The following is a 57,671-nucleotide window of genomic DNA, read 5'->3' as shown; positions in this document are numbered from 1 at the left end:
CGACCATGCCGTCCAGGGTCGCGAGCGCCGTGGCGAGGAGGTCCTTCTTCTCCACCGCCGCGCCGTCATCCTCGAACTGGATCGGACGGATCTTCCGGTTCGCCCTCTCCTGATCCATCGCGCGCCGCATGCCGGCGATCCGCGCCGGAATGTAGGTGGCGGCGAGCAGGCCGCCGACGATTCCCCCCAGGATCAGAACGTTGCGCAGCAGGGCCGAGGGTGTCGCCGCCAGGGGGGCGAGCACGTCCGGCCGCAGGGCGACCACCAGGGCGGTCGCGCCCAGCACGATGGCCAGGAAGAGGGCGGCGGGATGCTTGTCGAGGCGTTCCATGGATGTGACGTGCCTTGATGCGGGTCGGGCGCGGTACGTGTCGCGGTCCGGAATGGGCGCTGGCCCTCAGGCGTCCTCGCCGATCGCGAAGAGCAGGTCGACGATCTCCAGGCGGCGCATGTCGCCGCCCTCCAGGGCGACGCGGGCGGCCTGCGCCTCGCGGGCCTTTTCCAGGAGGGTGCGCATCTCGCGGGCGTTCGACCAGTCGTCGGAGCGGGAACGCTGGGCGAGCCATGGGGTCAGCGCCGCCTCGAATCCCTCGGGCAGCGCGAATTGCTGGCGGGCGGCCATGCGCCGGAGGATCTCGCAGAGCTCCTTCGGCTTGTAGGGCGGGAACTCGATGGTCTTGGTGAAGCGCCCGGCGAGACCCGGATTGGTGTCGATGAACCGGCGCATGTCGTTGGTGTAGCCGGCCACGATGACGATGATCCGGTCGCGGTTGTCCTCCATGAACTTCAGCAGGGTGTCGATCKCGCGGGCATTGGCCCAATCCTCGGCGCGGGAGCGGGCGCTCACATAGGGGAGCAGCTCCTTCTGGAAGCCCTCCGGCAGGACGAAGCCCTGGTTGGCCGCCATGCGCTGCAGGATCTCGGCGAGTTCCGGCGGGCTGTAGGGCGGGAACTCGATGGTCTTGGTGAAGCGGCTGGCGAGACCCGGATTGGTGTCGATGAACCGGCGCATGTCGTTGGTGTAGCCGGCCACGATGACGATGATCCGGTCGCGGTTGTCCTCCATGAACTTCAGCAGGGTGTCGATCGCTTCCTTGCCGAAATCGCCGCCGGCCCCGCCCGCGAGGGTGTAGGCCTCGTCGATGAAGAGCACCCCGTCGAGGGCCTCCTGGCACTTCTCCAGGGTCTTGGCGGCGGTCTGCCCGACATAGCCCGCCACCAGCCCGGCGCGGTCGACCTCCACGAGATGGCCCCGGCGCAGCACGTTCAGGGCGCGGAAGATCTCGCCGATCGCCCGGGCAACCTCGGTCTTGCCGACGCCGGGAGGGCCGGTGAAGATCATGTGCTGGCTGATCGCCGAGACCGGGAGGCCTTCCGCGCGGCGGCGCTGCTCCAGTTCGAGCCGGGCGATGAGGGCGTTGACCTCGCGCTTGACCGGCGCGAGGCCGACCATGCCCTCGAGCGTGGCGATGACCTCTTCCGGCGACCGCGCCTCGACGATGCGGCGCGGGGCGAAGAGCAGGCGCGGCAGGCTCAAGCCCCTGGCCGGTTGCCCCAGGCCCGCCTCGGCCCGCCGCGCGGCCGTGGCCGTCACCACGAGGCCGAGGGCGGCGAAGAGGGCGGCGGCCGACCCGATGGCGGCTTGCCAGCGCAATTCGCTTCCGGCGGCGTTCCACCATGCCACCGGCCCGTACTCCGTGCTCATCAGCAAAGGCGTCAGGATCGCGACGAGAAGTCCCGAGATGACGAACGGGATGATGGCGGATTTCGACATCGGTCAGCCTCCGCAGGGCTTGCTGGTGTTCCAGATGACGGGGATCCGCTGGACGCCGCCCGTCGTGTCGATCTTCAGGCCCGGCGTCAGCTCGAAGAAGACGTCCTTGGCCGCGCCCTCGACGACGATCTCTCCCTTGCCGACCTCATAGGGGGCGGGGAACGGGACCGCGATGTTGATCGGCCCCTCGGCGACGTTGAAGGCCGGCGAGAGGTAGTTGCCCGCCCGGATACGCACCACGCCGCCGGCATTCGCCGTCATCTTCGACAGGCGCATGTTGCCGAGGGGCGCGGTGCAGGCCTTGGCCTGACTGACGAGCTTCTCCTTCTCCTCCGGCACCAGGGTCTCGGCGGCCTTGTCGATCTCGCTCGTCTTGACGAGGTTCAGGGCCGGCCGCTCCACGGTCCCGGCCGTCTCCCCGCCGCCGCTCAGGAGCAGGAAACCCGCGATGGCGCCCGCCGCCACGACGCCGCCCGCGAGGGCGATGACGCTCGGAGAGAGGGCTGGCTTCGACGGGCCCGGTCCGGACGGGGCGGCCTTGCTCTCGGCGCCCTTAACCTGAGCCTGCGTCTGGTGCTCAGTATTCGACATTGATCCGGCCCTTTATCTTGACTGACTTAACCTATTCGCTGCTTTTTGTTGGATTTCGTCTTTCGCACGAACATCGCTCATCGCATGAATTAAAATTATTCTAAAAATTCTCGGCGAAGATGCGTTCGTTATTCGTTCGAGCTTCTATGCACCCGCCAAAAACCGGTCTACTAGTACACATGACCTATGGCCTTGGCCTTGACCCCTCCTGCCCCTTGCCTGGCACTAGAGCGCTCTCCGCCGAAGTGGATGCCGGTTCGGCGAAAAAGAGCGCGGCACAACAAAGGTCTAGAGATGTGCCCCGACCCAACGTGGTCGGGCGCAGCTCTAGGCAGCCAATCCGGTCGCATGGGGGCTCAAGTCCGATCTTGTGATCGGGAGTGGAGTGAGTGGAACGGTGAAAGAGACGATCATCGTCGCCGATGGCCATCCGCTGTTCCGCGCGGGGATGGTGCACATCGCCGAACGGCTCTACCCGGAAGCGCTCGTGCAGGAGGCCGCCACGCTGGAACAAGTTCTGGCGCTGTCGCGTGCGGGGCCGCCGCCGGAAATCGTCTTCCTCGACCCCGTGTTTTCCGGCCTCGATCCCCATCGCGCCATCGGTGCGCTGCGCGAGGAGGTTCCGAGGGCCTCGATCGTCGTCGTCTCGATGATCGAGGACGACGCCGTGATCCGCGCGGTCATGGCCGAGGGCGCCGACGGATTCATCCGCAAATCCCTGCCCGCGAAGGAGATCGCGCGGGCGATCTCGGCGATCCGCAATGGCGAATTCGTGATCCGGCGCGACCTCGCCTCGGGCCTCTCCGCGCCGCGCTCTCCCCTGCCGGCCCTGACGCAGCGCCAGCGCGACGTCCTGCGCCTCGTCGCCATGGGGCACACCAACAAGGAGATCGCCCGCGAACTGGACATCTCCCCGTTCACGGTCCGGGTCCACGTCTCTGCGCTCCTGCGGGCCCTCGACGTCACCTCCCGTTCCGCGGCCGCGGCGAAGGCGGCCGATGCCGGGGTGTGCGGGTGACCGGCCCCGGTCCCGGCCATCGTACATCTGTCCCGGTGTCGGACCGGCGGCGCCCGTGGCATTGCTCGGCCCCATGAGGCGATCGAAGGGCATGAAGCGATCGAAGGGACTGTACGGGCGTTCGGCCCGCGTGAGCGCGTCGGCGCTGCTGGCTCTGGCGGCCTCGGCCATCGGTGGTGTCTCCCCCGCCGCGGCCGATCCGGACCTCGTCGGGCCGCCCGAGGAGACGGTGCTGGCGGCGATCTGCGGGAATCCGGCGCGCACGGAGACCGGGACCTGCCGGATGAAGGACGGCCGCCCGGCGGCGTTCTGGCACGGGGCGATGATCCCCGCCGCCACCGGGACCTGGTTCACGGGCTTCGCGACGATGCCGGCGCCGGGTGAGGACGCGGACACGCCCAACCGGCGGACCGTCGCGGCGGCGACCTTCGCGTTCGAGGATTCACGCTGGCGCCTCAAGGGTGTGCAGACCGAGATCGGGCGCATCGGCACCGGCAACCGCAACGGGGACGCTCCGCAGGTGGACGAGGGGCTCGGGGCGGTGACCAGGGCCGTGAACCGGGTGCGCCTGGTGATGGGCCTGCGCCTCACCTCGTATGGAGCGGCGGGCGCGCGCAGCTTCTCGTTTCTCCTGCTGCAATTCAGCAAGGTGCCGCTGCGCTGGAGCGTGGCGGGGGAGGTCCCCGCCGGGTCCGACGAGACCGCCGCCTGCGATACCGATGACGGCGAGCCCTGCCGGATGGGCAAGAGCGAGGGCCGGCTCGAGATCCTGCCGGAGGAGTCGTTCAAGCCCCTCGCATGGCCTCCCGTCCGGGTCACCCTCACGGGCACGGTCCGTGGCGAGGACGGAAAGGTCCGTCCCGCGACGGACCGGGATGCCAGGACCTTCGCGTTCGACGAGGCGAAGGGCGCCTATCGCTGAGGCCGGGCGCCATCCTCATCCCGGAGGGCGCCCGTCGTCGCGCGGCGCGGCGCGATCAGCTGATCGAAGATCACGCGCTTGCCCGTTGTCCTGTAGCGCACGCCCATCGCCCGGCGACCGATGTTCAGGGCCTTGCCGGCCTCCACGAGCGCCATCAGCGTCTGGGGCAAGGCTGCGGCCGCCGTCATCACCCAGGCCACATCGGCGCCGTCGGGCCGGTCGAGGGGGGGCGGCTTGCCCGTCCGGGCGAAATCGCGGGCCTCCGCGTGGCTGTAGAGATGCCATCCGAGATAGCCGACGACCCGCCTGTCGTCGAAGGCGAAGAGCGCGTGGCCGCGGCGGATCTGGTCGTCCACGGTCTGTGTCAGGTCGCCGAAGCGGAAGCCGGAGAAGGGCGCGCGGCGGGCGAGGAAGTGAAGGGCGATCCCCAGCGTCGCATAGGATGGGTCCAGGGCACGGATCGTCACAGCCATGAATGTGCTCCTCGTCTTGCGCGCGCGAACGCGGTGCGGGTCAGGGTCTTGCGCAGGTCAGGGTCTTGCGCGGGTCATGGTCTTCGGCTCGTGGGGCCGCCGTCCCGGGCACGTGGGCGCGGAGGAAGGCCGTCACCTCCCCCGGATCGGGCAAGCCGTCGAGGATTCCGGCGCGGGTCACCATGAGGGCGCCGCAGGCCGCCGCCATCCGGCAACTCGCATCCCAGGGCCTGCCCGCCACGAGCCCGGCCGCGAGGCCGGCGGTGAAGGCGTCGCCGGCCCCCATCGTGTCGATGGCGGCCACCGGATAGGCCGGCTGATCGAGGATCGTCGTACCGCCGAGGACGATCCTCGCCCCGGCCGCGCCGAAGGTGATCGCCAGCGCCTCGACGCCGCGCGCGTGCAGCACCCGCCCGAGCTCCTCCGCCGCCGCGCGCAGAGTCCCGGTGCCGGCCTGACCGGGGCACAGGGATTCGAAAAGGGCCTCCGCCTCGGTCTCGTTCACCACGAGGATCGTGGTGGAGGCCAGAATTTCCGCCAAGGTCTCCGGCCTCGTCATCCGGAACGGCGACGGGTTGAGCAGGGTCGGGACGCCGGCGGCGCGGGCGATCGCGAAGGCTTCGGCGATGGGGCCGTCGCCGATCTCGAACTGCGCGAGCACCATCGCGGCGGAGACGATGCGCGCCGTTGCCGCCCGCACGGTCTCCTGCGACAGGAGCAGGTTGGCACCGGGATGGACCGCGAGGCAGTTCTCGCCATCGGCTCCGACGAAGCCGACGCCGATGCCGGTAGGGCCGGGATGGACCCGGATCATCGAGGCCGGCAGGCCCATCCGCACGAGTGCCGGCTCGGCCAGTGCCGCGAGATGGTCGGTGCCGACCGGGATCAGGCCGTCCACCTCCACGCCGAGGCGGCTGAGGCCGGCGGCGACGTTGAACCCCTTGCCGCCCGCCTCCCAGGCGACGGCGGAGGCCAGTAGCGATTCGCCGGGACGGGGAAGCCGGTCGACCCGGAACGTGCCCGCCGCGACGAAACTGCCGAGCACGAAGGCGCTTCCCATGTGGCCAGTCCCTCGCAAGGTCATATAAGGGAGGGAGTGTGACGCGCGCCCTGCCCGCCCTTCTTACGATGCCGCCGCATTGACCAGAACACAAAGCGTTTTCGCGAGCCTCCGCATCCAGAACGACACGGCTCTCCCGATGTATCGGCAACTGGAGCACCAGTTCCGGGCCATGATCACGGATGGTCTTCTTGCCGCCGGAGCCACCCTGCCCGCCGAGCGAAAGCTGGCCCTCGACCTCGGCATCAGCCGGAAGACCGTCCAGCAATGCTACGATGCCCTGCGCCAGCAGCGGCTGGTGAGCGCGCATGGCCGCAACGGCTACATCGTCGAGGACGGCTTCCGCCGCATCAAACCCGGCATGGAGCGCCTCAAGGGCTTCACCGAGGAGATGCAGGAACTGGGGCGCGTCCCCTCCACCCGCATCCTCGAACGGGCGGTGGGCGAGGACCGCTCCATCGCCTCGATCTTCGGCCTCTCCTCCACGGCCCGCTTCCTCCGGCTCGTGCGCGTCCGTCTCGGCGACGGCATCCCCCTGTCGGTGGAGAAGGCCTGGTACGATGTCGGCATCGCGCCCGGCCTCGCCGAGGCGGACCTGTCGGGCTCCATCTATGCCCGCCTCCTGGAATGCGGCGCGCCTCTCGTCGATTGCGAGCAGACCATCGAGGCGGCCTCTCCCGAGCCGCAGGAATGCGCGGTCTTCGGCTTTTCCGAACCGCTTCCCTGCCTGCTCATCAAGCGCCGTTCCTACGGCGCCGATGGCCGCATGATCGAGTATGTCGAAGGGCTCTTTCGCGGCGATTCCTACGCCTACCGCCTGCGCCTGCGGGCATAGGGCCTGATCCCGCGCGATCGGTAACCGCTCCCGGACAAGACGATCCGACGCCGACATCTCGACGCGCCGCCACGGTTGCGCTGTCCGTGAGGATGTCGCGGCGGCGGCGTTTCGACGACGGTCCGCCATTGCGGGAGCTGTGCCGGCATTTTCTGATTTTGGTACCATCGAAGGATACCATTTTCTGAAGCTTGCCATCGAATACTATCGCGATCACTATTTTGGTTCTGTTTTGGTAGCATCCATTACTTCTGCATGGTAGCGCTTGAGTCGGTCGGACGGACCGATTCGAGGGCGATGCTTCCAGGGCATCCACGCAAAGTTCTTCCTCTCGCGAGCCGTTGCATCGGCGCGCGGGCTCGGGGACTCACGGGAGAAATCGGGCGATGTGCATCCTGTGCAGCGATGAGCCGGGCTACGTGTCCCGGCATTGGATGTCCGGGCCGTCGGCGGGGAGCGCCTCGCTCGCGGCGGTGGCGGTCTCCGCCCCTCCCCCCGGCGATCTCGCCCGGGTCATCGACCAGCTCACCACCTCGTGGACCGTCCGCCCCGGCCAACCGCCTGAGGATGACGCCCGGACCTGGGCGGGGACGCAGCTGACCTACGCGATCCCCTCGACCTCGCCGCCGAGCAGCGTCACCACGGAATCCACCGGATTCAGGACGATGACCACGCTGATGGTCGACCGGGCCCGCGAAGCCTTCGAGCTCTGGGACGACCTGATCGCCATCGACCTCGTCGAGACCACCTCCGCGACCAACAACAACATCAGCTTCGCCTATAGCTCGGTCACCGACGGAGGCGGCAGCTATGCCGCCCCCACCCTGACTCAGGGGAATAACGGCGTCGACACGATCACCCAGCAGCGGATCTGGTTGAATTCGAGCTGGACGACCCACGATACCGATGCCGATATGTTCTATGGCGGCTACGGGGTCCAGACCTACGTCCACGAGATCGGCCACACCCTCGGCCTCTCGCATCCCGGCAAGTACAATGCCGGGTCCGGTGGATCGATCACGTATGACGGCAACGCCGAATACGCGCAGGACACGCGGAAATACACCGTCATGTCCTATTTCGACGCAAGTGAGGACGGGACCGGCGTCGATCATGTCGGCCGCAGTTTCAACGTGACCTACGGCGCGACGCCGCTCCTCGACGACATCGCGGCGATCCAGGCCAAGTACGGGGCCGATCCCAACACCCGGGTGGGCAACACGACCTACGGGTTCAACGCCAATGCGGGCCGCGGGGCCTTCGATTTCACCCTGAACACCGACCCCGTCATCGCGATCTACGATGCCGGGGGATACGACACCCTGGACGTGTCGGGATTTACCACGAACCAGTTGATCGATCTCGGCGCGGGCACCTTCTCCGACATCGGCAGCATGACCGACAACGTCGCCATCGCCCGGAACACGGTGATCGAGGCGGCGGTCGGCGGGTCGGGCAACGACACGATCTACGGCAATGCCAGCGGAAACACCCTGACGGGGAATGGGGGGAACGACCGGATCTACGGCTTCGGCGGTAGCGATACCCTCTCCGGGGGCGCCGGCAACGATATCCTCGATGGCGGGGCGGGGTTCGACTATGCCAGCTATGCCGGTTCGACGGCGGCCGTCACGGTGGACCTGTCGGTCGGCAAGGTGCTCGGCGGCTACGCCAACGGCGATACGATCACGGGGATCGAGGGCGTCTACGGGTCGGCCTACGCCGATACGCTCAGCGGCGCATCCACGACATCGAGCCTGTACGGCGGCGGCGGCGACGACAGGCTGCGGGGCCTGGGGGCGAACGACATCCTCTATGGCGAGGCCGGCAACGATACCCTGGTGGGGGGCGCCGGGGCGGATATCGTGTTCGGCGGCGACGGGTTCGACATCGCGGGGTTCGACGGCAGCGCCGGCGTCACGGTGAACCTGACCACCGGAAACCATGCCGGCGACGCCGCCGGTGACCTGTTCTCCTCGATCGAACGCTATACCGGCAGTAACTTCGACGACACCTTCGTCGGCGCGGCCTCGGCCGACGATTTCCTGGGACGCGGCGGCAACGACAGCCTCTCCGGCAACGGCGGCGCGGACAAGCTGGAGGGCGGCGCGGGCGCCGACAGGATCGACGGTGGCGACGGGATCGATACGGCGAGCTATGCGGGGTCGAGCGCCGGCGTCTATATCGACCTGTCCCTCGGCAAGGTGCTCTACGGCGATGCCAACGACGACACCCTCGTCAGCATCGAGAACCTGGAAGGCTCGGGCTACGACGACAACCTCGTCGGTAACGCCGCCGCCAACACGCTGAGCGGCCTCGCCGGAGACGACACCCTCGCCGGCGGCGAAGGGGCCGATTTCCTCGGGGGCGGCGACGGCAACGATATCCTGACGGGCGGTGCCGGGGCCGATTACATGACGGCCGGCGACGGCGTCGACTGGGCCTATTACAGCGACTCGAGTGCGGGCGTGACCGTGGACATCAGCGCCGGCAAGGTCGCCGGCATCGGCGGCAGCGCCGAGGGCGACGCCCTGGTGGATTTCGAGAACATCCTCGGCTCTGCCTTCGACGACAAGCTCTCCGGCAACGGCTTGGCCAACATCCTCAGCGGCGCCGCCGGGAACGACGCGCTCTACGGCTATGACGGCGACGATACCCTGCTCGGCGGCGCGGGCGCGGACAGGCTCGATGGCGGCGCCGGCTTCGACACCCTGGATTACGGCGCCTCCGCCGCCGGCGTGTCGGTCAACCTCTCCACCGGGGCCGTGAGCGGCGGCGACGCGGCGGGGGATGTCCTCGTCGGGATCGAGCGGGTGGCGGGATCGCGCTTCGCCGATACCCTGGTCGGGACGCTCGGGGTCGATCTCCTCGACGGGCGGGCCGGGGCCGACAGCCTGCAGGGGCTCGGCGGCGACGATGTGTATGTCGTCGACGACAGCGGCGATCTCGTCTTCGAGGTCGCGGGGGGCGGGGCCGATACGGTGCTCGCCGCCGTGAGCTACCGGCTCGCCGCCGGCCAATCCATCGAGACCCTGCGGACGATCCTCGACACCGGCACCGTCGCCATCGACCTCACCGGCAACGCGCTCGTCAACAAGCTCGTGGGCAATGACGGGGCCAATGTCCTCGATGGCGGGGCGGGCGCCGATACCCTCTATGGGCGGGCCGGCAACGACGTCTTCATCGTCTCGGCGGCGACCGACAAGGTGTTCGAATCCGCCGGCGACGGCATCGATACGGTGAGGGCCGCCGTGAGCTACGCGCTGGCCGCCGGCCAGTCCATCGAGACCCTGCGGACGATCCTCGACACCGGCACCGTCGCCATCGACCTCACCGGCAACGACTTCGTCAACAAGCTGGTGGGCAATGACGGGGCCAACCTCCTCGACGGCGGCGCCGGGGCCGACAGCCTGTACGGGCGGGCCGGCAACGACACGTTCATCGTCTCGGCGGCGACCGATAAGGTCTTCGAGGCGCTCGGCGACGGGATCGACACGGTGAGGGCGGCGGTCGATTACGTGCTCGCCGCCGGTCAATCCATCGAGACCCTGCGGACGATCCTCGACACCGCCACAACCGCCATCGACCTCACCGGCAACGACCTCGTCAACAAGCTCGTGGGCAATGACGGGGCCAACGTTCTCGACGGCGGCGCCGGGGCCGACAGCCTGTACGGGCGGGACGGGGACGACACGTTCATCGTCTCGGCGGCGACCGATAAAGTGTTCGAAGCGCTCAACGACGGTGCCGACACGGTGAGGGCGGCGGTCGATTATGGGCTGGCCGCCGGTCAATCCATCGAGACCTTGCGGACGGTGCGGGATGCCGGCACCGCCGCCATCGACCTGACGGGCAACGAATTCGCCAACAAGATCCTCGGCAACGACGGGCTCAACATCCTGTCCGGCGGCGATGGGGCCGATCTGCTCTATGGCAGAGGAGGCGCCGACACCTTCGTCTTCGACCGGCTCGGCGACAGCACCGTGTCCGGCGCCGGTCGGGACACGCTCAAGGATTTCAGCACGTCCCAGGGGGACCGGATCGACCTTCACCTCATCGATGCGGTCGCCGGCGGCGTGGTGAACCAGGCCTTCCGCTTCATCGAGGACGACGCGTTCACGATGAGGGCGGGCGAGCTTCGCTCCATCGTCTCAGGGAGCAATACCCTGGTGAGCGGCGATGTGAATGGCGATGCGAAGGCCGATTTCGCCATTCTCCTGAGCGGCACCTTTGCCCTCCAGACGGCGGATTTCATCCTGTAGTGTCGGCCTGACGAGCCGTCGAAGATGCGTCATGCATCGAGAAAACGGTCCATGATTCGTGTGACCGGAAGGATGTCGATGAGAGGTTTTCCCTCGTCGTGATGTTTCGGAGGGCTGGCATGGCGAACCATTACTGCCTGGACCCTTTGGATCCCCATGAGGGATCGGAAGTGTTCGTGGTTTTCGAAGGCCGATACCCCAATATTCGCCTTCTGTCGGTCATCAACCGGAATCGCGATGACATTCTCTCCGATCTGGTGGAGGAGCAGAGGCGCGACCTGATCCGAGAGATCGGAGCCTTCTATCGCCCGCCGCTGATCGCCAGGACGGCGACGGCGTAGCGCCCCGAGTGCTGTCCCGACCCGATGCGTCGGTCGACGACGGGCTCCCGTTCGCGCCGGAAGGGCCGAGCGTGGGGAAGCATTGGCGTGCCGATGCGAACCCGGTTAGTTTCCTCTCCTGGATCTCGCCGGGAGAGTGGATATCGAATGCGCGTCATCGACCGTATCGTGGGCAGCCGGCTCGATCCCGAGATCGCACACCGCCTGCATCATCTCGATCACCACCATGCCGTCGACATCCTGGCCATCGACAGCGCCGACACGGCCCGGCGGCGGCTCAGGGCGACCACCGAGGGCGGCGAGGACATCGCCATCGCCCTGCCCCGCGAGGAAACCCTGTTCGACGGTGCCGTCCTGATCCTCGACACGGACCGCGCCCTGGTGGTGCGGGTCGGGGCGGAGCGCTGGCTTCGGCTGGCGCCCGCGGACAAGGCCGCCGCGATCGAACTCGGCTACCACGCCGGCAACCTGCATTGGCGCGTGCGCTTCGACGGCGAAGACCTGCTCGTGGCCCTCGAAGGCCCGCCGGAGGATTATCTTGCGCGCCTCGGCGATCTGACCGCGTCCGGCCGCGTGGCCCATGGCGTCGACGGGCGGAACGAGGCCGCCTGATGCTGCAGCGGCTCATCGCCCTCCAGCAGGCGGATTCGGCCTTTCCCAGCGGCAGCTTCGCCTTCTCGAACGGGATCGAGGGGCTCGCGGCGCTCCCGGACGGTCTCGGCGGGGCGGAACTCGGCCATGCGGTCGAGGTCATCCTGCGCCATCGCTGGGCCGGCAGCGACCGGGTCGCCCTGGTCCTGGCCCATCGCGCGCAAGGGGATCTCGCCCGCCTCGCTTGCATCGACGCCGCCGTGGAGGCGGCCTGCCTGGCGGAGCCGATGCGCACCGGCAGCCGACGCAACGGCGGGGCGCTGCTCGCCGCCCATACCCGCATCGGAACGCCGGGAGCCGAAGGCTTGCGCATGGCGGTGCGCGACGGCCGGCTTCTCGGGCACCTCGCGGTGATGCAGGGGGCGCTGTGGCGCTCCCTCGGCCTCGACGAGACCACGGTCACCGAGATCGCGGGCTACCAAGCTGCCGCCGCCCTCGTCACCGCCGCCGTGAGGCTCGGGCGGGTCGGCGCCATCGAGGCGCAGCGCATCCTCTCCGCCCTGATGCCGGTGCTGGCGGAGATCGCGGCCCGGCCTGTGCAAGGGGGCGAAGAGGACGACACCGACCACGCCGACATCATGCTCGTCGCCTTCACGCCGCTCATCGAGATCGCCACCATGCGTCACGCCCGCGCCGATCTGCGCCTGTTCGCGAATTGAAACCGCCGCCGGACGGTGAAACCCGGTTCCGGGAACGAACGAGGCCGTAGGGACCACCAATGCTGCTGACACCGACCGAACTCGAACGGCTGACCATCTTCACGGCGGCGGAACTGGCGCGAAAGCGCCGCGCGCGCGGCCTCAAGCTCAACTACCCGGAGGCCGTCGCCATCATCTCCGACGAGATCCTGGAGGGCGCGCGCGACGGGCGCAGCGTCGCCGACCTGATCGGGTGGGGCTCGACCATCCTGACCACTGGGGACGTCATGCCCGGCATCGCCGCCATGCTGCCGATCCTGCAGGTCGAGGGCGTGTTCCCCGACGGGACCAAGCTCGTCACCGTGCACGAGCCGATCCGGCCCGCCGAGGGGGCGCCGGCCGATACCTTGGAGCCCGGCGCGATCCTGCCCGCCGAGGGGGAGATCGAGCTCGCGGCGGGGCGTCCGCGCACCACCATCGAGGTGGTCAATACCGGCGACCGGCCGGTGCAGATCGGGTCGCATTACCACTTCTTCGAGGTCAACCGCGCCCTCGATTTCGACCGCGAGGCGGCTTTGGGCCTGCGCCTCGACATCCCGGCCGGCACGGCGGTGCGGTTCGAGCCGGGCCAGCGCAAGACCGTGACCCTCGTGGGATTCGGCGGCGAGCGCCGGCTCACCGGCCTGAACGACCTGACCCGGGGGACGATCGACACGCCGGCTGACCGCGCCGCCGCCCTGGCGCGGGCCAAAGCCGGCGGCTTCAAGGGCGCATGAGGATATCATCATGGTGACGATCCCCCGCCGCGACTACGCCGCCCTCTACGGTCCCACCACGGGGGACGGCGTGCGCCTCGCCGACACCTCTCTCGTCGCCGTCGTGGAGAAGGATTACGCCGTCTACGGCGACGAATGCCTGCATGGCGGCGGCAAGACCCTGCGCGACGGGATCGGCATGGCGCCCGGCATCACCTCGGCCGAGGGCGCCCTCGATTTCCTGCTCTGCAACGTCCTCGTCATCGATCCCGTGCTCGGCATCGTGAAGGGCGATCTCGGCATCCGCCACGGCAAGATCGTCGGCATCGGCAAGGCGGGCAACCCGGCGATCATGGACGGGGTCGATCCCCGGCTCATCGTGTCGGCCGGCACCACGGTGCGCGATTGCGAGGGGCTGATCGCGACGCCGGGCGCCATCGACGTCCATGTGCATTTCGATTCCGCCGCCCTGCCCGATCACGCCATCGCGTCGGGCATCACCACCCTGCTCGGCGGGTCGCTCGGGCCGATCACCGTGGGCATCGATTCCGGGGGGCCGTTCAACACGGGCAAGATGCTCCAGGCGGCCGAGCAGTGGCCGGTGAATTTCGGGTTCCTCGGCCGTGGCAACACCCACGAGCCGGCAGCCCTCAAGGAGCAGTTGGAGACCGGTGTGCTCGGCCTGAAGATCCACGAGGATTGGGGGGCGATGCCCTCGGCCATCGATGCCTGCCTGGGATTCGCCGACGAGCACGACTTCCAGGTCCAGCTCCACACCGACACGCTCAACGAATCCGGCTTCGTCGAGGACACGCTCGCCGCCATCGGCGGCCGGGTGATCCACATGTATCACACGGAAGGGGCCGGCGGCGGGCACGCGCCGGACATCATCCGCGTCGCCGGCCTGCCCCATTGCCTGCCTTCGTCGACGAACCCCACCAATCCCTACACGGTGAACACGTTCGACGAGCACCTCGACATGACGATGGTGTGCCACCACCTCAACCCGGCCCTGCCGGAGGACGTGGCCTTCGCCGAGAGCCGCATCCGCGCCCAGACCATCGCCGCCGAGGACGTGCTGCACGATATCGGCGCGATCTCGATGCTCGGTTCCGACAGCCAGGGCATGGGCCGCATCCACGAGGTGATCTGCCGGACCTGGCAGCTCGCCTCCAAGATGAAGGACCAGCGCGGGAGCCTGCCCGAGGACCGGGCCGGCTTCGGCGACAATGCCCGGATCAAGCGCTACATCGCCAAATACACCATCAACGCGGCGCGCACCTTCGGCATCGCCGAGCACATCGGCTCCCTCGAAGAGGGTAAGATGGCCGACATCGTGCTCTGGCGCCCCGCCTTCTTCGGCATCAAGCCGGAACTCGTCATCAAGGGCGGCTTCATCGCCTGGGGCGCCATGGGCGATTCCGCCGCCTCGCTGATGACCTGCGAACCGATGCTGCTGCGCCCGCAATGGGGCGCGTTCGGCCTCGCCAAGCAGGGGCTCTCGGCCTGTTTCGTCCATCCGCTGGCGATCGAGCGGGGCCTGCGCGACGAACTCGGCCTGCGCAAGGCGCTGCTGCCGGCCCACGGCACCCGGACGCTCAGCAAGGCCGACATGCTCTGGAACGACGCCTGCCCCGATATCCGCGTCGACCCCCAGACCTTCGACGTCTTCGTCGACGGGACCATCGCCACCTGCGAACCCGCCAAGGTCCTCCCCCTCGCCCAACGCTACATGCTGCGATGATGCCCGACACCGCGATGATCCTCACTCCCTCCCCGTCCCGCGCCGGCGCCGCGCGGATCGGCATCGGCGGACCGGTCGGCTCGGGGAAGACGGCGCTGATCGAGCGTCTGATCCCGGTCCTGGCGGGGCGCGGCGTCGATCTCGCCATCGTCACCAACGACCTCGTCACCAAGGAGGACGCGGAGCGCCTGCGCCGGTCCGGGCTGATCGACCCGGCCCGGGTCTCGGCGGTGGAGGCCGGCGCCTGTCCGCACACGGTGATCCGCGAGGACCCGACCCTCAACATCGCGGCGGGCGATGCCCTGGAGGCGGCCTTTCCCGGCCTCGACCTCCTCATCTTCGAATCCGGCGGCGACAACCTCGCCTCCACCTTCTCCCTCGATCTGGTGGATTGGTGGATCTTCGTCATCGACGTGGCGGGGGGCGACGACATCCCGAGGAAGCGCGGCCCCGGCGTGCTGCGCTGCGACCTTCTCGTGGTGAACAAGACCGACCTCGCCCCCCATGTGGGGATCGACCTCCCCGCCATGCTCGCCGAGGCCACAGCCGTGCGCGGCGGCAAGGCGATGATCGCCACCAATGCCCGCGCGGGCGACGGGATCGACGCCGTGGCGGATGCGATCTGCCGCGCCGTGCTCTTCGCGCCTTGAGTGACGTGGGAGAGGAGGTCCGGGGCGTCTCGCCGGAGGGAGCGGGCCGCTCGCGCCATTCTCAGGCGCGCCTGGTCTTCGTGCGCGGCGGCGGCACCACGGTGCTGTCGCGGCAGGTCGTGCCCTATCCGTTCCACATCACCCGGCCGTTCCGGATGTATCCGGACCATCCCGACATCGCGACGCTGTATCTCCAATCGGCCTCCGGCGGGCTCTACCGGGCCGACCGCCTGGGCCTCGACATCACGGCGAGGCCCGGAAGCCGGGCCCATGTCACCACGCAATCGGCCACCGTCGTGCATGACACCGGCGCCTTCACGGCACGCCAGGACACGCGTCTGGCCATCGCCGGCGACGCGGGCCTGGCGCTGCATCCCGATCCGATGATCCTGTTTCCCGGCGCGGCGCTCGATCTCGACACCCGCATCGTCGTCGGCCGTGAGGCGCGCGCCATCGTCAGCGAAGGCTTCGCCAGCCACGATCCCACCGGCATGGGCCGGCCGTTCTCCCGGATCGCCCTGTCCCTTCGGATCGAGACCGAGGATGGACGCATCCTCGTCAACGAGCGCTCGACGCTCGACGGCGCGAGTCTCGCCGGCCCCGCCTCCCCCCTCGGCACGTATGCGGCCTATGGCTCGATGGCGATCCTCGGGGGCGTCGAGGGCCATCCCGACATCGCCGCGCTGCAGGGCGCCGCCGATGCGATGGGGTGCCTGTGCGGAGCGAGCCCGTTGCCGAACGCCGCCGGGCTGGCCGTGCGGGTCCTCGCGCCCAACGGGGGCGCCCTGTCGACGGGGATGGATGCGGTCTTCGCGGTCGCCTTCGAAGCGCTGTTCGGTTTCGCCCCCGCGCGCCGCCGCAAGTGAGGACGGCACCGGATCCGCGCCTGCCCAGCAATGATGCAGCGTGCGGCCAATTTGCTCTTTAAGAAACGAATTTTCTTCCCGAAACTGTGTCTCGGTCGAGTTGGAGTGATCCGGCTCCGGAGAACAACCGTGGATGGACAGGCGCGTGTCCTCCACAATGACGAGTAAGGAACGAACCGATGGCGTCAAAAGACGAAGGCACCGCTCATCTTCGGCTTCGTCGCCGGTTGCTGCTCGGCCTGGCCGCCGCACCCTTCGTCGCCGCCACCAGAAGTTCGTCCGTCCTTGCCGCCGATACCGCCACCGCCGCCGTGAACACCACGGGCCTCGCCGTCACCGACAGCGAGGTGACCGTCGGCATCCTCCACTCCGTCACCGGCACCATGGCGATCTCCGAGACCGGCGCCACGCAGGCCGAGAAGCTCGCCTTCGAAGAGATCAACGCCGCCGGCGGCATCCTCGGCCGCAAGATCAAGGTGATCCAGGAGGACGGCGCCTCCGACTGGCCGACCTTCGCCGAAAAGGCCAAGAAGCTCCTCGTCAACGACCATTGCGCGGCGATCTTCGGCTGCTTCACCTCGGCCTCGCGCAAGGCGGCGCTGCCGGTGATCGAGCAGTATAACGGCCTCCTGTACTACCCGACCTTCTACGAGGGATTGGAGCAGTCCAAGAACGTCATCTATACCGGGCAGGAGGCGACGCAGCAGATCCTCGCCAGTCTCGATTGGGTCAACAAGGAGAAGGGCGGCGACACGTTCTTCTTCATCGGCTCCGATTACATCTGGCCGCGCACCTCGAACAAGATCGCCCGCAAGCACATCGAGAGCGTGCTCAAGGGCAAGGTCGTCGGCGAGGAGTATTTCCCCTTCGGCCACACCCAGTTCAACTCGGTGATCAACAAGATCAAGCTCACCAAGCCGAAAGTGATCTTCGTCACCGTGGTCGGCGGCTCGAACGTGGCGTTCTACAAGCAGCTCAAGGCCTCCGGCATCGACCTGTCGAAACAGACCCTGCTCACCCTCTCCGTCACGGAGGACGAGGTCGAGGGCATCGGCGGCGACAACATCGCGGGCGCCTATTCCTGCATGAAGTACTTCCAGTCCATCGAGAACGAGAACAACAAGGCCTTCGTCGCCGCCTTCCACAAGATGTGGGGTGAGAAGACCGTCATCGGCGACGTGACCCAGGCCGCCTATCTCGGCCCGTTCCTATGGAAGATGGCCTGCGAGAAGGCCGGTTCCTTCGATGTGGACAAGGTCGTCGCGGCCTCTCCGGGCCTGGAATTCAAGGCCGCGCCGGAAGGTTACGTGCGCGTCGATCCCAATCACCACCTCTGGTCCAAGACCCGCGTCGGCAAGGCCAAGGCCGATGGCCAGTTCGAGATCGTCTATACGAGCCCGGAGCTGATCAAGCCGGACCCCTTCCCCAAAGGGTATCAATAGGCCCGAGCGAGGGCGGTCCGGGCGTCATGCGCCGAACGTGAACAGGTCGCTCGGACCCGCCTGGAGTTCGGCCTGAATCTCGGCCACCGTCACGTCGTGCAGGATGAGCTTGTTGGTGCCCTCGATGCCCGTGAACGTCACGAGGGTGTCCCGGCCGCCGCTATGGAAGGGCGTGAGCGTGATGTCGAGGGCGTCGATGCCCTCGACGGCGATATGGATGTGATCGGTCGCGGCGTCGAAGCCGTAGACGTTGTCGCGACCGAAGCCCGCCTGGAAATGGAAAGTGTCGGCGCCCGAGCCGGCGAACAGCTTGTCGCCGCCTGCCCCACCCTCGATCGCGTCGCCGCCCCTGCCGGCCTTGATGCGGTCGGATCCCGTACTGCCGATGATCGCGACGGCGTGGCCGACCGTGGACTGCGACACGATCGTGGAACCGGTGCTGACGGCGGACATGTCCAGATGCGTGTCGTTACGGACGTAGACGGCTTCGATGGCGGCGAAGGCGCCGTCGCTCAGCGCGACGGTCCCACCGCCCTCGACGAACAGGAAGTCCTTGTCCGCTCCGCCATCGATATCGGCCGGCGTCTCCGTGATCGCCAGCCGATCATTGCCGAGGCCACCCTCGAGGGTGTCGATTCCGCCTCCGCCGCGCAAGGTATTGGCGCCGTCGTTGCCGATGAGGGTATCGTCGTGGGAGCTGCCCCGAACGTTCTGGACACCGTAAAGAGTGTCGCCGGCTGCATCGCCGCCGCCATTGATGCCCGTCAGAAGGTTGATGGACACGGCGTCGTCTGAATGCTCGTAGATCACGACGTCGCTGGGATCGGCGGTGATCAAGTCCGCACCGCCGCCGCCTTCGATCACGTTGCGGCCGGGATCGGTGTTTCCGGAAATCCTATCGTCCCCAAAGCCGCCCCTGGCGTTCTCGATGCCGATCCAAGTATCGCCATTCGCATCGCCGTCCACGCCGTACCCATCGGTCTGACCGAAAAGCCCGATCTGCACCCTCACAGTCGAGTGCTCGTAGCTGACCGTATCAATTCCGGCGCCGCCATCGAAGGTGTCGCTGCCGGCGCCGCCCTCGAGCACATCGTTGCCGTCGCCGCCATTCAGGATGTCATTGCCCGATCCACCGCGCAGGATGTCGCCTTGTATTCCCCCGTCCAGGCTCACGGCGGATATATTATCAAAAAAATCAATGAAGAAGCTCGATGCAGCTGAAGTTTTAAATATTACGCCCGTAAATAAATTATTCCTATACAAATCAAGGTTGCCTGTACCGATTTCATATACTGATTTATAAGAAAAATTGGCTCCATCGTATTCGAAATGCGTCAGGCCAAGATCGATGCTGCTAATTTCATCGTATGAGCTTCCAAGCGAAATTTTAAAACTGGCCATTGGAGTACACTATCGTATGCATTGGTCGACAAAAGATGATACCAAAACCAGCGCAGCTTAGTTCGGGCGGATACAATATACTATAAATTTGAGCGAGGCGTCAACGATCGATGGGCATGGAAGTATCTTGCTTAGTCTGCAAAGTCGGCATTGGCATCCAGATCGATGCGTCTTGACGGCCGATAGTCGCGCGATTTTCATTAAAAACATCGATGACAAGGTGGGCCGACCGATGATGTCTCGGTTGCGAAGAGAAAGCCGGTGCGACGCCGAAGTAACGCTCATCGATGCAATCTGGTGAAATCCCAGGTGCGGGCGGGAATGGTCATGTTCGCGCGATATGGGGACATGGAAGACCCGTTTCGGCGGCCTGAAATGCCGACTTCCGTCGTGACCGGTTCTCCGCGCAGGTCGTCGAATCGATCGGCGCGACCCGGTGCCAGGAGCCGGCCTGCCGGCGGGGTCCTACAATCGCAGGGCGCTCTTCAAATGACCGAGTTCGGTTCCGACGGCCTTCGTCACATGCTCACCGAGCGCGGCGAGTTGGCCCATCTCCTTGGCGACGACACCGAATCCGGCCCCGGCCTCGGCGGAGCGCGCCGCTTCGATCCGGGCGTTCAGCGAGAGCATCTTCAGGGATCGCAGCATCTCGATCATCTGATCCGAGGCCTGGCCGATCGCGTCCAGCGCAGTCTGACCGGACTGGATTCGATCCGCCAGGTCGTTGGCGCGTCCGAAGTCGATGACGATGCCGTCGAGATAGGCGATCTCGCCCGAGGCATCGGCGCGGCCACCGCCGGTTTCGAGCACGTGTTTCCACGTGCCGCCGGCCGTCTTGACCCGGTAGCTGATCTGCCAGCGCGAACTCGCGCTCAGGGCGGCCCCAACGGCCGCATCGACCGCAGGCAGGTCGTCCGCATGGATCAGGCTCGAGAAGCTGGTACCGTTCCTCAAAAACGAGGCGACGTCGTATCCCAGCAATCTCTCGAAGCCATCCGATAGATAGGTCATATTGTAATCGGCATTGTTGAGGCCGCTATACATAAAGCCATCTATCCTGCTCGATAAATTCTGCAGGAAGGCATCGGCATCGAGCATGTCTTCAACCGATCCCTGACGTGTTTCGCGTTCCCGTTGTTCGTCGTGCAAGCATGGTTCAGGCCATTCCGAGGTCTGGAATCTTGCGCATCGTCCCCATGGGCGCGACCGCATCACGGTTTCAGGCGCCCTCGCGGCGTCGTTCGATCGTCGAGGGTCGCCCGGAATCCTAAAGACGTGCAATCGCATCGCTCACGGGGCGCAAGCGGCCTTCGACCCGACGCCCGTCCGATATCGGGTCATCGGTTCTCGCGAGGCTCGCCCGAGGCATCGTCGAGCGATGCCTCGGGCGAGCCATTGCTCATTCTGCCCTAAGCGGGGATTCCGGCCGTTGCCACGCTCTCCGGCGAGGGCTCGGCGGGGCTGGCCTGTCCCTGATCGCCGCGTGTGGGCGATTCCGCCCGGACGCGGGTCTTCTTGGGATCGTAGTGGGGAAAGGCGACGATGGTCGCGGGAAGCCGCTTCTGATGGCCGTCGAGCTTGCCGATCTCCACCGACCCACCGATGGCCGCCGCCGAGACGTCGAGGCGCGCCAGGGCGATGGTCTTGCCGAGGATCGGTGATTTCGTGGCGCTGGTGACGATCCCGACCTGGGTCCGGCCGTCATAGACGGGGTCGCCGTGCCCGACGGGCTCGTTGCCCGTGACGTCGAGGCCGACCATCCGCTTGTGCGGGTTGTCCCGCCGCCGCGCCACGGCCTCCGATCCGATAGAGGCGTCCGGCTTGTCCTTGGGAACCGTGAAGCCGATGCCCGCCTCGAACGGGTCGGTCTGGTCGCAGAAATCGTATCCGGCGAAGACGAGGCCGGCCTCGATCCGCAGCATGTCGAGGGCGGCGAGCCCCATCGGCGTGAGACCCTCCGGCTCGCCGGCCGTCATGATCGAGTCCCAGATCGCGGTCGCCTGGCTCGGGTGGCACCAGACCTCGTAGCCGAGCTCGCCGGTATAGCCGGTCCGCGACACCAGGACCGGCACGCCGTCGATGCGCCCGACGGTGAACCGGAACCATTTCAGCTCGTCGACGGTGGGTTCCTGGGGCGGGCTGACCACGAGGCCGGACAGGATCGCCCGCGATCTCGGCCCCTGGACGGAGACGTTGTGGAGCTGGTCGGTGGAGCTCTTCACCCAGACCTTCAGCTTGTGGTCTTCGGCGAGCTTGCGCAGCCAGATGCCGGAATACTCGTCCCCGCAGATCCAGCGGAAGTTGTTCTGGCCGAGACGGAACAGCGTGCCGTCGTCGATCATCCCCCCATGCGGGTTGCACATGGCGGTATAGACGATCTGGTTGACGGCGAGCTTGCGCACGTTGCGCGTCACCGCCAGCTGCATCAGGTCCTCGGCATCCGGTCCGATCACTTCGAACTTGCGCAGGACCGAGAGGTCCATGATCGTGGCCCGCTCGCGGCAGGCCCAGTATTCCTCCAGCGGGCCGGCCGCGTTGAAGCAGGTCGGCACCCAGAACCCGCGATAATCCTCCATCTTCCGGGTCAGGGCGGCGGTGCGCGGGTGAAACCCGGATTCGCGGGTGAGGCGCGGTTCGGCATCGGGGGTCATGCGGTGGCTCATACCCTTGGAGAAGGCGCTCTGGGAATCATAGACCCGGACGTGGATGTCGGTGGGGCACCAGCCATTGGCGGGATCGATGTCGTCGGCACAGGACGAGGTGGCGCAGACGAGGTCGGTCAGCGCCCGCAGGAGGACGTAATCGCCCGGGCGCGACCAGGGCTCGTCCATGGTGATCCTGTCGTCCGGCCCCGCGACGGTGTTGTAGAAGAAATTGATCGCCGGCCAGCCTTTCTTGGGCAGAACTCCATGGGGGCGCAGCACCGCGTTGAAGTTGTCGGTGCAGTTCGAATGGCCGGGATATCCCATATCCTCGTAATACTTGGCCGAGCAGGCGAGCATGAACGTGTCGTGGCGCCCGACCGTATCCTGGACGATCTCCACCAGGGGGACCATGCGCGCGTCGAAATACTTCGACAGCAGGCCGGGTTTCGGCGCCGTCGATCCCATCAGGGTATGCGTGGTGGTGGCGTCGAGGCCGTATTCGTCACCCGCTTCGAGGGCGACGGCATCGAAGGCCAGGAAATCCGCGCATTGGCGCCCGTCCACGTCGATGATCTGGATGTACTGGCCGGCCGTGACGGAGAAAGCCTCGGCGGTGGCGGCTTTCACGCGCAAGTCGAGGAGGGGCGGAGCCAGCGGCGGCGGCGCCCTCCCCTTGAGGGATGTGGCGGGCTCGATCTCCACCCGCAGGTCGGTCGGCGGATCCTGCGCGTCCGGCGCCATCGGACCGCCGGGAAGGACGAGAACGCAGACGGAGCTCGCCGCCGCCGTGGCGTGGAAGGTCGATCCCGGCGGGGATTCCGCATGGAACAGCGCATGGGCTTCGAGATCGGACGGCGCGATGCCGCGCGCCGCGAGGGCGGCCTCCACCGATCCGCCGCCGGCCCCGTCTCCTCGTGTCCGCAGGGTATCCAAGAGGGGCGGGGCGCCCGGTGTCGCCTCCCCGAACGCGCCGGGGCCGGCATAGAGCCGGGCGGGCTGGCGCCCCTCCGGGTCGACGATGCGCAGGCGATCCCCGGCCTCGACCTCGAAGACGGCACAGGCCCCTCCCCTCGCCGAGAACGAGAGCGTGCGCGGCGACCTTGCCCCCCACGCGCCCTCGGGCTGCATCCAGATCTGGTTCATTCGTCTATCCAGGGTGAACGGGTCGCAACGGATGCGGGCCGACGCGCCCCGCTCGGGGCCGTCATCGCCATCGGAGGCCGCTGCCCGGAGAGGCCGGGGAACGGCGTGATTCCAACACGGTTACGCGCGAAGAGCCTGCTTGATCGGATTTCACAGCGGATGCTCATGCCAAAGTAAATCGGCTGCCAAAGTCGATCATCCAGGCCGACCTCCTCATCCTGAGGTGCCCGCGTCAGCGGGCCTCGAAGGAGGCCTCCAGTTGTCGCGCGATCCCCGGAACCCTCCTTCGAGGCCGCTACGCGGCACCTCAGGATGAGGTCAAGTCTTGGATAAACGCCTCAAACAGGCTCCAATACAGCTCCGCGCTCATTCCGCGGCTTGGGGCAGACCCATGAAGGCCTGGAGCGAATCGTCCATCGCTTTCATCCATGTGGTGTGATGGGCCGGCGACAGAGTTCCGGTGATGGTCGAGCGGTAGGACCGGTCGCGATAGGTGAGGATGCCCTCCATCTTGTGGTGCTCCCACTCCTTGAACAGCTCGGCGACCTTGTCGACGTCGAGACGCGGATAGTCGGTCGCCGCCAGGAGTTCGCGGACGTATTCCGTCTGGAAGTCGATCGCCTCGAACGGGTTGGTGAGCGTGTCCTGATAGGCCAGCCATTTGGCGATGTCGGCTTCCTGCTCCTCCGGACCCGGCAGCGCGAGCTTGCCCATCATGTAGTCGCGGGCATACCAGGCCTGGGCGTCGAACATGTTGAAGGTATAATACTGGTCCTGCATCCCGAGATAGATCAGGTTCGGGTTGGACTGCCAGAAGATGCCCTTGTAGATCCCCGCCGGGTAGAGGCAGTTGTGGGATTTCAGCCGTAGGTCGTCCGGCAGGAACGGATAGGTGTGCTTGTAGCCCGTACAGAAGATGATCGCGTCGACCTCGGTATCGCTGCCATCCTTGAAATAGGCCGTGTTGCCGACGAGCTTCTCCAGAAGCGGCCTCTCCTCGAACCCCGCCGGCCAGTCGAAGCCCATCGGCTTGGTGCGGTAGCTGAAGGTGATCGACGTCGCGCCGTACTTGATGCATTGCGTGCCGATATCCTCCGCCGAGTAGCTCGCACCGATCATCAGCAGGCGCTTGCCGGCGAACTCGTCGGCGACGCGGAAATCGTGCGCGTGCATCACGCGGCCGGGGAAGAATTCCAGCCCCTCGAAGCTCGGGACGTTGGGCACCGAGAAGTGGCCGTTGGCCACAACGACGTAGTCGAAGTCCTCGACCTGATGCTCGTCCTTGATCAGATCCTTCGCCGTCACGGTGAACCGGCCGGTCTCCTCCGAATAGCTCACCCAGCGGACGGGGGTACAGAAACGGATGTACTTGCGTACGTCGCTGCGCGCGACGCGGCCGGCGATGTAATCATGCAGTACGGCGCGCGGCGGATAGGACGGGATCGGTCGGCCGAAATGCTCCTCGAAGGAGTAATCGGCGAATTCGAGGCACTCCTTCGGGCCGTTCGACCAGAGGTAGCGATACATGCTGCTGTGGACCGGCTCGCCGTTCTCGTCGAGGCCGGTGCGCCACGAGTAGTTCCACTGGCCGCCCCAATCGGATTGCTTCTCGAAACAGACGAGCTCGGGGATCTCCTCGCCCGCGCGCCGCGCCGCCTCGAAGGCGCGCAGCTGGGCGAGGCCGCTCGGACCCGCGCCGATGATCGCAACCCGCTTCTTCATGATCAGATCCCCGTTCTATGTCTCGTGAGCCGGGCGGTCCGGGTCTCCCGATGGCGGGTTCCCGATCGGTGCCGGACGCCCGCCAAAGACCATTCTCCCCCGAGGATAGATCCGGCGAGGGCGAAACCTCGGCGGAACATTCCTGCTGAGAAAATTTATACGCCGCTGAGAAATGACGGTGCAATAGTGACTGTTGGCACTACTGTCGTCGCTCAGTTGTGCATTGCAAACGAAAAGGGGGGTTACTGTTAAGCGAGAACCATGCCAGGTATCCCGGTCGAACCGGGCGGCACGTCCCGGACGTCCGGCGCGGGCCTATCCCTTTCCCGGCGGGGCTACGGTATTCACACATCTCGCGGGCCGCTCGGGTCCGAGGCCGGACGCCGCGACGACGCGCCTGCTTCATGGGGAATGGCACCGTTTCAGGATGAAGGACGAACCGATCCGGAGCGGACCCGATCCGCTGGCCACCGCCGAATGGTACAGTCGGTTGGGCGACGTCGCCGCATCCATCGGGACCGAGCACTTTCACCGGAACCTGCTGTCCCTGTTCGCCCTCTGCGTGAAAAGCGATTCGGGATGGATCATCCGGTATTCGCGGGTGGCCCCGCCCGACGTGCTCTACACGACCGGGGTTCCGAGCGAGATCGTGGAGTTCTACAACAGGAAGTGCCTTCGCATCGATCCGTTCTCCCTCTACTGGAAGAACGGCGGCAAGCCGGGCATCCTGACCCTGTCGGAGATCGGGAACAGCAGCCCGGAATCGATCCTCTACGGCAAGATATTCAGGCCGGCCGCGAACATTTCCGACGAGCTCGGCATGTTCTTCTCGACGGTGGGGCATTGCTGCTTCGGGTTGTTCCTCGAACGCGAGCGCGGCGTCTTCTCGGAAGGCGACATCCGGCGGGCCAAGCTGGTCTTTCCCGCCCTGGAGGGATGCCACCGGAGCCATCTCGGCCATCTGTTCAGCAACCTGCGCTACACCGACGGGACGCAGGCGGAGGGGCTCCTCAACCGGCCGACCCTGATCCGCGACCGGCACGACGTGGAGGTGTTCGCCAACGAATCCTGGAAGCGGGCCGTCCAGTCGGATGCCTCGATCCTGCCAATGCTCGAGACCCTGGCGCCGTCGGACGCCATCCGCACGGTCCATGCGCGCGATCACGTGATCACATCGGAGGTCTTCGACCGGGACTTCGCCCTGGCGCCGGGCGGCCGGATCTTCATGCTCGGGCCGAAGCCCGCGCCGCAGGACGAATCGGTGGGCTACCGGGCGGCGGCGGAGGTGCTGGTGGCGTTGACCCCGCGGGAGCGGGACATCCTGACCCTGACGATGAAAGGCCAGGCCACGGGGCAGATCGCGCAGAGTCTGGGAATCGGCAAGGGCACCGTCAAGAACTGCAAGATCCGCATCTACCGGAAGGCGGAGGTCACCTCCGAGCGCGATCTCATCAAGAAGTTCAGCCCGTTCTTCCCCTCGGCCTGAGGGAGGACGACGTTCACATGGTTCGCCGGCTGCGCCGCCCTGCCCTCCTTCCCCTCGTGGCTGCGGCCTTCACGGAAACGATTCGGGTGATTTGAGTTTTGCAGCCTTTGGCGGTGTGCCGGCGGCGGGGTCGACGGTGAGGACGTCGCCGCCATCGGCATCGGCGTCCTCCTCGTCGCCGTTGCGTGATGCGCGATGAAGGATGTCGTCCCTCGGCATCCGGCTGGCGAGCGCGTCGATGGCGAGGCGCGACCGCAGTGGCAGATACCGTGCCGCGGGCCAGACGGCGTAGCAATCCATGGTCGCGTAGGGGCGGTTCGCCCAGAGCTGGACGAGTTCGCCCGCCTGCAGGCTGTCGCGGATCAGCCAATGCTGGAGCCAGCAGAGGCCGAGCCCGGCCTTGGCGGCGGCCAGGATGACTTCGACGTCGTCGAACCGAAGCCTGGCATGAGGGGAAACGGGGACGAGGACCCCGCCGGCATCCGGCAGGCGCCAGACATAGCCGCGGTCGCCGCGCGCATAGACCAGCGTGTCGTGCCCGGCCAGATCGGCAATGTCGTCCGGCCGTCCGCGCGCGGCGAGGTAGGACGGGGCAGCGCACAGCACCATGCGTTCCGTCACCAGCCGCCGGGCACGCAGGGAGCTGTTGTTGCCGAGCGCGCCGAAGCGCAATCCGAGATCGAAGCCGCCGGCGATCAGGTCGACGACCCGGTCGCTGAAGTTCAGCTCGAGTTCCAGCTTCGGATGCGCCTTGGCGTAGTCGAGCAGGATCGGCGCAGCGCAGCGCCGACCGAGGAGAACGGGCATCGAAATCCTCAAGCACCCCGCGACTTCCCGGCGGCCCGATTCGAGGAGCGCCTCGCCGGTGCGCATTTCTTCGACGGCCCGCAGGCAATGTTCGTAGAATTGCTGCCCGGCTTCCGTCAGGCTCTGCGTTCGCGTGGTCCGCTGGAACAGCCGCACGCCGAGCCGCTCTTCGAGGCGCGCCACGGCCTTGCCGACGGCGGAGCGTGACAGGGCCAGCCGGTCGGCCGCCCGCGCGAACCCTCCGGCCTCCACCGCCTCCACGAAGATCTGCACGCCATCGAACTTGTCTCGCATCGGTCGCCCGGTCCCGCACGGCCTGCCACGTGGATTGTAGCGCTACAGGCAACAAAGAAGCGAATAACTGGGTCTAAAGCCGAATGGCAATCTACGCTAGAGGAGTGGCGGGCGTACAGCGCGGCCCGGACAGGAACGGCTCCGCCGCATGGGCAGCCGACGCGGTTCCTGACCGAAGGCACGGCTTGGACGACAATCGGAAGGGTTGAGGGATGAGCGGTAAAGTCGTTGTCGTGACCGGCGCGAGCAGTGGTTTCGGGAAGCTCACGGTCCTAGAGCTCGCAAGGCGGGGTCATACCGTCATCGCGACCATGCGTGACGTCGAGGGCCGGAATAGCGCAGTCCGAAGCGAATTGATCGACGCCGCGAAGGCGGACGGGAATCCGCTGCAGGTTCTCGAAATGGATGTGGCCAGCGACGAGTCGGTCGAGGCCGCCATCGGTCACGTCATTGCCCAGCACGGCAGGATCGACGTTCTGGTCAACAACGCCGGCCTGATGCCGATCGGTGTGACGGAAGCCTATACGATCGCCGATGTCGAACGGCTGTTCGCGGTCAATGTCTTCGGGGCCATTCGCACCAATCGGGCCGTCCTGCCGCACATGCGCGCCGCCGGCAGCGGACTTCTCGTGCAGATCACGTCGTTGATGGGGCGATTCGTCATTCCCTTCTTCGGTGTCTATGCGGCGAGCAAGTTCGCGCTCGAGGCACTGGCGGAGACCTATCGCTACGAGCTCGGCGGATTCGGGATCGATTCGGTCATCGTCGAGCCGGGCCAGTTCCCGAGCAACCTCATCTCGTCGAGCCCCGAACCGTCCGATGCGGGGGTCCTGGCCTCTTATGGCGAGGTCGCGGCGATCCCGGGTCAGATCAAGGCCCATGCCGAGCAGCCCTACGATCCCGCCCATCCGCCGCGCCCGCAACGGGTCGCCGATGCGATCGCAGGGCTGGTCGAGGCAACGGAGCGGCGTCCCCTGCGCACGGTCGTGATGCCCGAGGGCATGGATTTCGGCGTCGCGCGCATCAACGAGGCGGTCGCTCCCATTCAGAACGACGTGCTCAGGGCCATGGGCATGGCGCACATGATCTAAAAGCCTGTTTAAGTCGTCTTTCCAAGGATTTACCTCATCCTGAGGTGCCGCGTAGCGGCCTCGAAGGAGCCCCTTAGAGCGCTCTCCGCCGAAGTGGATGCCGGTTCGGCGAAAAAGAGCGCGGCAGTCAAAGGCCTAGAGCTGTGTCCCGACCCAACGTGGTCGGGCACAGCTTTGGGGATCGCGCGATCACTGGAGGGCTCCATCGAGACCCTTTGCTCGAGCAAAGGGTACATCAGGATGAGGGGGGGCTCATTCGAGGCGGGCCTGGTCCGGCTGGATGCCGAGGGACAGGGGCGCCCCGTCGTCCAGGGCGGCCAAGCGCGACACCGCCATGCCGTGGAACCGGGTCAGGCCCTTGTACTCGACGAGTTCGGGCGGGAGGCTCGCCAGGACGCGGTGAAGGCGCTTGCGCCACTTCTCCACCCGCTCGATGTCCTGCAGACTGATCAGGTAGCAGCGGATGCCGAACAGGATCGCGTTGGAGCGCGGCAGGCGGAACAGGGTCTGCAGTTCCACGCGCAGGTGGAGCTTGCCCGCGATGTTCTCCGGGGTCACGGTGGTGCGGTCCGGCCCCCAATCGGGATAGTTCTCGGGCGACGTGTCGAGGCGCGGGTTGATCGTCATCGTCCAGTTCAGCCGGCGGACGGGATGCCCGTACTGTAGGCGCAGGAGATATTGCAGCGCCCGGTCGAACACCCCGATCTCGTGCGCCAGCGGCACCGGCCCGTGCCACTCGTGGAAGCTCATGCCGATATCGAATTCCAGCGACCAATCCGCCTGCGTGGTGACCATGCCGCCATCGACGTAGAGGTTGTCGTCCCGCTGATCCTGCAGGGTGAAGTCCCCTTGAGCCTGCCGGGTGATGTACTCGAACGGCTCGCAGGGCAGAGTGGACGCGTCGCCGAAGACGAAGCGCTGGTCGAGGCCCAGGGGGCGGTTGATCCAGTGCCAGGCGGTGCCGTCCCGCGTCAGGCTGAAATGCTCGGGGTAATCCGCCGACAGGCTCTCCATCAGGAGTTCGAGCGTGTCCCATTGCGCCGGCATCATGTGCGCCAGCACCTGGCATCGCTTCGGGTCGTGATCGAGGACGATCGCGCGCTCGCGGCATTCGGCGACGTAATGTTCGTCCACGTCGAACGCGTGTTCGAAGGCCGGCGACGTGCCCGCCTTCACATGCGGCTCGATGTTGACCGAGTACATGTATGTGTCTTCGCCGAACGGAAACGGGAAGCGGAGCACCGCCGCGTCGCTGTTCCGGTAGGAGAAGTCGTCCCGGAACGTCTCGTCGGTCTTGAACTGAATACCCATCTCAGCTTCCCTTTACCAAGCGGCGCCGATCCCGGCCGGCGGCCGGCATCGATGCGTTCGGCGGATGCCCGCCGCCGCGCGGTCGTCCGGTCTTAAAAATCGAGCACCAGGGTCTCGGATCTGGCCCGCGAGACGCAGGTCGCGATGAGGCGGCCCTCCGCCTTCTCGGCATCGGACAGGACGTGATCCCGGTGATCGGGGATGCCCTCCACGAGGGGCAGGAGGCAGACGCCGCAGGCGCCCCCCCGGCAGAGGCACGGAGCCTCGATGCCTTCGCCCTCCAGCGCTTCGAGCAGGGTCTGCGAGGCCCCGACCGCGACCGACCGGCCGGACCGCGCCAGGGTGACGGTGAACGGCTCGCCGCCCTTGTCCCCGCCGAAACTCTCGCGGTGGATCGCGTGCGGCGTCCAGCCGAGGCCGCGCGCCGTCTCCTCGACCGCGTCCATCAGGCCCTGAGGCCCGCAGGTATAGACATGGGTTCCCAGCGGCTGGTCGGCCAGGATGGCGGCGAGATCCGGCCGCTCTCCCCGTCCGACGCCATGGACGTGGACGCCCGCCGCATCGTCACCGAGCAGGCCCCGGAAGGTCTCGACCTCGTCGGGGGCGCAGAACTGATGCAGTTCGTAGGCGGCGCCGCGCGACGCCAGGACCGGCCGGTAGGACAGGAACGGCGTCAGCCCGATGCCGCCGGCGATCAGGATGTGCTTGCGGGCGAGCGACGCGATCGGGAACAGGCTGGCCGGCGCGCTCAGCTCGACGGCGTCACCGATCTCGAGCCTGTCGTGCAGGAAGTGGGAGCCGCCGCGCGAGTCCGGAACCCGGCGGACGACGATCGCGTAGTGATCGCGCTGATCGGGCGGCGTCACCAGCGAATAGGCGTTCTGCCAGACCCGGTCCGGCCCCCGCAGGGTGACGAGGACATGCGCCCCCGGCGGCGATGTGGGAAACGCCCCGCCCTTCTCGGGAACGAAGCGGAACCGCTTCAGCGTCGGGTTCAGGCGTTCGATCTCGGCGACGCGCGCCGACAGCTTGCCGTCGAGGATCATGAATAGGCCTGCTCTGCCGGAGGGACTTCGCCGGCGACCTCGGCATCGATCTTGACTCCCATGAAGGCCGACAGGCGCCGCGAGAAATGATCCCGCACGAACAGGTTGGCGCCGCAGCCGTCGCATCGGACGATGGTGGTCGTCACGCCGTGATTGAAGGTCCGGCAATGGACGCAGGCCACGCGCCGCGCCCGTGTGCCGGAATGGCACTGGAAGATCTCCTGCTTGGTCATCCCCGCGCGCTGCGCCGTGTTGAAGACGTCCCACAGGAAATCCTCGGTCCCGCTCACGTAGAGCCGCAGACCCATGCGCTCCCGCGCGAGGCGATGGTCGAGGCGATCGATGAGGTGCCTCGGCGAACGGAACCCTCGTTCGTGAACGGTCTCGGAGGGTGGGATCCGGCCCTCCTGGTCGGGGCCTGCGACGAACCAGACCTCCACCTCCCTGTCGGGCGGGGCCCCGAAGCGGTAGGCGGGCGAATCCGACACCAACAGGTGGCGCAACCCGGACGGATCCATCGCCAGCGATTGATAGACCGGTCGGCTCTTGATGGACTGATCTGACATCGACCTCGACTCGACAATGGGCGGGGCGGCGGCCGGAGCGGACTGCGCCGAACCAGGGGACGAATTCGGTCCCCTCGACAAAGCCGGCCCCGTCTTGCTCGTACGGCGATCGGGTTCTTTAAGAGAATTTCATTTTCTCCAAGAGAACAACAATGTCAATCGCCGTTTTCGACCGGAATCCCGGCCAAGGAGTCCCGGCCAAGGGGTCTCGGCCAATGGGTCGGATGCCGGTTCGATGGGCGGCGGACACGTGTTTCGGCACCCGCTGCCGTCATGGTCCGCACTCCCGTGCGGGACGCGCAGGGTCGCAGGGCGTGCGCGCGAAAGCGAGAGGCCATGTCGACGATCCACTCGAATCGAGAAGCCCATCGCGGTCCGATCTCGCGTCATGCCCGCGATCGGCAAACATCCATGCCCATTTACTGGTCACATCTGCCCGAAAATCAATTCTCATGGAAAATTTCGATGCAATTCCACTGTTCGCTCGAGGGGGAGCCGCAATAGCGCTTGACAGCGGCTCAACCGAAGAGAAATGATTATTCCTGTAGAGAATTTCAGGAGTTCGACCGGCAGTCTTCCACTGACGTGATGTGTCGGGCTCGCATGAAACGTGCGCACCGGCGGTCGCGGCGCCCCGGCTATTCGGAAAGACTTCGTGTGACCCTCTCCGCAAGGCGGGAAATATCCATGTCGCCGACGATGCATCGACACGCACATCCCTAGCTTGGAGTCCCTCACGAAACGTCCGGTCGGCGCCGATCCTCGCTCCGGGCACGCCGGTGCGGCGGAAGTTTCGTGAGGGACACTCGAAACGTCCTTCGGAACACCCTTCTGCGACGCCGATCCACTTGGCGGAGCGGCGCCCCGAGCCAGACGACACTCCAGATGCGCCTCGACCCCGCCGAGGCCGCGCGGACACGCATCGCCGCGGGATCACACCTTCGGCGAGGGCACGGGTCGATCCGGACCGAACCCTCGATACGACCAATGGAGAGCTGAATCATGAGCACCGGACTGGCATCCTCGGCAAAGCCCGTGGCGGGCTTCACGTCCCCCGCCACCGGGACGGCCGAAGACGGGAAGCTGCATCGCAGCATCAACTGGACGGGCGCGTTCTGGGTCGCGAGCGGTGTGCCCGCCCTCGTCCTGTTCTCGGTGGGCGGCATTGCCGGCAATACGGGCAAGCTCGCCTTCCTGATCTGGACGCTCTCCATGATCATGGGCTTCATCCAGTCCTTCACCTATGCGGAGATCGCCGGCCTGTTCCCGAACAAGTCGGGGGGCGCGTCGGTCTACGGGGCCGCGGCCTGGGTCCGCTACACCAAGCTGGTGGCGCCCCTCTCGGTCTGGTGCAACTGGTTCGCCTGGTCGCCGGTCCTGTCGCTGGGCTGTTCCATCGCGGCCTCCTACATCATCAACGCGGTGGCGCCGCAGCCCACGGCCACGTCGCCGGCCGTGGTGCAATGGCTCGCCACCAACGGTGCCGCCCTGCAGATGGCCGATGCCGACAAGGTGACGGCGGCCATCGCGGCCGTGGCGCCCGGCATCCGCACCTGGACCCTGTTCACCACCACCCTCGGCCCGGTCTCGCTCTCGCTGAACCTGGCCTTCTTCATCGGCGCCGCTCTCATGCTCGCGGTCTTCGCCGTGCAGCACCGCGGTATCCTCGGAACGGCGAACGTCCAGAAGTATATCGGTCTCCTCGTCATCATCCCGATGTTCATCGTCGGCGTGGTTCCGCTGCTGATCCACGGCGTGAACTGGGAGAACTTCTCTCCCCTCGTCCCCCTCGCCGCACCGGCCGCTCCCGCGCCGGGCGCCTGGAACATCACGGGCTGGACGCTGGTCCTCGGCAGCATGTTCATCGCGGCCTGGTCGACCTACGGGTTCGAGACGGCGATCTGCTACACCAGCGAGTTCCGTGATCCCGCCAAGGATACGTTCAAGGCGATCTTCTATTCGGGCCTGCTCTGCCTCCTGCTGTTCACCCTCGTGCCCTTCACCTTCCAGAGCATGCTTGGCGTCGAGGGGATGCTGGAGGCTTCCATCGTCGACGGGTCGGGTGTGGCGGCCGCACTGGCGCACATGGTCGGCGGCGGTCCCATCGTCGAGAACTTCCTCGTCATGCTGATGATCCTGGCCCTCGTGCTCTGCATCATGACGGCGATGGCGGGGTCCTCGCGCACCCTCTACCAGGGCTCGGCCGACGGCTGGCTGCCGCGCTACCTCAGCCATGTGAACGAGCATGGCGCGCCGACGCGGGCGATGTGGACCGATCTCGTCTTCAATCTCGCGATCCTGGCGATCGCCTGTGCCGATGCGACGAGTTTCTTCTTCATCCTGGCCGTGTCGAATTGCGGCTACATCATCTTCAACTTCCTCAACCTCAACTCGGCCTGGATCCACCGCATCGACTCGGCGCATATCCCGCGCCCCTACCGCGCACCGACCTTCGTCCTGGTGCTCGGCGGCGTCTTCGCCTTCGTGAACGTGATCTTCATGGGCGCGGGCGCGAAGGTCTGGAACCCGATCGCCCTCTGGGCCGGCCTGATCACCGCCGCCCTGATCATCCCGGTCTTCTGCTACCGCCACTATGTCCAGGACGGCGGCAAGTTCCCGGCCGAGATGTACGAGGACCTGCATGTCGGCCCCGAGGGGATGGTGAGCCGCCGCCGGGCGGGAATCCTGCCCTACCTGACGCTGGCCGCCGGCGTCGTGGTGCTCCTCCTCTCGAACTGGTTCTTCCAGCTCTGATCGAACCGGGCTGCCGGGGCCGTCGGCTCCGGCAGCCCGAACGCGAGACGAGACAGAGTCCGCCCAATCAAAAAACGGAACACTAAGGGACAGCCGCCATGAGCTACAAAGACCTTCCCCGCCAGTCGGCCCTCAACGAACGCCATCTGGCCCTGGGCTCGACACTCGACGCCGAGTGGAACGGGATGCCCATCCCCCAATCCTACCGAACCGACCGCTACGAGGAGACCACCATCGTCCGCTCGCGGGCGGGCTTGTTCGACGTCTCCGGCCTTCGCATCGTCAACGTCTCCGGTCCGGACGCGGAAGCGATGCTGAACGCGATGCTCACCAGCGACGTCGGCAAGATCGCGCAGGGCCGATCGGCCATCAGCAACATCGTCGACGAGAACGGCTCCCTGATCGACGACGTGCTGGTCTACCGCGACGGGCCGCAGGCCTTCCGCGTCTCGCATGGCGGCGGCAGCCTCGAAGACGTTCTTCCCGAATTCACCGAAGGCCGCGCCGTGGAGGCGGCCCGCGACGACGACGTCCACATCCTGTCGCTGCAGGGACCGCTGGCGCTCGCTATCCTCGCGCCGCACACGCCCTTCGACCTGCCGACGCTGAAGTATTTCGAGCATGTGCGCACGACGCTGTTCGGCCGCGACGTGTCCCTGGCGCGGGGCGGCTACTCGGCCGAGCGCGGCTACGAGGTGTTCTGCGCCGCCAAGGACGCCGTCGCCATCTGGGATGCGATCATGCAGGCCGGCGAGCCCTTCGGCATCGTGGCGGCCTCCTGGGACTGCCTCGACATCGTGCGCGTGGAGGGCGGCCTGCTGTTCTTCCCCTTCGACATGCCCAAACCCGACACCACGCCGTGGGAAATGGGCCTGGCCTGGACCGTCGACCTCGACAAGCCGGATTTCCGCGGCAAGGCCGCCCTGCTGGCGCGGAGGGGCACCGAGCGTTTCAGCCAGGTCGGCCTCGAGATCCTGCACCATGAGGCGGTGACGCCCGGCGCCAAGATCTTCAAGGACGGACTCGAGGTCGGCACCGTCAACAGCACCACCTACAGCCGCCACCTGATGAAGTCGCTGGGCCTCGCCCACCTGCCGCCGGAGCTCGCCGCCCTCGGCACGGAGGTCGAGGTCCGGACCGAGACCGGCCCGCTGGTCGCCAACGTGGTGCGGACGCCGTTCTACGACCCGATGCGCCTGCGCACCCATCCGGCCGACGAACGGACCGCCTGATACCGGGCGGCGTCCCCCTCCCCCCTGTGGCTACGGCCTGGACGGAGGGGGAACCCGCGGTACCGGCGAAATCGGCGGTCCTGCTTCCAGAGGCTCGCGCTCACGCAGGCCCCTTCCGCGAACGGAGACCGGCGACGGTCACGCACGGGCTTCGGTGAGGTCGTCCCAGAGCCGGTCGGCCGCATCGTTGCGGCAGTCGAGGGAGCGGAACAGCCTGATGTCGATGGGGATGTCGAACCGGTCCGGACCGGCGCGCACGAGCCTGCCGCGCGCCTGATCTTCGGCCGCCAGCGTCTGCGGCAGCCAGGCGATGCCGTGTCCGTTCCGCGCCATCGTCATGAGCGCCGCCGCCAGATGAGAGGTGAGCGCCGTCGCCGAATGGGCCGGCTCGCGATCCGGAAAGGCCGCGATGATGCGCCCGAGCCCCGAGGCCTGGCTGTATCTCAGATAGGGCAGAGGCGCCTCCGGCGTTCCCGGCAGCGACCATGTCGGGCCGCCGTCCGAGGTGGGCGCGCAGAGGGGAACCAGCAGGTCGTCGCCCAGGGACAGGCTCGGAAACCGCTCCGCTTCGAAGCGCGTCCGTGCATCCGGGTGATGGTGGCACAGGAGGAAGTGGACCTCGCCGGCGAGCATGATGGCTTCGCAGGCCTCCATGCTGTCAGAGATCAGGTTGAGGGTGCCCAGCGTCTGATGGTGCATCAGGCCGCGGATCCAGTTCGGAAAGAACGTGAACGACAGGGCGTGGGTCGCCGCGATGGAGAGCGTCGCCGTGTCCCGGGCGCCCACCTCCCGCGCGTCGCGTCGTGCCCGCTCCAGGCTGCGCATCATGTCCTGGGCCGCCGGCTGGAAGGCGAGCCCGGCCGGCGTGAGCACCGCCCCCTGCGGACCACGGGCGAACAGGGGCGTGCCGACCCAATCCTCAAGGGCGCGGATGCGCCGGCTGAAGGCCGGCTGCGTCACGCTCCGCGCCTCGGCCGCGCGCGAGAACGTCTTCTGCTCCGCCAGGGCGAGGAAGTCCTTCAGCCAGTCCAGATCCATCGATCAGCCAGTGTCCGTCAGCCCGTCCAGCCCGATGCCGACCGCGCATAGCGCGCACCGAACATGGCATTGGCCGAGCGACGGTGTCCAGGCGTAAGGACGGCATCAAGCCCCGCAAGAGGGATCACTAATCAAGCTGCCCGCTAAGTGGCAGATCAGGAGGAAACAGATCATGAAGTCATGGCTAAGCCGACTCTATGTTCAAGTCTTCATAGCAATCGTCATCGGCGGGCTCGTCGGGTATTTCCTGCCCGACGTCGCCGTCACGCTGCAGCCCCTGGCGGACGGCTTCATCAAGCTGATCAAGATGCTGCTCGCGCCGGTCATCTTCGGCACCATCGTCGTCGGCATCGCCAAGATGGGCAACCTGAAGGAGGTCGGCCGCATCGGTGTGCGCGCGCTCATCTACTTCGAGGTCGTCTCCACGCTGGCCCTCGTCATCGGCCTCGTGGTGGTCAACGTGATGCAGCCGGGCGTCGGCATGAACATCGACGCCACGCAGATCGACAGCAGCGCCATCGCCTCCTACGCCAAGCGAGCGGAAGCCCAGCCCGGCATCGTCGGCTTCTTCATGGACATCATCCCCTCGACGATGGTGGATGCCTTCGCCAAGGGCGCGATGCTGCAGATCATCCTGATCTCGCTGCTCTTCGGCGTCGCGCTGGTTCAGGCGGGCGAACGCGGCAAGCCGGTGGTCGTCGTCATCGACAGCCTGCTGGACGCGCTGTTCCGCATCGTCGCCATGGTGATGCGCCTGGCTCCCATCGGTGCGGGTGCCGGTGTCGCCTTCACCATCGGCAAGTACGGCTTCGGCACCGTCTGGTCCCTCGCCTACCTCATGCTCGGTGTCTACGTCACGTCGATCCTGTTCGTCGTGCTGGTTCTCGGCTCCGTCTGCGCCTGGACCGGGTTCTCCCTGGTCAAGGTTCTCGGCTTCTTCAAGGACGAGATCCTCATCACCTTCGGCACCTGCTCCACCGAGGCGGTGATGCCCCGGATGATGGCCAAGCTGGAGCGGGTGGGCTGCGAGAAGTCGGTGGTCGGCCTCGTGCTGCCCACCGGCTACACCTTCAACGCCGACGGCACCTGCATCTACCTGACCATGGCGGCGATCTTCGTCGCCCAGGCCACCAACACGCCGCTGGGCATCGGCGACCAGCTCGTCGTCCTGGGCGTGCTGCTCCTGACCTCGAAAGGGTCGGCGGGTGTCGCCGGGGCCGGGTTCGTCACCCTCGCCGCCACCCTGTCGAGCATCCACACCGTCCCGGTCGCCGGCCTCGTCCTTCTGCTGGGCGTCGATCGCTTCATGAACGAGGCGCGGGCGGTCACGAACCTGATCGGCAACGCGGTCGCCACCATCGCGGTCGCCAAGTGGGAAGGCGCCTTCGACCTGAACAAAGCGGAAGAAGCCTACCGCGACCGGGCCGCCGTCGCCTCCGAGAACGTCGTTCCCGACCGGGAAGCCGGGCATGCCCTGCCCCGCCCCGTGGCGGCCGCCCACTAGACCTTCCGACCGACCCCCGTTCCATCCCGTTCCCCTCACGCGAAATTCTTCGCATCTCAAGGAGAGCCACCATGCGTATCGTCGACGTCTGCGAGGTCACCAAGCCGATCTCCTCGCCCATCCGCAACGCCTATATCGACTTCTCGAAGATGACCGCCAGCCTCGTGGCCGTGGTCACGGACGTGGAGCGCGACGGCCGCCGGGTGGTGGGCTACGGCTTCAATTCCAACGGCCGCTACGGCCAGGGCGGCCTGATCCGCGAGCGCTTCAAGAACCGCATCCTCGAGGCCGACCCCAAGAGCGTGCTGAACGAGGCCGGCGACAACCTCGACCCGCACAAGCTCTGGGCGGCGATGATGACCAACGAGAAGCCCGGCGGCCACGGCGAGCGCTCGGTGGCGGTGGGCACCCTCGACATGGCGATCTGGGACGCCACCGCCAAGATCGCCGGCAAGCCGCTGTTCCGGATGCTCGCCGAGCAGAAGGGCGTCGAGGCCAACCCGCGCGTCTTCGTCTACGCGGCCGGCGGCTATTACTATCCCGGCAAGGACGACACCCAGCTGCGCGCCGAGATGCGCGGCTACCTCGACCGGGGCTACAACGTCGTGAAGATGAAGATCGGTGGCGTGCCGATCGAGGAGGACCAGCGCCGCATCGAGGCCGTGCTGAAGGAGATCGGCTCCCAGGCGCAGCTCGCCGTGGACGTGAACGGCCGCTTCAACCTCGAACAGGGCATCGCCTATGCCAAGATGCTGCGCCAGTACCCGCTGTTCTGGTACGAGGAGATCGGCGATCCCCTCGACTACGCCCTGCAGGCCGCGATCTCCGAGTTCTATCCCGGCCCGATGGCGACCGGCGAGAACCTGTTCTCGCACCAGGATGCCCGCAACCTCCTGCGCTACGGCGGCATGCGGCCCGACCGCGACTACCTGCAGTTCGACTGCGCCCTGTCCTACGGCCTCGTCGAGTACCTCCGCACCCTCGACGTGCTGGAGCAGTTCGGCTGGTCGCCCAAGCGCTGCATCCCGCATGGCGGTCACCAGATGTCGCTCAACATCGCGGCCGGCCTGGGGCTGGGCGGCAACGAGAGCTACCCGGACCTGTTCCAGCCCTATGGCGGCTTCCCGGACGGGGTGAAGGTCGAGGACGGCCACATCGTCATGCCCGAACTGCCGGGCATCGGCTTCGAGGGCAAGTCGGACCTCATCAAGGTCATGCGCGAGCTCGCGGAGTAAGCGCCGATCGATCGCCGTGCGGGGTTCATCGAGCCCGGCACGGCCCCTCCCCCTGTCGCCTGGCCTCGGGCGACAGCCGTTCCTGCGAGCCGGTCAGCCGAGACGGGCCGGCCCCGGGGACGGCAAACCGGAATCGACGTGACGAGGAAATCCGTACGATGCGTCCGCTCAGCGATGACGAGCGAGCCGTTCTGTCCGCTCTGACCGAAGACTTCGTCAGCGCCACCGTTATCAAGGTCAGGTCTGGTCTCCCGCGCGGAGAGCGGAACGAGAAAGTGCTCGAAGCCTGCCTGGGATTGGCGCAACGCGGTCTGGCCGAGCGGGCCGGCTCCGGGTTGCGGTCCACCCTCCGTTGGCGGAAAGCACGAGGTGGCTTCGCCCCGGAGCGGGAGCGCCACCTCCACGGAACACGCAACTGCGAAGAGGCCCCATGACAGCGCATGCGAAGGCGGAGATCCTGCTGCTGAAGGCGATCCTTCCCGATACGATCCGAGCCCTCGACGAGCGCTTCGTCCTCCACCGCCTGGATCGGGCCACGGACCGGGACGCGTTCCTGGCGGAGGTCGGCCCGGCGATCCGAGGCGTGGTGGTGGGAGGCCAGGCCCCGGCGGGGTCCGATCTCTTCGCGCGGCTCCCCGGCCTGGAGATCGTCGCGAATTTCGGTGTCGGCTACGACACGATCGACGTGGCGGATGCCAAGCGGCGGGGCGCCGTCGTGACGAACACCCCGGACGTGCTCACCGAGGAGGTGGCCGATCTCGCCCTCGGCCTGCTTCTGGCCACCGTCCGCCGCATTCCCCAGGCCGACCGGTATCTCCGCGCCGGAGCATGGCCGAAGGCCGCGTTTCCGCTCTCGCCGTCCCTGCGCGGGCGCCGGATCGGCATCCTCGGCCTGGGGCGGATCGGACGCGCCATCGCTACGCGGCTCGACGGGTTCGGCTGCGCGATCGCCTATCATGGCCGGAGCCGCCAGCCGGAGGTGCCCTACGAGTATCACGCCAGCGTGGTCGATCTGGCGCGGGCCTGCGACGTCCTCGTGGTCGTCGCGCCCGGTGGCGGAGCCGGGCCCCTGGTGACTGCCGAGGTGCTGGACGCCCTCGGGCCAGAGGGCATCCTGATCAACGTGGCGCGCGGCAGCCTCGTCGACGAGTCGGCCCTGATCGCGGCCCTGCAGCAGGGCGTGATCCACTCCGCCGGCCTCGACGTGTTCGTCGACGAGCCCCGCGTTCCTCCCGCCCTGATCGCCTTGGACAACGTCGTGCTGCTACCGCATGTCGGCTCGGCTTCCCGTCACACCCGTCTCGCCATGGGAGCCCTGCTGGTAGACAATCTGGTCTCCTGGTTCGAAGGCCGGGGGCCGGTGACGCCCGTCGCCGAGACGCCGTGGCCAGCGAGCGCCGACTAATCCCCGAGCCCATCCCCGGAGAGCCATTCCGATGACATCACGCAGCTATCGCATCGCCGTCATTCCGGGCGACGGGATCGGCAAGGAGGTCGTGCCGGAGGGCGTGCGCGTCCTCGAAAAGGCCGCCAAGCGCCACGGCTTCAGCCTCGAGTTCGACTGGTTCGACTTCGCCAGCTGCGATTATTACGAGCGGCACGACCGGATGATGCCGGAAGACTGGAAGGCGCAGATCGGGGGCCACGACGCGATCTTCTTCGGCGCGGTCGGCATGCCGGACCGGGTGCCCGATCACGTCTCGCTCTGGGGCTCGCTGATCCTGTTCCGGCGGGAATTCGACCAATACGCCAACCTGCGCCCGGTGCGCCTGATGCCGGGGGTGAAGAGCCCGCTCGCCGACCGCAAGCCCGGCGACATCGATTTCTGGGTGGTCCGCGAGAACACGGAGGGCGAATACTCGAATGCGGGTGGGCGCATGTTCGCCGGCACCGACCGCGAATTCGCCCTGCAGGAGACGATCATGACGCGCCACGGCGTCGACCGCATCCTGAAATTCGCCTTCGAACTGGCCCAGAGCCGGCCGAAGAAGCACCTGACCTCGGCCACCAAGTCCAACGGCATCTCGATCACGATGCCCTATTGGGACGAGCGGGTGAAGGAGATGGCCAAGGCCTACCCGGACGTGGCCTGGGACCAGTACCATATCGACATCCTGACCGCCCATTTCGTGCTGAACCCGGACCGGTTCGACGTGGTCGTCGCCTCGAACCTGTTCGGCGACATCCTCTCCGATCTCGGCCCCGCCTGCACGGGCACGATCGGCATCGCACCCTCCGGCAACATCAACCCGGAGCGGCTCTTCCCCTCGGTGTTCGAACCGGTGCACGGCTCGGCCCCCGACATCGCCGGACAGGGCATCGCCAACCCGATCGGCCAGATCTGGTCCGGCTCGATGATGCTGGAACATCTCGGTGAGCACGAGGCGGCCCGCGAGATCGTCACCGGGATCGAGCGCGTCCTCTCCGAGCGGACCCTGCGCACGCGCGATCTCGGCGGCAACGCCGATACCGAAGCCTGCGGCAGGGCGGTGGAAGAAGCCCTCGGATAAGGGCGTCCCCTCTGACGGCGTCTCGGTGACCCGGACCCATGGGTCGGGGTCTCCGGGGCCCGGTATCAGACCTCAGGGACGGCCTGTAGCTCCGCCGAACTCGCCAGGATCGTCTCCTGCAACGCCGTCGCGACGGCATGCTGGCGGCCCGGGCCGAGGACCACGAACTCGACGTCGCCGATCGGTGGCAAACCGGCCAGTGTCGGGATCGGGGCAAGTCCCGGCGGCATGACCCTGGCCGAGTGCGGCGCGATGCCCAGACCCGCTTCGACGGCGGCGCGCACTCCCATCAGGCTGCCGCTGGTGCAGGCGATCCGCCAGGGACGGCCCGCCGCGTCGAGGGCATTGAGCGCCAGGGTGCGTGTCATCGAAGGCGGCGGATAGAGGACCAGGGGCAACGGCAGCTCAGGATTAGGAACGAAGCCCGGTCTGCCCGCCCAGATCAGTTCCTCTGCCCAGGCCAGTTCGCCGCGCGGGTCACCGCGTCGGCGCTTGCAGAAGATCACGTCCAGTTCGCCCGCATCGTAGCCCTGATAGAGGGTCCGGCTCAGCCCGACCGTCAGCTGCAGATCGACGGAAGGGTGGCGCTCGGCGAAGCGTGCCAGAACATGGGCCAGGGCCGACAGGGTGTAGTCTTCGGAGACGCCGAGGCGGATACGGCCGCGCAGGCCGCCTGGTGAGAAGAAGGCGCGAAGCCGGTCGTGCGCCTCCAGCACCTCCCGCGCGAAGCCGATCAGGGCCTGGCCGTCCGGCGTCGGGGCGACCCGATGCGTGTCCCGCATGAGGAGAGAGCGGTCCAGCGCCAGTTCCAGCCGCGCGATATGACCGCTGACCGTGGATTGCCGCACGCCGAGTGCCTGCGCCGCGGCCGTGAAGCTGCCGTTTTCGAGCACGGCCAGGAAGGAGCGGATGTGGTCGACGTTGAGGGTGCTCATCACGTTTCATGATAGCCGATATTCTGACCGCCCTGGAGGTCGGCGGGCTAAGAGCGCCTCACACACATTCCGGTCACAGTCGGTTCTCGCCTCGGCGATCCGTGCACCGCAGCGCCATCATCGTCTGCCAATCAGGGACAGTCTCGTGAAGCCGCAGATCACCGGTGGCGGCACGTCCGCCGGAACCGCCCTCGCCTTCGTCGCCGGCTTCGTCGATGCTGCGGCCTTCATCGCATTGACCGGCCTGTTCACGGCTCACGTCACCGGAAACTTCGTCCTGATCGGCGCCGAACTGGTCGCGAGTTCAAGCGGCGTCCTGGCGAAACTCCTGGCGCTCCCTGTCTTCATGGGGGCGGTGGCCGGGGCCCGCATCCTCGGGCTGCTCCTGGAGCGACGGGATGCCGATCCCCTGCCCTGGCTGCTCGCCGTCGAGGCGGCCCTCCTCGCTGGCTTTGGCCTGTACGGGACCGTGTTGTCGCCGCTCGATGCGCCGGACGGCGCCCCGGCCTTGGTGGTTGGCATGCTCGCCGTTGCGGCCATGGGCGTGCAGAACGCGATCGGCCGTCTCTCCCTCGGTCATCTCGCCCCGACCACGGTGATGACCGTGAGTGTGAGCCAGGCCGTCATCGACGCGACGGATCTCGCTCTCGGAACGGCCGGGAACCGCGCCCAGACGCGTGCGCGCTTGTTGCGCGTGCTGCCGGCCATCGTGGCCTTCGCCGTGGGCGCGTTGTGCGGAGCCTTCGGGATCGCCCATCTCGCGTTCGGCTGCATCGCGCTGCCGTTCATCGTGCTCGTCGTCCTGACTGTCTTGGCGATAGCGCCCGCCGACGCCAACACCGCGCCGTGAGACGGTTGGGCTGGTCCAAACGTTCCCACTCCGCCCGTACGCTCGCGCTGTCCCAAATCGATGGACGGTCCGGATACGTGCAAAAGCGAATGTCGGCCTCCGGGCGATGAAACGACCTCCGCCGCCGACCCTTGAAAGGTCCGCTTTCCGGCCGCTGAGGGGAGGATGATCGTGGCCGGTGCGTAAGTGTCTCTCATAAAGCTCCCGCTGCGCTGTCGTGCTTGGAGCGAGAACCGACCGTGATCGGGAGTTTTGTGAGGAACTCTGAGCCCGACATTGCATGGCCGTGAGGAATAGTCGGTACGGTGATGGAGGATCGGCTGACCGGCAGACGGTGGGGTGGAACAAAATGGAAAATTGAATCGACATCGGCCGGTCCATGCGTCGGCTCAATCAAACCGATATGCCCCTGCGACGGCTGGAGAAAATGCACTTAAACACATGCCGGGGTCTCGATGAAATATATTTGGTGTAATCTCACGAAGTCATCACAAATAAAAATGCAATTTAATACAGATCGCTTCCTCTTCGATATGCCAAGGCAAGCATCAGCGATGCTCAATGTCCGAAGTCGCAGTCGTTCGCTTCACTGTTTGTATTTTAGTGTTATTGCTTGACTGATATTTGTTGCTGATATTAAAAAATTCGTAGCGCGCATAAAAGTTGTTTCAGTTTTGTTTAACGAAAGGCTGCCAACTAGAAGGGAATGCGAACGAGGCATCGTGGGGACAGCGACGTGCCGTTTTTTGATACTGATCTGCGTGCGCTCATGGCCGCGGTCGACACGTCAACAGCTCGGATCGAGTTTGCTCCTGACGGCACCGTGCTCACTGCCAACACTCTCTTTCTCGAGCTGATGGGCTATACCCTTTCCGACCTGAAGGGGCAGAACCACGCTCGATTCGTCTCTGCCGCGGAGCAAAGCAGTGAGGCTTATCGAGCGTTCTGGGAAGCGCTGCGTCATGGCGAGCCGCAGACGCGCGAGTTCAAGCGTTTCGCGAGGGATGGTCGCGAGGTCTGGATCCAGGCCACATACAATCCCGTCCTCGACCGTGCCGGACGGGTGATTCGAGTGGTCAAGTTCGCGACAGATGTGACGAAGCAGGTCTTGCGCAACATCGACAATGACGGACAGCTCGGAGCTCTGCAGCGCTCACAAGCCGTCATCGCGTTCGCACTCGATGGCACGATCCTGGATGCCAACGCCAACTTCCTTTCAGCCGTGGGCTACGCGCTCGACGAGGTCCAAGGTCGTCATCACAGCATGTTCGTGGAACCGGCCGAGCGCGAGGGTGAGGCCTATCGTAAGTTCTGGTCCGCTCTGGGCAAAGGCGAGTTCAGCTCAGGGGAGTTCAAGCGGATTGCCAAGGGCGGTCGCGAAGTCTGGATTCAGGCAACCTACAATCCGATCCGTGATCGGGATGGTGTTCCGATCAAGGTCGTGAAGTTCGCCACCGACATTACCGGGCAGAAACTGCAGGTCGCGGATGCCATGGCTCAGTTGGCGGCGGTCAATCGCTCACAGGCCGTCATCGAGTTCGCTCCCGACACGACGGTCCTCGATGCCAATGCGAATTTCCTGAAGTCGCTCGGCTACGGGATCGAGGAGATCAGGGGGCGACCGCACGCCATCTTCGTGGAGCCAGGCTACGCACAGACGGCGGACTACGCCGCGTTCTGGGACCGCCTGAGAGGCGGCAGTTTCTCATCGGGCATGTTCCAGCGCTTCGGCAAGGGCGGCCGTGCCGTGTGGATCCAGGCCAGCTACAACCCGATCTTCGACCCGAGTGGCCGATTGATCAAGATCGTCAAGTACGCTTCCGACGTCACCGCCAACATGGAGGCGCGGTCGGTCGCGGTGGAGGCCGCCGAGCGCACTCTCGATAACGTTCAGGCGGTCACGGATGCGGCGGACGCCATGAATGCGTCGGCGCTCTCGATCTCTCGCAGCATGATTCAGTCCAAGACCGTCGTGGACGACATCCATGGTCGAGCCGGCGAGGCGGATGCCGCAACCGAGCGGCTGCGTTCGGCCGCGCATTCGATGAGCGGCGTTGCCACCCTGATCACGGACATTGCGCAACAGATCAATCTGCTGGCGTTGAACGCGACGATCGAGGCGGCACGGGCCGGCGAGGCAGGGCGCGGCTTTGCTGTGGTCGCGACCGAAGTGAAGAACCTGGCTGGTCAGGCCGCAGCGGCCACGAACCGGATCAGCAGCGAAATCACGGGCATGCAGGCTGTCTCGAGCGAGGTCGCGGCCACCCTGGCCTCGATCACTGCGGCGATCGGTACGATCAGCCAGCATGTCGATGGCGTTGCTGCTTCGATGGATCAGCAGGCGCACGCCACGGGTGAGATCCTGGCCAGCATGCAGCAGGCTGCCGACGGTGTGTCGAGCATCAGCACGGGCTTGGACAATTGGACCGTTGGGATGGAGGAACGGCGCGCCGATCGCCGAACGCGTATCCTGCTGCCTGCTCACATTCATGTCTCGGACGGCGGCCGCATCGCCTGCTCGATCCGCGACCTGTCGGACGGCGGCGCACGGTTGCATGTGCGCCTGCATACCACGGTGCCGGAACGGTTCGTCCTCATCGTCGATGCGGACGGACGCCGGTTCGACTGCCTCGTACGGCATCGCTCCGGCGCGAGCATGAACGTGCAGTTCCTTCAATCTTCAGATGCGAAGCCAGTGCGTTCCGTCGCCGTTTAGAGCTTGCACCCCTGGCGACCGAAAGTGCCTCACGAAACTCCCGCTGCGCCGTCATGCTCGGAGCGGGAACCGACCGTGATCGGAAGGTCGTGAGGCACTCCTACGGCAACGCGTGCTGCACCCATTCACCCGGTGTCGCGTCCCGGCCGCGCGTTCGGGAAGGCCGTTCGGCGCGATCGCCGATCCCTCCCGCCCGGTGGAGCCGCGGGCTCGCGCCGGGCGGAGAGGCCGACGGACCCGTGGCCAAGGCCCGCTTTGGGGAAGATTCCTAGAACCCCTCGCCCGCTGCCCGTGTCAGACCACCAGCACGTCCGAGGCGGTGAGCGCCGGCTTGTCGAGGAGGGTCGCCAGCAGGATGGCATCGTGGGCGCCGCCGGAGCCGTCCGCGTCGTAGTAGAGATGGCCCTTGGCCGCGTCGTAGACGATGCGGTGGTCTTCCGTGGTCGCGGCGCCGAGGGCGAAGGCCTCGTCCGTCAGCTGGCCGGCGGTCAGGGCCGTGAAGACGCCCGCATTGAGGACGAGCCTGTCCTCGCCGTGGCTGAAATCGACGATCCGGTCCTTTTCGCCGGCCGGCGGCACGACATCGAACACGAAGGCGTCGGCCCCGGCATCGCCGCGCAAAACATCCGTCCCCGCGCCGCCGGTCAGGATATCGTCACCGTCGCCGCCGAACAGGCGGTCGTCGCCCGCGCCGCCGAGGAACTGGTTGGCCCCGGCATCGCCCCTCATGGAATCGGCGAAGGCCGAGCCTTTCACGATCTCGAAGCCGGAGACGCCGCCGGTGCCCGTGGCCCGGCCGCTCTCGAACAGCGCGCGCGCCGACGCGCCGAACTCCGAATAGTCGAGGGTGTCGGTGCCGTCGCCGCCCAGGCTCAGGCCGCGGATGGCCGAGCCCGTCTCGATGGCCAGGGTGTTGTCGCCGGAGCCGAACTGGATCGCGGTGCCGCCCCCGCTGAGGATGCGGCCCGCATTGACGACCACGTCGTCGAGCGCGCTGACGATTCTGATCGCGATGCCCGAGCCGCCCTGGATGAGCCCCGCATTGTCGATGCTCGTCACGAAGGGCGCGTCCCCCTGCGACGAGTCGTCGATCAGGATGCCGAGGCCGGCGCCGTAGATCCGCGCGCCGGCGAGGTTGACGATGTCGCCGCCGCCCGCCGCGATGCCCTCCGCCGTGTTGGGCAGGCCATCCGACCCCGTGCCGCCGGCGCCGAGGCCGCGGATGGTGCCGTGGTTTTCGATCGTCGCACGGAAATCGATGTCGATCCCGTCGCCGTCGCCATCGTTGATGCCGTCCGGGCCGCCGCCGTCCTCGGCACCGGGCGTCGCGCCGTTGACGTCGGAGCCGGTCGCATCGGCGAAGGAACCCGTGATGATCCCGTGATTGATCACGGTCGCCGTGCCGTCGGAGCCGATGCCTGAGCCGTTGCCGCCGAGGATGCGGGCTCCGGCCTCGTTGGTCACCGTGACGAGGCTGTCCTCGCCCATATTGATTCCGTGGCGGTCGCCGAGGATGGCGCCGCCGGCCGCGTTGCGGATCGTCCCGCTCGCCCCGTCCTCGAACTGGATGCCGTCGGCGCCCTGAACATAGCCGTTGGCCGAGCCGCCATGGATGGTGCCGCTGTTGACGAGATCGAGGGTCGCGCCGATCTTCACGCCGTCGGCTGCCAGCGCCAGCAGCGATCCCGCATTGTCGATCTCGGCGAGGAATTCGCCCGTGGTCGCGGCGAGGTCGAGGGCCTGGCCTTCGGCGGAGACGATGGTGGAGTCGGCTTCCGTGACGATCGTGAGCGTGCCGGCGGCGACGGTGCCGGACTGGATCTGCACGGCGTCGTCGTCGGAGCGGATGGTGCCGCCATTGTCGATCGTCGCGGTCAGGGTCGCGCCGATTCCGCTCTCGAAGCGGATCGCCCGGCCGCCGTCGGTGGTGTTCTCGATCAGGCCGTCATTGTGGATCTCGGCGCCGTCGGGGGCGGAGGTGAAGCGCACGGACTGAGCGTTTGCGGAGACAGAAAGGGTTCCGTCCACCTGCAGGGTGTCCGCGCCGGCCAGGGTGATACGGCCCGTCTGCGTGGTGCCGTTCGCGACGGAATGGGCGGTCATGCGGTCTCATCCTCGGCCGGACGCGTCCGCGGACGGGCGGACGTCAAATCACCGGGCGTGGCGGACATTAGGGGGGTCGGATGACGCTCGAACGACGGTGCGCGTGGCGGTGGATTCCTGCCGGATTCCGGGGGGGCTTGCCCCCTACACCACCGGCACGCCGCGTCCCTTGGCATGCTCGGCCGGCTCCACGTGGATGACCACGACGGCCCCCTCGATGGCGCTCTCGATGGCACTTTCCAGGCGGTCGCAGATGTCGTGCGAGTCCTTCACGGTCATCTCGCCGGGCACCACGAGGTGGAAGTCGATGAAGGTCGCCTGCCCTGCATGGCGCGTGCGCACGTCGTGCGCCTCCAGGGCGCCCTCCCCGTGATCCGAGATCAACGTGCGGATCTGGGTCACCATCTCGGCGGGCGCCGCCTTGTCGAGGAGGCCGCTCACGGAATCGCGCACCATGGTCCAGCCCGACCACAGGATGTTCAAGGCGACGAGGCCGGCGATGAGCGGGTCGAGGATCAGGGTTCCGGTGACGGCCACCAGGGCGACGCCGATCAGGACCCCGCCCGAAGTGACCACGTCCGACATCACATGACGCGCATCGGCGACCAGGGCCGGCGACCGCCACGCCCTGCCGCGACTCAGAAGCGCGACGGCCCAGGCGGCGTTGATGGCCGTCCCCACCGCGCTGACGGCCAGGCCCAGAATCGGCGCATCGAGGGGCTTCGGGGCGAGGAGACCGTAATAGGATTCACGTAGGATGAGGATGGCAGCTACGATGATGAGAGCCCCCTCGATCACCGCCGAGAAATACTCGGCCTTGTGATGCCCGAACTGGTGGTCCTCATCGGCGGGCGCAGCGGCCACACGCAAGGCAATGAAGGCGAAGGCCGCCGCCGCCACGTTGATGATGCTCTCCAGCGCGTCGGAATACAGCGCGAGACTGCCGGTGAGCCAGTAGGCGGTGAATTTGATCGCCATCACGAGAAGGCCGATTCCGGCGCTCGCGAGGGCGGCTTTTTGGGTGCGGTCCATTTCCGGTGCCGATCCGTGACGGGCCCGCCGGATAAAGGAGCGGGGCGTGGCGCTAGGCGGCCCCGCCCATACGATCATCCCCGCCGGGAAGGCCACGGCAAAGGTTGAACCCACCGGTGAAGGGTTTAGTCGTGGCTATGTCTGGGGCTCACCCTTCTGCGGACCGGGCGCCGCACCCGCCCGACGCTCCGCTTCGCGCGCGGCGCTGCGTGCGCCCTGGGCTCGTGCCCGCTCGGCCTTGCGCGCATAAGTCCGGGCCATCCACCCCCAGCGGGCATTGGCCGCCATCACGTCGAGACGCCGGGCTTCGCGCTCCCAATAGGACATCAACTGCGAGTCCAGCGTGACCCGACGGCGCGGAACCTTGATGTTAGTCGCGCCATTCTTGAGGTTTTCAATCATCAAACGAACCGCATTGGAGCAAGATTGCTTGGAGACCACGCCGATTTGCTTCCGGGCGGTCAAGGTTGTTTTCAACGTAGATCTGTAACAATGCGGCGCGTGTGAAGGTTGTTGGCACGCAAAGAAGCACGAGCCATGCAGGCCACGCATTGTTGGCCCCTCTCCGTCCTGCGGCTTCCGCCTGCGCCACAACATTCCTTCGCACCGTCATCGGGCTGGAAGGCTGTCATCGGCCATTGATCCCGGGCCAGGAACCGTGCTGTTGGCGCGCGATGCGCGTCGACCTCTTCGATTTCGATCTGCCCGAAGCGAGCATCGCCCTCAGGCCGCCGCAGCCTCGCGATGCCGGGCGACTGCTCGTGGTCCGTCCCGGCGAGGCGCTGGAGGACCGCGCCGTGCGCGACCTCGCCGATCTGCTGAGACCGGGCGATGCCCTCGTCTTCAACGACACTCGCGTGATCCCGGCCCGACTTCGCGGCATCCGCCATCGCCCCGGTTCGCCGGGCCTTCGCATGGAGGCGATGCTCCACCTACGCGAAGCACCCGAATGCTGGCGCGCCTTCGCCCGGCCGGGCAAGCGCCTCGCCGTCGGCGACAGGGTCCGCTTCGGACGGGATGGCGAAGGCGACGCCTGCACCCTCGGCCTCCTCGACGCCACCATCGCGGAGAAGGGGGCGGGGGGCGAGATCGTGCTGCGCTTCGAGCTCTCCGGCCCTGCCCTAGACGAGGCCATCGCGCTTGTCGGCGAGCTGCCGTTGCCGCCCTACATCGCGGGCAAGCGTAGCACCGACGCGCGGGACACGGTGGATTACCAGACGGTGTACGCCCGCGAGGCCGGAGCCGTGGCCGCCCCCACCGCGGGCCTGCACTTTACCGACGACCTCCTCGCCCGCATCGACGCCGCCGGGATCGCGCGTCACAGCGTGACCCTGCATGTGGGCGCGGGCACCTTCCTCCCCGTCAAGGCCGATGACACCGACGACCACCGCATGCATGCCGAGATCGGCCTCCTCGATCAGGCGACGGCCGAGGCGCTCAATGCCATGCGCGCCGCGGGCGGTCGCATCGTCGCGGTCGGGACCACGGCCCTGCGCCTTCTCGAAAGCGCGGCGGACGGAGACGGCCGGCTTCGCGCCTTTGCCGGCCCCACCGACATCTTCATCACGCCGGGCACCCGAATCCGTGCCGTGGACGCGCTGATGACCAACTTCCACCTGCCGCGCTCGACCCTGTTCATGCTGGTCTCTGCCTTCTCGGGCTTGGAGACGATGCGGGCGGCCTATGCGTATGCCGTCGAGGGCGGCTATCGGTTCTACTCGTATGGGGATTCGAGCCTGCTGTTTCCCGCACCATCCAAGTGAACGTCCCTGGCGGCGCCCCGCCTCCCCCATCGATCGGAGAATCATTCCATATGGGTCGTCATCATGCTCTTGGCGCGCTCGAAGGCCGCGGGACCGAGGGCGAAAGGGCCGTCGAAGGGGCGCTCGTGGAGCGCGATGACCGACAGCGTCCCGACCATCGCCGTGGAGAAGATGACGAGCGTGATGACCTGAGCGCGCGGCTTGTCGACGTGGACGATGCCGATTGAGATCAGCGTCAGAGTGCAGAGAAACAGCAACGTCATCCACTTCGAATCGTCGCTCTCGCTCGCGCTCAGGGCCAGCCGCTCGCCGCGCGCCTCCCGCAGGTTCATGATCGTGGTCATCAGGGCGGTATGAGCGACGACACCGGATGCGCTGGTCTGAACCGGGTCGGCCACCATCTTCATGAGCCTGCTGAGCGCCGCTCCCGCCTCGCTGGAATAGGGCGTCTTCGTTCCCATCTTGGGGAACTCGTCGGCGATGACCGCATCCGCATAGGCGAGCAGCGCCTTCTGAATGTCGGACATGTCCGAGACCGTGGCCTCGCTGAGATCGTAGGCGGCGATCAGGTTGGCCCGCTCCGTCTGAACGATGCGCGACGCCTTGCCCTGCCGCTCCCAGGCATCGTTCGCCACGAAACCGGTCAGCAGGGCGAGGAGAATTCCGATCGAGCTGAAGAACGACGCGACGATCCCACCGACATTGTTGAGCAGATGGGTCCGGGTGTAGGGGACGTTCGTCAGGACGACCAGGACGATCGAGACTGTCGCAAACAGAGAGGCGAGAATGACGATCATCAGCCAGATCGGCTGATCGAGCCAGAGTCCTAGGAGCATCTATAGACCTCGCGATCATATGGTGAGCCGGCCGCGCGGAAGAGCCCTCGTCTGGAGGAGTCCTCGTTTTGGGGACTCCTAGTCTGAATGCCCGGGTGGTTGGCGGATCTCCGATACTCCTTGAATGCGCTGTGGACCAGTAGCCTGGATCGACGGCCACCGCCCCGGCACGGGCCGACTCGTCTGGCGCTGTCATTTCCGTTTACGGCGCACGTCCTCCCGCATCGGCTTTTGCCGAGAACCGGCATCCACTTTTCCGGCCGATGCTCTAAACACCATGCCCATGTCCGAGACTCCCTCCCTTCGCAGCAACGCTTCCGAGCATTTCACATTCCGCGTCGACGCCACCGACGGGCAGGCCCGCACCGGGGCGATCTCGATGCCGCGCGGCACGATCCGCACACCGGCCTTCATGCCGGTGGGGACGGCCGCCACCGTCAAGGCGATGTATCCGGGCCAGGTTCGCGACCTCGGCGCCGACGTGGTGCTCGGCAACACCTATCACCTGATGCTGCGTCCCGGCCCCGAGCGCATGGAGCGACTCGGCGGCCTCCACCATTTCATGAACTGGCCGCACCCGATCCTCACCGATTCCGGCGGTTTCCAGGTGATGTCTCTCTCCGCCTTGAGGAAACTCGACGAGCAGGGCGTCACTTTCCGCTCGCATGTGGACGGCTCGGCCCACCACATGAGCCCGGAGCGCAGCATCGAGATCCAGGGGCTCCTCGGCTCCGACATCCAGATGCAGCTCGATGAATGCGTGCGGCTCCCCGCCGAGCGGCCGGCCATCGAGAGCGCGATGCGGTTGTCCCTGCGCTGGGCCGAGCGCTGCCGGCTTCAGTTCGGCGAGCAGCCGGGCAAGGCGATGTTCGGCATCGTCCAGGGCGGCGACGTGCCGGACCTGCGCGTCGAGAGCGCCAGGGGCCTCGTCGGTCTCGACCTCAAGGGCTACGCCATCGGTGGCCTCGCCGTGGGCGAGCCACAGGCGGTGATGCTGGCGATGATCGAGACGGTGGAGCCGCATCTGCCCAGGGACAAGCCGCGCTACCTCATGGGCGTCGGCACGCCCGACGATCTCATGCGATCGGTGGCACGCGGCATCGACATGTTCGACTGCGTGATGCCGACCCGCGCCGGCCGCCACGGCCTCGCCTATACCCGCTTTGGACGGATCAACCTGCGCAATGCCCGGTTCGCCGAGGATTCCCGCCCCCTCGACGAGACCTCCGCCTGCCCGGCGGCGCGCGACTATTCCCGCGCCTACCTCCACCATCTCGTGCGCACCGACGAGATCCTGGGCATGATGCTGCTGACCTGGAACAACCTGTCCTATTACCAGGATCTGATGTCCGGAATGCGGGGGGCGATCGCGGCGGGCCGCCTTGCGGATTTCGCCGGCGAGACTCGCGAGGCCTGGGCTCGCGCAGAGGCGGAGCGCGCCAGCGCGAATCTGGCCGGTTGACCCCTTCGACCCAACCCCCTATTGCGAGCCATGCTTCTCACGACAGCCGGCCCGATCGTCATCGAGCCAGGCCCTTCTGAGCAAGCGAGCGCGTAGCTCAGCTGGTAGAGCAACGGACTTTTAATCTGTAGGTCCTGGGTTCGAGTCCCAGCGCGCTCACCAGTATTTTCAATGACTTAGCCTGTTGAAATTTGTGGTTCTAGGATTTCTAGCGACCATACAGCTACCATCGCGTTGCACCCTCCCGCTCGAGCTGTTTGGGCCTGCTGCCTTCTAATCTCTTAATTGCCCAGAGGCACTGTGCGGTCTCGCTTGACGACCATCTTTCTGTAATAATTATGCGACACTGCGGTGCTTTGGGGCGTGCGTCGGAACGGGGGGACAGCCGCGACGCGATCGGCTTCATGCAGCGGCTGCCGTTTCGCCTGATGCTCGGACGCGCCTACGACGACAAGGATGCCCAAGAAATGCGCAACGGCCGGATCGCCCGGGCAGACGTGGCTGCATACATCGTCGGCCAGATCGCAGAACCGTCCCACGCGGGCAAGGCCGTCGTCTTCGTCCGGTGACGGGGGACGCCCCGCGTCACGACGGCCTTCGCCCCCGCACCGCACCAAGATCGCCACAGATGCCGAAACTCGTCGAATCCAGCCTGCGTGTCGCCGCCGAGGGCCTCGTCGCGCTGGTGGCGGCCTGCAACCGGCTACGCCTGCCGCAGACGCCGCACCCGTTCGTGGTCGGCGTGCACGCGCCGATGCGTGAGGAACTGACGCTGTGGGACCTGCCCGTGACCGGGGCGATCCCGGCTGGGCTCGACGGACGCTACTTCAAGATGGGCGCCAACCCTGCCAGTCCGACGACGCGCGGCCACGACTGGTTTCTGGGCGACGGCATGGTGCACGGCTTGCGTATCGAGGGCAGCAAAGCCCTGTGGTACCGCAACCGCTGGATCGGCTCGCGGACGGCATCCGCGGCACTCCGCCGGCCCGCTGCGCCTGGACCACGCCGGGGCGATGATACCGTCGACACCAACGTCGTCGAGATCGGCGGCCGCGCCTTCGCCGTGGTCGAGGCCGGCAGCTTTCCCGTCGCTCTGTCCGACGATTTGGAAGTGCAACGCTACGATCGGTTCGACGGCACGCTCGCCGGCTCCTTCAGCGGGCACCCGCACCGCGATCCGGCGAGCGGCGAGACACATGCCATCGCCTATGACGGCCGCGTTTGGGACAGCGTGCGCCACGTCGTTCTCTCGACCGCGGGCCGGGTCGTGCGCGACGTGTCGATCCCGGTCGAGCACGGCCCCTGCATCCACGATTGCGCGGTCACAGCGCGTTTCGTCGTCGTGCTGGACCTGCCGGTCACCTTCTCGATGCGGGCGGTGCTGGCCGGCCACCGCTTCCCTTTCCGTTGGAACCCGGCCCACCGTGCCCGCGTCGGCCTGCTCCCCCGGCACGGCACGGCCGCCGACATCGTGTGGTGCGCGGTCGAGCCGTGCTTCGTCTTCCACGTCGCCAATGCCTACGACGACGCGGACGGGCGGGTGGTCCTCGACGTCGTCGCCTACGAGAGGGTGTTCGCCTCGGCCGGTGGCGGCCTCGATACGCCGGGCCAGCTGGAGCGCTGGACCGCCAATCCCGCGACGGGGCAGGTCGACCGGCGGGTGATCGACCCTGCGGCCCAGGAGTTCCCGCGGATCGACGAGCGCCGCTTCGGGCGGCCTCACCGCTACGTCTACACGGGCTCGGTCCCCGCTGATGGCAACACGCAGCTCGTCGGGGCGACACAGGTCTACAAGCACGACCTGGCGACGGGGGAGCGGCGCGTGCACGAGTTCGGCGCCGACCGCGTCCCGGGGGAATTCGTGTTCGTGCCGGCGGGGCCGGAGGCCGGCGAGGACGAGGGGTGGCTCATCGGCCTCGTCATCGACAGGGCGAGCGACACCACGGACTTCACAATCCTCGACGCACGCGCGTTCGAGGCGCCGCCCGTCGCCACGGTCCGTCTCGGGCACCGGATCCCGCCGGGATTCCACGGAAACTGGTTTCCGAACCATGGGGCCGAATGACGATCTCCAGTGACGCGGACGCCGACGCGCGCGTTCACGTGCCGCAGAACGTGCGGTAGTCCGCCCCGCCGCCCTCGGGCGCCTCGGCGTAGCGAGCATGGGCAGGCTGGTTGTCGTAGGGCCGCGACAGCACCGCCAACAGCTCTTCGAACGGGCCGAAGTCGTCTCGCTCGACCGCTGCCGCGATCATCGCCTCGACGTGGTGATTGCGAGGGATGAAGGCCGGGTTGACGGCGCGCATGGCTGACGCCGTCGCCGCGGGGTTCCGTCCCTCTTCATCCAACAGCTTCCGCCAGCCTACGGCCCAGGCGCCGTACTCTGTCGGGTCGACGAACAGGTCGCGCACCCCGACATCCGCCTCCGGCCGCTCGGCCGCGTCGCAGAGGCGGCGGAAGGTCAGGGTGAAGTCAGCTTGGTTCTTCGCCATCCGCGCCAGCAAGTCGTCCGCAAGCGCGACGGTTCCGTCCCGGNGCCGCGTCGCAGAGGCGGCGGAAGGTCAGGGTGAAGTCAGCTTGGTTCTTCGCCATCCGCGCCAGCAAGTCGTCCGCAAGCGCGACGGTTCCGTCCCGATCAGCGGACAGCCCGAGCTTGTGCGCAAGGCCATCGTGATACGCTTTCTCGAAGCGGGGGCCGAACCCGGCGAGCGCTGCCTCGGCCGCGGCGACCGCCGCCTCCTCGTCCTCGGCCAGCAGCGGTAGCAAGGCCTCGGCGAGACGGGTGAGGTTCCACAGGGCGATCCCGGGCTGCTGGCCGTAGGCGTAGCGCCCGTGCGCGTCGATCGAGCTGAAACTCGTGCGCGGATCGTAGGTGTCGAGGAAGGCGCAGGGACCGTAGTCGATCGTCTCGCCGGCCACCGACATGTTGTCTGTGTTCATCACTCCGTGGACGAAGCCGACCAGCAGCCAGGCCGCCACGAGGTCGGCTTGGCGGGCGACGACGCCGTCGAGCAGCGCACCGTAGGGATGTTCCGCGAAGGAGGCCTCGGGATAGTGGCGGGCGAGGACGTGGTCGGCGAGCGTCCGCACGGCCTCGGCGTCGCCCCGGGCGGCGAAGTATTGGAAGGTACCGACCCGGATATGGCTGGCCGCCACGCGGGCGAGCACCGCCCCGGGCAGCCGGGTCTCACGCACCACCAACTCGCCGGTGGCAACCGCCGCCAGCGCCCGTGTGGTCGGGATGCCGAGCGCGGCCATGGCCTCGCTCACGAGATACTCGCGCAGCACCGGCCCGAGCGCCGCCCGGCCGTCGCCGCGGCGTGAGAACGGGGTCGGGCCCGCGCCCTTGAGCTGGATGTCGCAGCGGCACCCGTCACGGTCGACGACCTCGCCGAGCAGAACGGCGCGCCCGTCACCGAGCTGCGGCACGAAGTTGCCGAACTGGTGCCCGGCGTAAGCCGTCGCGATCGGCTCGGCACCTTCAGGGACGCTGTTCCCCGCGAGCATCCCCACCCCGGCGGGGCCGGCGAGCCAATCCGGGTCCATGCCGAGGTTCGCCGCCAGCGCGCGGTTCAAACGGATCAGGCGCGGGCCTGCGACGGGTGTCGGGGCGCGGCGGACGAAGAAGCGGTCCGGCAAGCGGACGTAGCTGTTGTCGAACGGGATCGTCGTCATGGTCAGGAGTTATGGGCGACCACGCCGGCGGACAAGCACCTTCCGGGGACCGGTTGGCCATCCGGGTGATGTAGGTTGGTTGGGGCATGTGGAGCTGCGTTAATCGGTTGCGCGCTACCCCGCCCTACGGGGGGGCATTCCCTCGCCACCGGAGGCGGCTGCAGGCGTCGAGAGCCCCCATCGGCGGTGTTGCCCCGCTTTAGACCGAGATGGCCGGCCTGGCTTGTTGATGACGCTCTCAGGGGTATCGATATCGGTGCCCCCGAACCCTTGGGCTTCGGTCGCATCGGCTTCTCCCCGACGCGCGCTAGCTCACGGTCATGGATCGCATTTTCTCCATGACCCGCGCCGCCGGACTTGAACGTCTCGCCGCCTTCCTCAGAGATGAGGGGGCTAAGAGCGCCTAACAGAACCGTTTGATCTGGTTGAGAGTGATGAGACTGGTCGCGAGGCTCGTGAAGGCCTCGTAGATGTCGCTGCGTCGCTCGTAGC

The 57,671-nt window shown here is 66.9% G+C and carries 46 protein-coding genes, 1 tRNA gene and 2 pseudogenes (1 of these 49 running past the window's edge); 28 read left to right on the top strand and 21 right to left on the bottom strand.

Annotated elements, in window-relative coordinates; translation table 11 throughout:
* A protein-coding gene (locus tag ASF34_RS23355) for a hypothetical protein (protein WP_244478905.1) crosses the window boundary here: on the top strand, positions 1–113 show its final stretch. Its footprint begins 193 nt before the window's first position; 113 of the gene's 306 nt are visible here — the last part of the coding sequence; its start codon lies beyond the left edge, outside the window; the stop codon is at positions 111–113.
* A 284-nt stretch (positions 114–397) separates the two neighbouring features.
* Here the strand turns inward: ASF34_RS23355 and ASF34_RS05785 are convergent, their stop codons facing one another.
* Positions 398–1,774: an AAA family ATPase gene (locus tag ASF34_RS05785; RefSeq protein WP_056159583.1), complete on the bottom strand. Its 1,377-nt coding sequence runs from the start codon at positions 1,772–1,774 to the stop codon at positions 398–400.
* A gap of 3 nt (positions 1,775–1,777) precedes the next feature.
* Entirely contained in the window at positions 1,778–2,365 is a 588-nt protein-coding gene (locus tag ASF34_RS05780) for a hypothetical protein (RefSeq protein WP_018043946.1), read from the bottom strand.
* A 397-nt stretch (positions 2,366–2,762) separates the two neighbouring features.
* On the opposite strand from ASF34_RS05780, the gene ASF34_RS05775 reads away from it, so the two are divergent.
* Positions 2,763–3,383: a LuxR C-terminal-related transcriptional regulator gene (locus ASF34_RS05775; protein ID WP_274533744.1), complete on the top strand. Its 621-nt coding sequence runs from the start codon at positions 2,763–2,765 to the stop codon at positions 3,381–3,383.
* 91 nt (positions 3,384–3,474) lie between these two features.
* On the top strand, positions 3,475–4,305 hold the full coding sequence (locus tag ASF34_RS05770; protein ID WP_056159578.1) for a hypothetical protein: 831 nt from the start codon (positions 3,475–3,477) through the stop codon (positions 4,303–4,305).
* Here the strand turns inward: ASF34_RS05770 and ASF34_RS05765 are convergent.
* Positions 4,296–4,778, bottom strand: coding sequence for a hypothetical protein (locus tag ASF34_RS05765; protein ID WP_056159574.1), 483 nt, complete (start codon positions 4,776–4,778; stop codon positions 4,296–4,298). The genes ASF34_RS05770 and ASF34_RS05765 overlap by 10 nt on opposite strands.
* Before the next feature lie 40 nt (positions 4,779–4,818).
* A complete protein-coding gene (locus ASF34_RS05760; protein ID WP_200913211.1) occupies positions 4,819–5,838 on the bottom strand; it encodes a ribokinase in 1,020 nt (339 codons plus the stop codon).
* Between the two features lie 139 nt (positions 5,839–5,977).
* On the opposite strand from ASF34_RS05760, the gene ASF34_RS05755 reads away from it, so the two are divergent.
* The 10 genes from ASF34_RS05755 (at position 5,978) to urtA (ending at position 18,022) form a co-directional block, all read left to right on the top strand.
* Entirely contained in the window at positions 5,978–6,673 is a 696-nt protein-coding gene (locus tag ASF34_RS05755; protein WP_018043951.1) for a GntR family transcriptional regulator, read from the top strand.
* A 386-nt stretch (positions 6,674–7,059) separates the two neighbouring features.
* Positions 7,060–10,935 (top strand): M10 family metallopeptidase C-terminal domain-containing protein, encoded by a 3,876-nt coding sequence (locus ASF34_RS23600; protein WP_056159568.1) that lies wholly within the window; start codon positions 7,060–7,062, stop codon positions 10,933–10,935.
* A gap of 119 nt (positions 10,936–11,054) precedes the next feature.
* Positions 11,055–11,276, top strand: coding sequence for a hypothetical protein (locus ASF34_RS05745; RefSeq protein ID WP_018043953.1), 222 nt, complete (start codon positions 11,055–11,057; stop codon positions 11,274–11,276).
* A 147-nt stretch (positions 11,277–11,423) separates the two neighbouring features.
* Positions 11,424–11,888 carry an urease accessory protein UreE gene (gene ureE, locus ASF34_RS05740; RefSeq protein WP_018043954.1) on the top strand — a complete coding sequence of 155 codons (465 nt, stop codon included), beginning with the start codon at positions 11,424–11,426 and terminating at the stop codon, positions 11,886–11,888.
* Positions 11,888–12,586 (top strand): urease accessory protein UreF, encoded by a 699-nt coding sequence (locus tag ASF34_RS05735; RefSeq protein WP_018043955.1) that lies wholly within the window; start codon positions 11,888–11,890, stop codon positions 12,584–12,586. Before ureE ends, ASF34_RS05735 begins: the two co-directional genes overlap by 1 nt.
* A gap of 59 nt (positions 12,587–12,645) precedes the next feature.
* Entirely contained in the window at positions 12,646–13,341 is a 696-nt protein-coding gene (locus ASF34_RS05730) for an urease subunit beta (RefSeq protein WP_056142213.1), read from the top strand.
* A gap of 10 nt (positions 13,342–13,351) precedes the next feature.
* Complete coding sequence (gene ureC / locus ASF34_RS05725; protein ID WP_056159566.1) at positions 13,352–15,064, top strand: urease subunit alpha; 1,713 nt, start codon at positions 13,352–13,354, stop codon at positions 15,062–15,064.
* Positions 15,065–15,078: 14 nt separating this feature from the next.
* The gene (ureG, locus tag ASF34_RS05720; RefSeq protein WP_026175959.1) at positions 15,079–15,714 is read left to right on the top strand and encodes an urease accessory protein UreG; all 636 of its coding nucleotides are present in this window, start codon (positions 15,079–15,081) and stop codon (positions 15,712–15,714) included.
* A 5-nt stretch (positions 15,715–15,719) separates the two neighbouring features.
* Positions 15,720–16,580: an urease accessory protein UreD gene (locus tag ASF34_RS05715; protein ID WP_018043959.1), complete on the top strand. Its 861-nt coding sequence runs from the start codon at positions 15,720–15,722 to the stop codon at positions 16,578–16,580.
* A 179-nt stretch (positions 16,581–16,759) separates the two neighbouring features.
* Complete coding sequence (urtA, locus tag ASF34_RS05710) at positions 16,760–18,022, top strand: urea ABC transporter substrate-binding protein (protein ID WP_056159564.1); 1,263 nt, start codon at positions 16,760–16,762, stop codon at positions 18,020–18,022.
* Between the two features lie 24 nt (positions 18,023–18,046).
* Here the strand turns inward: urtA and ASF34_RS05705 are convergent, their stop codons facing one another.
* The 4 genes from ASF34_RS05705 to ASF34_RS05690 form a co-directional block, all read right to left on the bottom strand.
* Positions 18,047–19,423 (bottom strand): calcium-binding protein, encoded by a 1,377-nt coding sequence (locus ASF34_RS05705; RefSeq protein WP_156465636.1) that lies wholly within the window; start codon positions 19,421–19,423, stop codon positions 18,047–18,049.
* A gap of 465 nt (positions 19,424–19,888) precedes the next feature.
* Complete coding sequence (locus ASF34_RS23595) at positions 19,889–20,572, bottom strand: methyl-accepting chemotaxis protein (RefSeq protein ID WP_274533743.1); 684 nt, start codon at positions 20,570–20,572, stop codon at positions 19,889–19,891.
* A gap of 260 nt (positions 20,573–20,832) precedes the next feature.
* Positions 20,833–23,211, bottom strand: coding sequence for a DUF1989 domain-containing protein (locus ASF34_RS05695; RefSeq protein ID WP_056159555.1), 2,379 nt, complete (start codon positions 23,209–23,211; stop codon positions 20,833–20,835).
* 366 nt (positions 23,212–23,577) lie between these two features.
* Positions 23,578–24,933, bottom strand: coding sequence for an NAD(P)-binding domain-containing protein (locus ASF34_RS05690; RefSeq protein WP_018043964.1), 1,356 nt, complete (start codon positions 24,931–24,933; stop codon positions 23,578–23,580).
* Between the two features lie 427 nt (positions 24,934–25,360).
* On the opposite strand from ASF34_RS05690, the gene ASF34_RS05685 reads away from it, so the two are divergent.
* Positions 25,361–26,419 (top strand): helix-turn-helix transcriptional regulator, encoded by a 1,059-nt coding sequence (locus ASF34_RS05685; RefSeq protein ID WP_056159552.1) that lies wholly within the window; start codon positions 25,361–25,363, stop codon positions 26,417–26,419.
* A gap of 69 nt (positions 26,420–26,488) precedes the next feature.
* Here ASF34_RS05685 and ASF34_RS05680 read toward each other — a convergent pair whose 3' ends face one another.
* The gene (locus ASF34_RS05680; RefSeq protein ID WP_018043966.1) at positions 26,489–27,520 is read right to left on the bottom strand and encodes a LysR family transcriptional regulator; all 1,032 of its coding nucleotides are present in this window, start codon (positions 27,518–27,520) and stop codon (positions 26,489–26,491) included.
* Between the two features lie 212 nt (positions 27,521–27,732).
* Here ASF34_RS05680 and ASF34_RS05675 point away from each other — a divergent pair, with 212 nt between their 5' ends.
* Complete coding sequence (locus ASF34_RS05675) at positions 27,733–28,611, top strand: SDR family oxidoreductase (protein ID WP_026175962.1); 879 nt, start codon at positions 27,733–27,735, stop codon at positions 28,609–28,611.
* A 252-nt stretch (positions 28,612–28,863) separates the two neighbouring features.
* On the opposite strand, the gene ASF34_RS05665 is transcribed toward ASF34_RS05675, so the two are convergent.
* From ASF34_RS05665 to ASF34_RS05655, 3 genes are all read right to left on the bottom strand, one after another.
* A complete protein-coding gene (locus ASF34_RS05665; RefSeq protein WP_056159547.1) occupies positions 28,864–29,922 on the bottom strand; it encodes a heme-dependent oxidative N-demethylase family protein in 1,059 nt (352 codons plus the stop codon).
* A 92-nt stretch (positions 29,923–30,014) separates the two neighbouring features.
* Entirely contained in the window at positions 30,015–30,968 is a 954-nt protein-coding gene (locus ASF34_RS05660; protein ID WP_056159544.1) for a PDR/VanB family oxidoreductase, read from the bottom strand.
* Positions 30,965–31,534 (bottom strand): dimethylamine monooxygenase subunit DmmA family protein, encoded by a 570-nt coding sequence (locus ASF34_RS05655; RefSeq protein ID WP_056159541.1) that lies wholly within the window; start codon positions 31,532–31,534, stop codon positions 30,965–30,967. The genes ASF34_RS05660 and ASF34_RS05655 overlap by 4 nt, the downstream gene beginning before the upstream one ends.
* Positions 31,535–32,536: 1,002 nt before the next feature.
* Here ASF34_RS05655 and ASF34_RS05650 point away from each other — a divergent pair.
* Positions 32,537–34,288: an APC family permease gene (locus tag ASF34_RS05650; protein WP_018043971.1), complete on the top strand. Its 1,752-nt coding sequence runs from the start codon at positions 32,537–32,539 to the stop codon at positions 34,286–34,288.
* 98 nt (positions 34,289–34,386) lie between these two features.
* Positions 34,387–35,520 (top strand): aminomethyltransferase family protein, encoded by a 1,134-nt coding sequence (locus ASF34_RS05645; protein WP_056159538.1) that lies wholly within the window; start codon positions 34,387–34,389, stop codon positions 35,518–35,520.
* 138 nt (positions 35,521–35,658) lie between these two features.
* Here the strand turns inward: ASF34_RS05645 and ASF34_RS05640 are convergent, their stop codons facing one another.
* Positions 35,659–36,558, bottom strand: coding sequence for a LysR family transcriptional regulator (locus ASF34_RS05640; RefSeq protein ID WP_018043973.1), 900 nt, complete (start codon positions 36,556–36,558; stop codon positions 35,659–35,661).
* Positions 36,559–36,730: 172 nt separating this feature from the next.
* Between ASF34_RS05640 and dctA the strand changes: the two genes are divergently transcribed.
* From dctA to ASF34_RS05615, 4 genes are all read left to right on the top strand, one after another.
* Positions 36,731–38,062: a C4-dicarboxylate transporter DctA gene (gene dctA / locus ASF34_RS05635; protein ID WP_018043974.1), complete on the top strand. Its 1,332-nt coding sequence runs from the start codon at positions 36,731–36,733 to the stop codon at positions 38,060–38,062.
* Positions 38,063–38,133: 71 nt separating this feature from the next.
* A complete protein-coding gene (locus tag ASF34_RS05630; protein WP_018043975.1) occupies positions 38,134–39,297 on the top strand; it encodes a mandelate racemase/muconate lactonizing enzyme family protein in 1,164 nt (387 codons plus the stop codon).
* Between the two features lie 430 nt (positions 39,298–39,727).
* Complete coding sequence (locus ASF34_RS05620; RefSeq protein ID WP_056159532.1) at positions 39,728–40,702, top strand: 2-hydroxyacid dehydrogenase; 975 nt, start codon at positions 39,728–39,730, stop codon at positions 40,700–40,702.
* 31 nt (positions 40,703–40,733) lie between these two features.
* Complete coding sequence (locus ASF34_RS05615) at positions 40,734–41,807, top strand: tartrate dehydrogenase (protein ID WP_018043978.1); 1,074 nt, start codon at positions 40,734–40,736, stop codon at positions 41,805–41,807.
* 65 nt (positions 41,808–41,872) lie between these two features.
* On the opposite strand, the gene ASF34_RS05610 is transcribed toward ASF34_RS05615, so the two are convergent.
* Positions 41,873–42,742 carry a LysR family transcriptional regulator gene (locus ASF34_RS05610; protein WP_056159529.1) on the bottom strand — a complete coding sequence of 290 codons (870 nt, stop codon included), beginning with the start codon at positions 42,740–42,742 and terminating at the stop codon, positions 41,873–41,875.
* Between the two features lie 145 nt (positions 42,743–42,887).
* Here ASF34_RS05610 and ASF34_RS05605 point away from each other — a divergent pair, with 145 nt between their 5' ends.
* Together ASF34_RS05605 and ASF34_RS05600 are read left to right on the top strand one after the other, a co-directional pair.
* The gene (locus ASF34_RS05605) at positions 42,888–43,592 is read left to right on the top strand and encodes a YoaK family protein (RefSeq protein WP_056159527.1); all 705 of its coding nucleotides are present in this window, start codon (positions 42,888–42,890) and stop codon (positions 43,590–43,592) included.
* A gap of 736 nt (positions 43,593–44,328) precedes the next feature.
* Positions 44,329–46,308: a methyl-accepting chemotaxis protein gene (locus tag ASF34_RS05600; protein ID WP_244478904.1), complete on the top strand. Its 1,980-nt coding sequence runs from the start codon at positions 44,329–44,331 to the stop codon at positions 46,306–46,308.
* 294 nt (positions 46,309–46,602) lie between these two features.
* On the opposite strand, the gene ASF34_RS05595 is transcribed toward ASF34_RS05600, so the two are convergent.
* The 3 genes from ASF34_RS05595 to ASF34_RS05585 form a co-directional block, all read right to left on the bottom strand.
* A complete protein-coding gene (locus tag ASF34_RS05595) occupies positions 46,603–48,411 on the bottom strand; it encodes a calcium-binding protein (protein WP_056159521.1) in 1,809 nt (602 codons plus the stop codon).
* 144 nt (positions 48,412–48,555) lie between these two features.
* Positions 48,556–49,443 (bottom strand): cation diffusion facilitator family transporter, encoded by an 888-nt coding sequence (locus ASF34_RS05590; protein WP_056159518.1) that lies wholly within the window; start codon positions 49,441–49,443, stop codon positions 48,556–48,558.
* 135 nt (positions 49,444–49,578) lie between these two features.
* Positions 49,579–49,908, bottom strand: coding sequence for a hypothetical protein (locus tag ASF34_RS05585; RefSeq protein ID WP_082494077.1), 330 nt, complete (start codon positions 49,906–49,908; stop codon positions 49,579–49,581).
* Positions 49,909–50,117: 209 nt separating this feature from the next.
* Between ASF34_RS05585 and queA the strand changes: the two genes are divergently transcribed.
* Positions 50,118–51,206, top strand: a complete 1,089-nt coding sequence (gene queA, locus ASF34_RS05580) for a tRNA preQ1(34) S-adenosylmethionine ribosyltransferase-isomerase QueA (protein ID WP_056159514.1) — start codon at positions 50,118–50,120, stop codon at positions 51,204–51,206.
* Positions 51,207–51,247: 41 nt separating this feature from the next.
* On the opposite strand, the gene ASF34_RS05575 is transcribed toward queA, so the two are convergent.
* Positions 51,248–52,042, bottom strand: coding sequence for a bestrophin-like domain (locus ASF34_RS05575; protein ID WP_018043986.1), 795 nt, complete (start codon positions 52,040–52,042; stop codon positions 51,248–51,250).
* A 283-nt stretch (positions 52,043–52,325) separates the two neighbouring features.
* On the opposite strand from ASF34_RS05575, the gene tgt reads away from it, so the two are divergent.
* From tgt to ASF34_RS05555, 4 genes are all read left to right on the top strand, one after another.
* The gene (gene tgt / locus ASF34_RS05570; protein WP_056159747.1) at positions 52,326–53,504 is read left to right on the top strand and encodes a tRNA guanosine(34) transglycosylase Tgt; all 1,179 of its coding nucleotides are present in this window, start codon (positions 52,326–52,328) and stop codon (positions 53,502–53,504) included.
* 86 nt (positions 53,505–53,590) lie between these two features.
* Positions 53,591–53,666 (top strand) — tRNA-Lys (locus ASF34_RS05565).
* A 242-nt stretch (positions 53,667–53,908) separates the two neighbouring features.
* Positions 53,909–54,073, top strand: coding sequence for a hypothetical protein (locus ASF34_RS05560; RefSeq protein WP_244478903.1), 165 nt, complete (start codon positions 53,909–53,911; stop codon positions 54,071–54,073).
* Between the two features lie 59 nt (positions 54,074–54,132).
* Positions 54,133–55,569 carry an 8'-apo-carotenoid 13,14-cleaving dioxygenase gene (locus tag ASF34_RS05555; RefSeq protein ID WP_056159508.1) on the top strand — a complete coding sequence of 479 codons (1,437 nt, stop codon included), beginning with the start codon at positions 54,133–54,135 and terminating at the stop codon, positions 55,567–55,569.
* A gap of 34 nt (positions 55,570–55,603) precedes the next feature.
* Here ASF34_RS05555 and ASF34_RS23325 read toward each other — a convergent pair.
* The 3 genes and pseudogenes from ASF34_RS23325 to ASF34_RS22660 all read right to left on the bottom strand — a co-directional run.
* Positions 55,604–56,039 (bottom strand): annotated as a pseudogene (locus tag ASF34_RS23325) (hypothetical protein); the annotation flags it as partial.
* Between the two features lies 1 nt (position 56,040).
* Positions 56,041–57,179 (bottom strand): protein adenylyltransferase SelO (locus ASF34_RS05550; protein ID WP_274533742.1); only part of this gene is annotated, 1,139 nt, incomplete at its 3' end.
* Positions 57,180–57,582: 403 nt separating this feature from the next.
* Positions 57,583–57,671 (bottom strand): annotated as a pseudogene (locus ASF34_RS22660) (IS5/IS1182 family transposase); the annotation flags it as partial.

Origin of the sequence: Methylobacterium sp. Leaf106, assembly GCF_001422895.1 — a bacterium.
Lineage (GTDB): Bacteria > Pseudomonadota > Alphaproteobacteria > Rhizobiales > Beijerinckiaceae > Methylobacterium > Methylobacterium bullatum.
Note: the sequence above shows the minus strand (reverse complement) of the source record. Positions and strands in the feature narration are given on the sequence as shown.

Coding starts and splice junctions, on each gene's coding strand:
- ASF34_RS05590 (WP_056159518.1), bottom strand. CDS start 49,443: ATGGACCGCACCCAAAAAGCCGCCCTCGCGAGCGCCGGAATCGGCCTT.
- ASF34_RS05640 (WP_018043973.1), bottom strand. CDS start 36,558: ATGGATCTGGACTGGCTGAAGGACTTCCTCGCCCTGGCGGAGCAGAAG.
- ASF34_RS05595 (WP_056159521.1), bottom strand. CDS start 48,411: ATGACCGCCCATTCCGTCGCGAACGGCACCACGCAGACGGGCCGTATC.
- ASF34_RS05755 (WP_018043951.1), top strand. CDS start 5,978: ATGTATCGGCAACTGGAGCACCAGTTCCGGGCCATGATCACGGATGGT.
- ASF34_RS05695 (WP_056159555.1), bottom strand. CDS start 23,211: ATGAACCAGATCTGGATGCAGCCCGAGGGCGCGTGGGGGGCAAGGTCG.
- ASF34_RS05665 (WP_056159547.1), bottom strand. CDS start 29,922: ATGGGTATTCAGTTCAAGACCGACGAGACGTTCCGGGACGACTTCTCC.
- ASF34_RS05690 (WP_018043964.1), bottom strand. CDS start 24,933: ATGAAGAAGCGGGTTGCGATCATCGGCGCGGGTCCGAGCGGCCTCGCC.
- ASF34_RS05760 (WP_200913211.1), bottom strand. CDS start 5,838: ATGGGAAGCGCCTTCGTGCTCGGCAGTTTCGTCGCGGCGGGCACGTTC.
- ASF34_RS05650 (WP_018043971.1), top strand. CDS start 32,537: ATGAGCACCGGACTGGCATCCTCGGCAAAGCCCGTGGCGGGCTTCACG.
- dctA (WP_018043974.1), top strand. CDS start 36,731: ATGAAGTCATGGCTAAGCCGACTCTATGTTCAAGTCTTCATAGCAATC.
- ASF34_RS05620 (WP_056159532.1), top strand. CDS start 39,728: ATGACAGCGCATGCGAAGGCGGAGATCCTGCTGCTGAAGGCGATCCTT.
- ASF34_RS05735 (WP_018043955.1), top strand. CDS start 11,888: ATGCTGCAGCGGCTCATCGCCCTCCAGCAGGCGGATTCGGCCTTTCCC.
- ASF34_RS05780 (WP_018043946.1), bottom strand. CDS start 2,365: ATGTCGAATACTGAGCACCAGACGCAGGCTCAGGTTAAGGGCGCCGAG.
- ASF34_RS05555 (WP_056159508.1), top strand. CDS start 54,133: ATGCCGAAACTCGTCGAATCCAGCCTGCGTGTCGCCGCCGAGGGCCTC.
- ASF34_RS05655 (WP_056159541.1), bottom strand. CDS start 31,534: ATGTCAGATCAGTCCATCAAGAGCCGACCGGTCTATCAATCGCTGGCG.
- queA (WP_056159514.1), top strand. CDS start 50,118: ATGCGCGTCGACCTCTTCGATTTCGATCTGCCCGAAGCGAGCATCGCC.
- ureE (WP_018043954.1), top strand. CDS start 11,424: ATGCGCGTCATCGACCGTATCGTGGGCAGCCGGCTCGATCCCGAGATC.
- ASF34_RS23600 (WP_056159568.1), top strand. CDS start 7,060: ATGTGCATCCTGTGCAGCGATGAGCCGGGCTACGTGTCCCGGCATTGG.
- ASF34_RS05630 (WP_018043975.1), top strand. CDS start 38,134: ATGCGTATCGTCGACGTCTGCGAGGTCACCAAGCCGATCTCCTCGCCC.
- ASF34_RS05645 (WP_056159538.1), top strand. CDS start 34,387: ATGAGCTACAAAGACCTTCCCCGCCAGTCGGCCCTCAACGAACGCCAT.
- ASF34_RS05730 (WP_056142213.1), top strand. CDS start 12,646: ATGCTGCTGACACCGACCGAACTCGAACGGCTGACCATCTTCACGGCG.
- ASF34_RS05680 (WP_018043966.1), bottom strand. CDS start 27,520: ATGCGAGACAAGTTCGATGGCGTGCAGATCTTCGTGGAGGCGGTGGAG.
- ASF34_RS05560 (WP_244478903.1), top strand. CDS start 53,909: ATGCAGCGGCTGCCGTTTCGCCTGATGCTCGGACGCGCCTACGACGAC.
- ASF34_RS05705 (WP_156465636.1), bottom strand. CDS start 19,423: ATGGCCAGTTTTAAAATTTCGCTTGGAAGCTCATACGATGAAATTAGC.
- ASF34_RS05765 (WP_056159574.1), bottom strand. CDS start 4,778: ATGGCTGTGACGATCCGTGCCCTGGACCCATCCTATGCGACGCTGGGG.
- tgt (WP_056159747.1), top strand. CDS start 52,326: ATGTCCGAGACTCCCTCCCTTCGCAGCAACGCTTCCGAGCATTTCACA.
- ASF34_RS05675 (WP_026175962.1), top strand. CDS start 27,733: ATGAGCGGTAAAGTCGTTGTCGTGACCGGCGCGAGCAGTGGTTTCGGG.
- ureC (WP_056159566.1), top strand. CDS start 13,352: ATGGTGACGATCCCCCGCCGCGACTACGCCGCCCTCTACGGTCCCACC.
- ASF34_RS05575 (WP_018043986.1), bottom strand. CDS start 52,042: ATGCTCCTAGGACTCTGGCTCGATCAGCCGATCTGGCTGATGATCGTC.
- urtA (WP_056159564.1), top strand. CDS start 16,760: ATGGCGTCAAAAGACGAAGGCACCGCTCATCTTCGGCTTCGTCGCCGG.
- ASF34_RS05610 (WP_056159529.1), bottom strand. CDS start 42,742: ATGAGCACCCTCAACGTCGACCACATCCGCTCCTTCCTGGCCGTGCTC.
- ASF34_RS05770 (WP_056159578.1), top strand. CDS start 3,475: ATGAAGCGATCGAAGGGACTGTACGGGCGTTCGGCCCGCGTGAGCGCG.
- ASF34_RS05745 (WP_018043953.1), top strand. CDS start 11,055: ATGGCGAACCATTACTGCCTGGACCCTTTGGATCCCCATGAGGGATCG.
- ASF34_RS05685 (WP_056159552.1), top strand. CDS start 25,361: ATGAAGGACGAACCGATCCGGAGCGGACCCGATCCGCTGGCCACCGCC.
- ASF34_RS05660 (WP_056159544.1), bottom strand. CDS start 30,968: ATGATCCTCGACGGCAAGCTGTCGGCGCGCGTCGCCGAGATCGAACGC.
- ASF34_RS05615 (WP_018043978.1), top strand. CDS start 40,734: ATGACATCACGCAGCTATCGCATCGCCGTCATTCCGGGCGACGGGATC.
- ureG (WP_026175959.1), top strand. CDS start 15,079: ATGATCCTCACTCCCTCCCCGTCCCGCGCCGGCGCCGCGCGGATCGGC.